Raw genomic sequence first — 57,671 nt, forward strand, 5'->3', positions numbered from 1 at the left:
GGTACATCCCGGCGGACTGTTTGCCGGGGTCGTGAGCTCGAATGGCGGGTATCGGCTCCGTATCACCTGGCCAGAAGCGGTCCAGATCATCGATGATCCCTATGCCTTCGGCCTGGTGCTCGGCGATCTCGACTTGCACCTGATTTCCGAAGGCACGCATTATGATCTCGGCCGCACGCTTGGCGCCAATCAGCGCGAGATGGATGGGGTTGCAGGCGTCGGCTTCGCCGTCTGGGCACCGACGGCGCGTCGCGTCTCGGTCGTTGGCGATTTCAATTCCTGGGACGGACGGCGCAACCCGATGCGGCTTCGTCAATCCGGCGGCATCTGGGAATTGTTCATTCCCGGCCTTGGGCCAGGCGAGCGCTACAAATACGAGTTGATCGACGCCAATGGCAATGTTCTCCCGCAAAAGGCCGATCCGGTCGCAAAGGCCAGCGAAGCGGCGCCCGGAACGGCCTCCATCGTCGCCTCCGCCAAGCCCTTCCCCTGGACGGACCAGAGCTGGATGACCCGCGGCAATGCGGAGGACGCTTCGAAACAGGCGATCTCGATTTACGAGGTGCATCTCGGCTCCTGGCTTCGGATTATCGAAGACGGCAACCGCTGGCTCGATTGGGTGGAGCTCAGCCAAAGGCTCATTCCTTATTTGAAGTCGATGAACTTCACCCATGTCGAGCTGCTACCGATCATGGAACATCCCTTCGGCGGCTCCTGGGGCTATCAGCCACTCGGACTATTTTCGCCGACTGGCCGCTACGGCACGCCCGAGGATTTCGCCTATTTCGTCGATCGCTGCCACGCAAACGGTATCGGCGTCATCGTCGACTGGGTGCCGGCGCACTTCCCGACCGATGTCTGGGGCCTGGCGCGGTTTGACGGCAGCGCGCTTTACGAGCATGCAGACCCGCGCGAGGGTTTTCACCGCGACTGGAACACGCTGATCTACAATCTCGGTCGAACGGAGGTCAAAGGCTTCCTGATCGCCAGTGCTTTCGAATGGCTGGAGCATTTCCATGTCGACGGATTACGGGTGGATGCCGTCGCCTCGATGCTCTATCGCGACTACAGCCGCGAGGCCGGCGAATGGATCCCGAACCAGTTTGGCGGGCGCGAAAACCTTGAGGCCGTCGAGTTCTTCAAGCATCTTAACAGCGTGGTTCATGCCCGCTGCCCGCATGCTCTGATGATTGCCGAGGAATCAACGGCTTGGCCTGGTGTGACCAAGCCGCCGGAACAGGGCGGTCTCGGCTTCGACTTCAAGTGGAATATGGGCTGGATGCATGACAGCCTCAGCTATATCGAGGAAGACCCGGTCTATCGGAAATACCATCACGGTACGATGACTTTCAGCATGATCTATCAATATTCGGAACGGTTTGTTCTGCCGCTCTCCCATGACGAAGTCGTGCATGGCAAGGGTTCACTGCTCGGCAAAATGCCGGGCGACCCCTGGCAGAAGCGCGCTAACCTGCGGGCCTATTATGCGTTCATGTGGGCACATCCCGGCAAGAAGCTGCTATTCATGGGCTGCGAACTCGGCCAGGAGACCGAGTGGAACCACGATCAGTCTGTGGCTTGGCACCTGCTCGACAATCCCGATCACGTCGGCATTCAAAAACTGTTGCAGCGCCTGAACGCGCTCTATGCGAACGAACGGGCGCTGCAGTTCGGCGATCTCGATCCATCCGGGTTCGAATGGGCTGTTGCTGACGACGCCGAGAATTCTGTGATCGCCCTGCTGCGCTATGACGAAGAGCGAAGCAGCTGTGTACTGGCGGTTTCGAATTTCACGCCTGTCCTGCGTCACGACTACAGGCTCGGCGTCCCGATGGAAGGGCGCTGGGTAGAAGTGCTCAACAGCGATGCGGGCGAATTCGGCGGCTCCGATCATCTCATTGGAGAGGTCTGGGCTGAGACGGTCCCTGCCCATGGCAGAGGCTCGTCGATCAACCTGCGCCTGCCGCCGCTTTCGACGGTGTATTTGAAATGGACTCGTCCCTAAATTGTTGAATGGTCGCTCAGTGCTGCTCATGGCGGCATTGAGCATGATCGGCGAGAACTTCGATCACACGGCACTCGGCAATAGTGCCGTGTGAGCAACCGGTGATCATTCGCTCGAGTTCCGCCTTCAAGGCCATCAACCGTTCGATTCGTTCCTCGACATCGGCAAGCCGCCGCCGAGCAATCGAATCGGCCGGTGAGCAAGATTGACCCGGCTTGTCCTGTAAATCGAGCAGGGTGCGGATAGCGTCCACCTCGAAGCCCAGCTCCCGCGCGTGGCGAATGAAGGTCAGCCTTTGTAGCTGCGCTTGACTGTAGAGCCTGCGATTTCCGTCCGTGCGCGGCGGCTGCGGCAAAAGACCGACCTGTTCATAATAGCGAATGGTCGGCACCTTGACGCCACTGATGCGGGCTGCCTCGCCAATTGCAATATCCATGATTTTTGCCCTTGCTCCTCTAGTCACTAGAGAATGTAGGATCGGATACTGAGAGTGACAAGCCTGCTCTTTTGCAGGCCAGGAATGACAGGGATAGCGCCATGGCCACCGAAAGCACCACCCGTTTCCGTATCGAGGGTATGGATTGCGCCTCCTGCGCCGCCAAGGTCGATACGGCTGCCCGGCGCGTGACTGGCGTAACCGATGTGACGGTATCCGTGACGGCGCAGACCATGGCTGTCGTGCACGGCGATGGCACCGACCTCACGGCATTGGCTGACAAAGTCACCAAGCTCGGCTACCGCGCCACCCGCATGCCGCCGAAAGAGACTCAAGTCAATTCGGAGGGCCATGCCCAAAGCGATGGGGACGAGCGTAGCGGCTGCTGCGACCATCACGATCAAGATCACAACCATGACCATAATGATCATCACGGCCATGACCACGGCGACCATGATCATGGCTCACATAAAAGCGAAGCGCATAACCATGTGCACGAGGTCGTCCCTCCTGGCACCCCTTGGTGGCGGACGTCGAAGGCTCAGCTGATGCTAGCGAGCGGCGTGGCGCTGCTCGTGGCCATGATTGTGGCTCATCTCATCCCCGCCGTCGCATTCTGGGTCTATTGCGCGGCAATCGCCGTCGGCATCGTGCCAATTGCCCGGCGTGCGGTGATGGCAGCGCTGGCGGGCACGCCATTTTCCATCGAAATGCTGATGACAATCGCGTCTGTCGGCGCCGTCTTCATTGGCGCAACACAGGAAGCGGCAACGGTGGTCTTCCTGTTTTTGGTCGGCGAATTGCTGGAAGGCTTCGCCGCTGGGCGCGCCCGCGCCAGCATCCAGGGGCTGACAAAGCTTGTGCCCGATACCGCCAGGATCGAAAACAACGGTCGGCTTGAGGAGGTCCCTGCCGACAGCCTGAAGGTCGGGATGATCGTCACCGTGCGGCCCGGAGACCGCATTCCGGCCGATGGCGAGATCGTCAAAGGCGAAAGCGCCATCAACGAAGCACCTGTAACAGGCGAGAGCATCGCCAAGACCAAGAGTGTTGGCGCGGCAGTCTTTGCCGGAACCGTCAATGGCGATGGCGTGATCGCGGTACGCGTGACCGCAGCCGCCTCTGACAACACCATTGCGCGGGTGGTGCGGCTGGTCGAAGAGGCTCAGGAGGTCAAGGCACCGACCGAGCGTTTTATCGACCGCTTCTCCCGCTACTATACCCCCGCAGTCACACTGGTCGCGGCGCTCGTCGCCGTGCTGCCGCCGCTTTTTGCTGGCGGCGACTGGAGCGAATGGCTCTACAAGGGACTGGCGATCCTGCTGATCGGCTGCCCCTGTGCCCTGGTTATTTCAACCCCCGCCGCCATTGCGGCTGGGCTTTCCGCCGGGGCGCGACGCGGCCTGCTGATGAAAGGTGGCGCGGTGCTTGAAAGCGTTGGGCGGATCACCGCCATCGCACTCGACAAGACCGGCACGCTGACCGAAGGCAAGCCAAAGGTCACCGAGATCATCCCCCTCGGCGGCGCGACGGAAGCCGATGTGCTGAAGCTGGCAGCCGCGCTTGAAGCACAGTCGAGCCATCCGCTTGCCCGCGCGATCCTCGATGAAGCTGCTGCACGCAAATATGACCTTCCGGCAGCGCGCGAAACCGGCGCCATTGCCGGCAAGGGTGTGCGGGGCAAAGTCGGGGATACCGCACTGTTTCTTGGCTCGGCTGCGGCTGCCGAAGAGCGCGCCGAACTTCCCGCCGACGTCGCAAAGCAGATCGACGCCTTGAGCAGCAAAGGCAAGTCCGTTTCGGTTCTTGTTCGGGATGACGGCATCATCGGCCTGATCGCCCTGCGCGACGAGCCGCGCGCGGACGCCGTCGCCGGTCTGAACGCGCTGAAGGCGGCCGGCATCAAGCCTATCATGCTGACCGGTGACAATGCGGCCACAGCCAAAGCGATTGGCGGCCTGCTCGATATCGAAACGCGCTACGAACTGTTGCCGCAGGACAAGCAGGAGATCGTTCGCGCCCTGCAGGCCAGGGGCGAGCGGGTGGCGAAAGTCGGCGATGGCATCAACGACGCGCCAGCGCTGGCCGCAGCCGATGTCGGCATCGCCATGGGCGGCGGCACCGATGTCGCGTTGGAAACCGCCGACGCGGCAATCCTGCATGGCCGGGTGCTCGACCTCGCCGACATGGTGCTGCTGTCAAGGCGGGTGATGGCCAATATCCACCAGAACATCACCATCGCAATCGGACTCAAGGTCGTCTTCCTCGTCACCACGGTGATTGGTGTGACCGGGCTTTGGCCCGCAATCCTTGCCGATACCGGCGCAACCGTGCTCGTCACTGCCAATGCCATGCGCCTCTTGGCCTGGCGCGGCGGCAAATCCGAAACGTGAAGACAAAACAATCATCCCGGCAAGCCTTGCGGCCGCCGGGATGATGTCATTTCTCGCGAGGAAAAACCCGCTGTTACTTCTTCTTGGAGCGCCAGCTATCGGCGTAGCTCTCGCGGGCTTCGCGCGCATACGGCGTCGGTGACACCCGCACCCGGATCTTCGCCTGCTTGTGCGGACGCTCGGAAGAGGTCTTGCCGGTACCGCCGTCGGGCTCGCCCCAGATCAGCGTCAGAACGTCGCCTTCCTTCACATCGGCTTCGACGATGCCAAGCGAGAGAACGCAGCGCTCATTGTAGGAGTAACCGGCAAACATCGACATGCCGACCATCTTGCCATCACCGTTGACGATCATATCCGCGCTCGTCGAGGCATAGTTCAGGACCGGGAAATCGATCCACTTATAGTTTTCCTCGCCTGGCCGGAATGCAGAAGCGATCACGTCAACCACATCATCCGCGTTCCACTCGAAGGTCACCTTCTTGCGGGTCACCTGGCCCTTCATCTTCTCAAGGGCGGCCTTGCCGATGAAGTCGTCCTTTTTCCAGCCGATATAAAAATCATAGCCAAGCTCGAACGGCGTAACGTAATAATCTTCGATATTGCTGGAGACGAAGCTGCCGCCGATCGAGCCATTTGCCTCATAGCTATCGGCACCGAGCCATTCGCGATAGGCCTGTAACATGCCATCGCCGGTATAGATCGCCGGCAGCGGCGACGGGATCCAGCCGCTTTCCACCGTATTGGTCGAATAAGCGCGGCTGCCGCATCGCACGAGATCGACATTGGCATCCTTGGCTGCCTCCAGAATGCAGGAGAGAATGTAATTCTTGTCCTCATACGGGCCCCAGATCTCGAGACCCGGCGCACCCGACATACCATGGCGCAGTGCCTGCACACGCTTGGAGCCGACATTGATCCAGTCGACATGGAAGAACTTGATGTCTTGAACGGGACCGCCATTCATCTTTTCAAAAATCTTCGGGGCATCCGGCCCTTGGATCTGATAGCGATAATGGGTGCGCAGCACCCGCTCGCCTTCAGGCCGCGACGTTGAGCGCGGATCGTGCTTGATGCGGACATTCCACTTGCCATAGGCGGCGCAGAACATCAGCCAGTTGGAGGTGGGCGCGCGACCGACGAGGATGAACTTGTCCTGACGTTCGCGGAAAATAATGTGGTCGCCAATCACATGTCCGTTCGGAGTGACAGGCACGAAGTGCTTGGCACGATTGAGGTCGAAATTCGAAAAGGAATTGATGCCGTGATGGCTTAGAAATTTTTCAGCGTCCGGTCCCTCGACGATCAACTCGTCCATGTGGTGAGACTGGTCGAACAAAACTGCGGAGTTGCGCCAGGCGGCCTGTTCCGTGCGCCAATTGCTGAATTCCGGCGTGACGACGGGATAGACATACATCCCGATCGGCGAATTGCGCAGCCGGCCGACAATGTCGGAATTCTGCTTCATGATGTCATTGAGACTAGACGCTGCCATCGATTTTCCTCCAAATACGTTGCGCGTTATGTATACATTTATGTCAAAGCTGCTAAAAAATACAAAGCGCCATCGTGCAGCTTTTTTGTGGCACAGCTCGCTGCCGCACCATAAAACATTTTCTCATCTCTCTAAATTACCGTAATATATCCGTCACATAACGGCTTATTGCCCAGCACTGGCAGGGGTCAGGCCGATCAGCAATGAATAAGCGCCAGCCCCGGAATTTTGCCGAGTAGAGCACGATTTTCCCGAAAGATGTATTCAAGGTTTCGCTTAGCAATCTGCGCATGCTCTCTAGCGATGGCTTCGGCACGGGCACCCTCACGTGCCGCAATGGCCTCAACAAGAGTGCGATGCTGATCCTGAGCGGAGCGGAGCGAGCGGCGGAAGGTGGCGACATCAAGCTTGTTTGGCAAAAATGCAGAGGGTGAGGCGAAGGGCAACGCGCTGGCGCGCTCTACTTCCCTGAGAACTACCGTACTGGCACAAAGGGCCGCCAACTGGCGATGGAAAACCTCATTGAGGTCGGAATAGCGGTCAAAATCGACGTCATCGACCCTGACGCCAAAACAGCGATCAAGCTGCTGAACTGTCTCTTCGATTTCTTCCAGCGCCCGCGTATCCGCACCGCGTTCGGCCGCCAACCGAGCCGCCGTCCCCTCCATCACCCCGCGTAGTTCGATGGCATCAACGACATCCCCGTATCCGAACCGACGCACTGTGAAGCCACCGTTCGGCAGACGGTCCAGCAAGCCCTCTTCGGCCAATCGCGACAGCGCTTCACGCACCGGCGTGCGGGAAATGTCGAGCGCTTCCGCCAGCGACACCTCAAACAGCCGCGTGCCACCCGCCAATTCGCCATTGACGATCTTTTCCCGCAATTCGACCACGGCACGACGTCCATGGGTCGCCAAATCCGCTGCCCGGATTGATGCGTCTTTAGACTTCTGCATGCCTTGATCCCGCCTCGATGTATACACCGCATATAATCCGCCGTGAAAACCGGCAGGAGCTAATTTAATGTATACAGAAGAAAGCCGCAATCCGGCTTACACGATTGGCTGCAGTTCCGGCTTTGCCTTCTGCCCTGCCCCATATTTCGCCGAAAGCCGCGCAAAGATCAGGTAAATGATCGGGGTCGTGTAGAGGGTCAGTGCCTGCGAGACGATAAGACCGCCGATGATGGTAATGCCAAGCGGGCGATGCAGATCTGCACCCGGACCGGTAGCAAGCACCAGCGGCAGCGCACCCATGAAGGCGGCAAGTGTCGTCATCATGATCGGCCGGAAGCGGCGCAAGCAGGCTTCGTGAATGGCCTCCTGCGGCGACAGCCCCTGCCGACGTTCAGCCTCCAGCGCAAAATCCACCAGCATGATGCCATTTTTCTTGACGATACCGATCAGCAAGATGATGCCGATAAAGGCGACGATGGTCAGTTCCGTGCCGCTGACCCAAAGCGCCAGCAGAGCCCCAAGACCCGCCGAAGGTAGAGTGGAAATGATTGTCAGCGGATGGATCAGGCTTTCGTAGAGAATGCCCAGTACGATATAGACGGCGAGCAGAGCGGCCAGGATCAGCAGGGGCTGGCCGCCCGATGAACTCGAAGCCGTCGCGGCATCGCCAGCAAATTCGGCATGCAGCGTGTCGGGCAGATGCATGCCTGCCACCGCGGCCTTGACCGCATCATTGGCCTCCGACAGCGTTGTATCCGGGCCGATATCATAGGAGATCGTCACCGCCGGGAACTGGCCCTGATGGTTGACGCCGATTGGCGCCAGCGTTCGCTCCACCTTCGCGAAGGCGCTGAGAGGCACCTGTGTGCCGCCACTGGCGGACACATAGAGTTTCAGCAGGTGTTCGGGATCCTTGGCAAAGTCGAGGTAGGTTTCGAGGATCACCCGGTACTGGTTTCGCTCGCCATAGACGATGGTGATCTGGCGCTGCGCAAAAGCGTTGTTCAGCGCCGTGTCGACGGCATTCATCTTGACCCCCAGACGGGAGGCCGCCGTGCGATCGACGACGACGGTTGCCTGGAGACCGTTCGGCTCGCGATCGCTGTTGACGTCGGTCAGCAGCGGCTCCTGGCGCAGCCGGGCGAGAATGCGAGGCGCCCAATCGACCAGTTCGTTATAGTCGGCATCCCAGAGGGTAAACTGGAACTGCGAGTCGGACGAGCGCGCACCGACCCTGATGTCACTGGGCGAAAAGAACGAGGTGTCGAGACCGGGTATGACGCCAACGGCGCGCCGCAGCCGCTCGATCACCAGATCGGTCTCCTCTCTCTCACTGGCTGGCTTCAACGAAATCAGCATCTGCCCACGATTGGCCGTGCCGAGAAAGCCACCTCCGACCGACGCGCCGATGCTTTGCACCGCCGGATCTTTTTCGACGATGGCAAGCGCCCGCTTTTGCAAGGCAACCATGGCCGGGTAGGAGATATCGCTCGCCGCCTGGCTATTGCCGAATACGAAGCCGGTATCGTCCCGTGGCACGAACCCCTTTGGCAATATTGCGTAGAGATAGCCTGTCAGGACGACGCAGGCGACGGTGCTGAGCACGGCCAGTACCCGATGATGCAGGACCGCTTTCAGCGTTCGGTCGTAAAAGTCGATCATGCCGTTCAGGCTGCGCTCGATGACGCGGTCAAAGCGGCCGGAGCCGCCATGCAGATCCTGCGCCCGGATGCGATGGCCGCAGATCATCGGCGTCAGCGTCAGGGACACGACAGTCGAGACCGCAATGGTGAAGGCCAGCGTCAGAGAGAAGGTCAGGAAGAAACGGCCGATGATGCCGCCCATGAAGAATAGCGGAATGAAAGCCGCCATCAAGGAGATGCTGATGGCGATCACGGTAAAGCCTATCTGCCGCGCGCCCTCCCGGGCCGCCTCAAGCGGCTTCATGCCCTTTTCAATATTGGCATAGATCGTCTCGATCATGACAATGGCATCATCGACGACGAAGCCACTGGCCACCGCAAGGGCCATCAGCGACAGATTGTCGATCGAAATATCCGTGAGCCACATGGCCGCGAAAGCACCGGCAAAGGAGAGCGGCACGGTTACGCCTGCCGCCAGCGTCGGCACGATACGGCGCAGGAAGACGAAGACCACGGCCATGACCAGCGCAATCGTCGCCAGCAGGGTAAACTGCATGTCCTCGACGCTGGCATGAATGGTTTTCGTCCGGTCGTTGAGAATATTGACTTCAATACCCGCTGGAATGAGCTGTTTGACCTCGGGGATCAGCGCCTTAACGGCATCGACGGTGGCAACCACGTTGGCATCGGCGGCCTTGGTAATGTTCAGCAGGACCGCGGGCTTGCCGTTGAACCAGGCATCGGAGCGGCGATTGCGCACGCCTGCCTCCACCGTGGCGATGTCGGCCAGCCGCACCGCCGTGCCATCGGCGGCGCGAATGATCAGCTTGCCGTAATCCTCGGGCGTGGTCAGCTGGGCATTGACCGAAATGGCGTAGAAAGACTGCGGCCCGTCGATCGCACCAATTGGCGCCAGCGCGTTACCATTGACGATGGCGGTGCGCACATCGTCGGCGGAAAGCCCGATGGCCGCAAGCCTGTCGGGATTGAGCCGGACGCGAACGGCGGGCTGATCGGCGCCGCTGACGGACACGTCTCCGACGCCTTCGACCTGGGAAATCCGCTGGACCACAACGCTGTCTGCCGCATCGAAGATGGCGCTTGCCGCAACGGTATCGGAGGTCAGCGCCAGCGTCAGGATTGGGGCTGCTGCCGGATTGGCCTTGCGCATCGATGGCAGCGATGGCAGGTCGCTCGGGAGATCACCGACGGAAGCGTTGATGGCGGCCTGCACATCCTGGGCGGCGCTGTCGACATTGCGCGACAGATCGAATTGCAGAAAGATATTGGTGGTGCCAAGCCCGCTGGTCGAGGTCATCTCGGTGATGCCGGCAATCGCCCCCAGATGCCGCTCCAGGGGTGCGGCAACACTGGAGGCCATGCTTTCCGGATCGGCACCGGGTCGGCTTGCCGTCACCCGGATGGTCGGCAGATCGACCGCCGGAAGGCTCGCGACCGGCAGGAAGCGATAAGCCACCAGGCCCAGCATCATCAGGCCGATGGCAAGCAGCGTCGTTCCGACCGGGCGATTGATGAAAGGGCCTGAGACATTCATGCCGGGCCTCCGGCGTCGCGGCTCACGGCAGAGCGTCTACCTGACGCTTTCGCCCGCAAGCCGTCCAGTGCCAGATAGATCACCGGCGTCGTATAGAGCGTCAGCAACTGGCTGAGCAGCAACCCGCCGATGATGGAAATGCCGAGCGGAATGCGCAGCTCAGCCCCTGCGCCTTGCGCAAGCGCCAGCGGCAGCGCGCCGAACAGGGCGGCAAGCGTCGTCATCATGATCGGCCGGAAGCGCAGCACCGCCGCCTTGATAATCGCCTCACGCGGCGCAAGCCCCTGCCCGCGCTCGGCATCCAACGCAAAATCGATCATCATGATCGCGTTTTTCTTGACGATCCCCATCAGGAGAACGATGCCGATCAGCGCGATGATCGACAAATCCTGGTTGAACAGCATCAGCGCCAGCAGCGCCCCGACGCCGGCAGACGGCAGGGTGGAGAGAATGGTGATCGGGTGGATCGTGCTTTCATAGAGCAGGCCGAGCACGATATAGATGGTGATGATCGCCGCGAGAATGAGCCATGGCTCGCCAGCCAGCGACCGGTCGAATTCCTCGGTATCGCCGCTGTAGTGCCGTTGGATAGACGACGGTATACCGATCTCCCGCTCGGCTGTCTTGATCGTGGCAACGGCTTCGCTGAGCGATGCATTGCGGGCGAGATCGAAGCTTATGGTGACGGAGGGAAACTGCTCGTCACGGCTGACGACAAGCGGCGCCGTTGTCGTCTTGACAGAGGCGACCGCACTCAGCGGCACCACGGCCCCGCCGGTGCCCTTCATGTACAGCTGTTGGAGCGACTTCGGATCGCTCTGGAACCGCTCGGCGGCTTCGAGAATGACGCGGTACTGGTTGGCCTGACCATAGATCGTGCTGATCTGCCGCTGCCCGAAAGCATCGTACAGCGTATCGCTGATCACCTGCATGGAGACGCCAAGCCGGGCTGCCGTCTCCCGGTCGACCGAGATCGCCAACCGGCCGCCGCCCATTTCCACTTCAGAGGTCACGTCGATCAGCAGCGGGCTCTGTTGCAGGCGCCGCGCCAGCTTGTCGGCCCAGTCGGCAACAGTCGCCGTGCTGGTTCCGGTCAGCGTATATTGATAGGGCGCGCGGCTGGAGCGGGTGCTGATCGAGATATCGCGGATGCTCTGGAAGGTGGCGCGGATGCCGGGAATGTCCGCAATCGAGGCCCGCAGCCTGTCGATCAGGTCAGTGGCGGAAATGTCCCTGTCGTCGAGCGGCTTCAGCACGATACTGTAGCCGGCGGTATTGAGCGTCAGGTTGGACGCGCTGGTGCCGATCACGGAAATCACGCTTTCCACCGCAGGATCGGCGCGCAGCCGCGTGCCGATCACTTGCTGGGTCTGTTTCATTGCATCGAAGGACGAGGTCGGTTCCGTTTCGATAACAGCCGAGATCAGACCCGTGTCCTGCACCGGCAGAAAGCCTTTGGGAATGAAGAGATAGAGCCCGACGGTGACGGCCAACGTGATCGCGGTCAGCCCCAGCATCAGCCAGGCGCGGTCCACGGCCCAGACGACGCTGCGCCGATAGCCCTCGTTCATCCACTCCATGCCCCGGTCGACCATGCCGAGTACGCCGGAGTTGCGCTCTTTCGGCGCCCTCAGGATGCGCGCGCACATCATCGGCGTCAGCGTCAAGGAAATCACTGCCGACACGACGACGGCGATGGTCAGCGTCAGCGCGAATTCGCGGAACATCCGCCCGACAATGCCGGTCATGAACAGCAGCGGGATGAAGACCGCGATCAGCGAAGCCGTCAGCGAGATGATGGTAAAACCGATCTCGCCCGCCCCTTTCAGGGCCGCCTGCATCGGGCTGTCGCCTTCCTCAATATGGCGGGCGATGTTTTCGATCATCACGATGGCATCGTCGACCACGAATCCCGTGCCGATGGTCAGTGCCATCAGTGAGAGGTTGTCGAGGCTGAAGCCGGCAAAATACATGATGCCGAAGGTGGCGATCAGCGACAGCGGCAGTGCCACGCCGGCAATTATCGTTGCTGTCAGCGTGCGCAGGAACAGGAAGACCACGAGGATCACGAGGCCGACGCTGAGCGCCAGCGTCCATTGCACGTCATGGATCGAGGCGCGGATCGTCTGGGTGCGGTCGTTGACGATATCGAGCGCGACACCGGCCGGCAGCGCCTGTTTCAGCCTTGGCAGTTGCTTCTTCACATCCTCCACGGTCTGGATGACGTTGGCGCCCGGCTGGCGCATGATGTCGATGATCACGGCTGGACGGCCCTGATACCAGGCCCCGACCCGGCTGTTTTCCAGCCCTTCGACGACATCGGCGACATCGCGCAGCCGCACCGGCGCACTGTTGCTATAGGTGACGATGGTATCGCGGTAGACCTCGGGATCGTGGATCTGGTCATTGGCCGAGAGGGTGAAGGACTGATAGGTGCCATCAACCGCGCCTTTGGCGCCTGAGACATTGGCATTGGTGATGGCGCTGCGTAGGTCTTCAAGCGACAGACCATAGGAGGCAAGCCGCGTCAGATCCGCCTGAATGCGGATTGCCGGGCGAACGCCGCCCTGCACCCGGACATCGCCGACGCCGGAAACCTCGCTCAACCGCTGGCCCATGACCGTATCGGCGAAATCGCTGAGATCGCGGATCGGATAGGTATCGGAATGCAGCGCCAGCGTGATGGTCGGCGTATCCGCCGGGTTCACCTTCGCATAGGTCGGCGGATAAGGCAGCGTCTTCGGCAGGCTGCCGCTCGCCGAATTGATCGCTGCCTGCACATCCTGTGCGGCGCCGTCGATGTCACGGTCGAGATTAAACTGCAGCGTCACCTGGCTGATGCCAAAGGCGCTGGAAGACGTCATGGAGGCAAGCGCCGGGATCTGGCCAAGCGGACGCTCCAAAGGCGCCGTCACCAGCGCTGCCATGGTCTCAGGATCTGCCCCGGGCAACTGCGTGGTGACGCGGATCGTCGGAAAGTCCACCTGCGGCAGTGGCGCAACCGGCAGCGAGGAATAGCCCAGCAGACCACCCAGCAGGACGGCGATGCCCAAGAGCGATGTGGCGACCGGGCGCGCGATGAAGGGCGTCGAAATGCTCATTTGGCTGCATCGGCCGGTGGTGCAGCGCCGGGTGCCGGCGCGTTGGCATCCGGTTTGCCGCCTTGCGGGCCGCCCTGTTGACCGGTTTCGCCACCGGCTGGAGGCTGCCCGCCGCCGTTGCCAGCACCATTTCCATTGCTTTTGCCATGCTGTGACTGGCGGTTCTGGCCATTGTTGCGGTTGCCGCCATGCCTTTGGCCGCGCGGTTCATTGTCATTCAAGGGTAAGGCGATATTGGCTGGATCTGCCTCCTGCGGCGTTGAAACGCGCACCTGCGAACCATCCTGCAGCCGTGCGAAGCCCGTCGTCACAACAGGATCGCCTTCGGCCACGCCCTTGTCGATCACGGCGATCTGGTCGTCCTGCATGCCAACGTCGACCGCCTGGATCTTCACCGTCTTGTCGGGTTGGACGATATACACATAAGTGCCCGCCGGACCGCGTTGCACGGCAGCCGAAGGCACCGTCAGCACGCCTCGCTTCGTGTCGACCAGCAGCCGCGCATTGACGAAGGCGCCTGGCCAGAGATGCAGATCGTCATTGGCAAATTCGGCACGCAGCCGCACCGTGCCCGTGGTTGCATCAACCTGATTGTCCACCACCGTCAGCTTACCGCTGGCGACCACAGTCTTGCCGTCACCGCCGAGCGCATCGACCGCAAGCGCTTGCTTGGCATTGGCGGCATTGACTTCGGCCAGTTCCTGCTGCGGCACCGAAAACAGTACGGTGATCGGCCGAATTTGCGAGAGCGTAACGATGCCGGTCGTGTCACCGGTCGAGACGATATTGCCGATATCGACATTGCGAATGCCGGTTCGCCCGTCGATAGGCGCCTTGATGACGGTATAATCCAGCTGCGCCTGGGCCGCTTCGATGGCTGCCTGATCGGACTGGACCTGCGCCTTGTATTGCGCAACCAGCGCTACCTGATTGTCCAGCTGCTGCTGGGTGGTGGCAGAGCTGCCGATCAGCCGCTGCAAACGCTCCATTTCCAGAATGGCATAGGTCAGCTGCGCGTCATCCTGGGCCTTCTTGCCAATCGCCTGATCGAGCTGTGCCTTGTAGAGCGCATCGTCGAGCGTCGCGATCAGATCGCCCTTCTTCAGGTCCTGCCCTTCCTGAAAGCCGATCTTGGTGATGCGGCCACTGACTTGCGGCTGGATGGTCACCGTGTTCATGGGCTTCACGCTACCGACGCCGATGACATAGACGGGCACATCGGCGCGGGTTGCCGGAGCTGCGACAACGGGAATGGCGAGGTCGCGGCCGCGCTGGCGATCATTCTGCCCCTTGCCCTTCCATGAAGCTGTCATTGCGGCAAACTGCGGCTGGCGGGACGCATAGACCAGTCCCGCCCCGATCACCACCAGCCCCACCAGGGCGATCTTCGTCATTGTCTTCATCAATATTGCCCACGTCCCATGTCGCTGCCGAACTGCGGTATCTTATCTGGTGCAACACATTCCAATTGAAACCAACCGTACAGCCTTCCAGAGAAGGCATCACCACTATCAGCTACCCAAACTGTCTTACCTAATAAAGACAAGCCAATCACTTCTTTGAAAGAAGGATCAGTGGGTTAAACGGTCGGATTATGAATAGGCAAAAAAGCGAAACCCGGAATCGTCGTTCCGGGTTTCGTCTTGTTGCGCGCGCTCGTCAGGAGGATAGATTAGGCAGCAATGCCCCAATCACCGCGATCACCTTCGCCGAAAAGGCGTTCAAGGTTGAGAAAACAGATCATTGCGGCGTCGGTGACAATCATTCCTTCCGAAAAATCCATGCCGCCGACCGTTGCCTGCGGCACAGGCTGAAGATTGTCTGATGCAACCGTCAGGATGTCGGAGACCGCATCGACCAGAAGCCCGATGATGGCGCCCGAAACTTCCGCAACGATGATGGCGCTGCGTTCGCTCGCCACCATCGCGTTCATGCCAAGCTTGACTGCGAGATCAACGATCGGAATGACAGTACCGCGCAGGTTGATCACCCCAACCACATCGACCGGTGCATGCGGTAGAGGCGTGGCCGGAGCCCATCCGCGAATTTCGCGGATGGTTGTCGTCTTCACACAAAACTCCTGGCCATGCAGCCGGAAGGCCAGGATTTCCAGGGCATCGGCCTGACCGGCAAGATTTGCCCGCATCAGAATTCCTCCCAGCTATCGGCCTTTACTGCGCTCTGCAGACCCATGGCGCGTGCAACCTGGCCGACCATGCGCCGTGCCGGCGACGCAGCCGGGCGATGCTGGGCATCGGCCGCGACAGGCCTTTTTGCAACGGCACCGGCGAAGGCTGGGCGGCCTGCCGATATGGACTGGCCGTTGCCGAGCTCGAACTGGGAGATCAGATCGCGCAAACGGCTGGCTTCTGAGGCAAGCGAGGAGCTGGCCGCCGTCGACTGCTCGACCATGGCAGCATTCTGCTGGGTCACCTGGTCCATCTGGTTGACGGCGGTATTGACTTCCGCGAGGCCGACAGACTGTTCACGCGACGAAATCGCGATGGCATCAAGCTGTGTATTGATGGTGACGACATGGGTCTCGATCGCCTTCAGCGCTTCGCCAGTTGCCCGCACCAGCATGACACCATTGCTGACCTCGTTGGCCGAATTACGGATCAGCTCCTTGATTTCCTTTGCCGCCTGGGCCGAGCGTTGTGCTAGTTCACGCACTTCTTGGGCCACGACCGCAAAGCCCTTGCCCGCTTCGCCAGCACGGGCGGCTTCAACACCGGCGTTCAGCGCCAGCAGATTAGTCTGGAAGGCAATCTCGTCGATGACGCCGATAATGTTGGAGATCTGGCTCGACGACTGTTCGATGCGCTGCATGGCATCGACGGCATTGGACACGACTTCGCCGGACTGGCGGGCAGACTGATTGGCTTCGGCCGCCATATGCCGGGCTTCTTCGGCGCGCTTCGAAGAGTTGGCGACATTGGTGGTGATCTGGTCGAGTGCGGCGGCGGTTTCCTCAAGCGAGGCTGCCTGCTGCTCTGTGCGCTTCGACAGATCTTCCGCCGCCTGGCTGATTTCACGCGAACCGCTATCGATCGAACCGGTGGCATCGGCAACCGATGACAGCGTTTCGCAGAGCTGGCCAACTGCGGCATTGAAGTCGTTGCGCAGGCTTTCGAATTCAGTCGCAAAGGGCTGGTTCAGGCGGAAGCGCAGATCGCCATTGGACAAATGCTTCAGACCATCGGCAAGACCGGACGTGGCCTGAGCCATCTCTTCCGCCCGCTTGCGATCGAGTTCGGCCACACGGGCCCGCTCTGCTTCGCTCATGTTGCGAATGCTTTCGGCTTCGCGCTCCAGTTCCTTGGCACGCAGGCCGTTATCCTTGAAGACCTGCACGGCCTTGGCCATGCCGCCGACTTCGTCGCGGCGCTCCGTGCCCTCAATGTCGACCGTCAGATCGCCATCGGCGAGCGTACGCATCGTCGTTTCCATCTTGCGGATCGGCAGAACCAGCCACTTGCGGATCACAAAGAAGCCGATAGCCAGCACGATCACGAGACCGGCGATAATAGTGGCAACGGTCACCGTGGCCGCATGGGTCGAAACCAAAGTCAGTTCATTGCTCTTGCGATCGGTGGAATCATTGAAGTCATTGACCAGCTTGCTGAATTTCGGCGTAATTGCCTTGAAGGCCGGCTGACATTCCTGGATGAACAGGTTTTGAGCCTGCTGAACCTGAGCATCCGAATTGCCGCTCTTGCCCTGCGTGATCGTGTTCTTGCAGGCGCCATCCAGAATGCTCAAGCCCTCGGACTTGATAGAGACCAGATCTGTACTTGTGGGAGCGGCCGCAATCGCGGCATCCATGAATTTTGCGAAGGAATTCCGCGACTGCGCAATTTCCGCTTCCGCACTGTCATTGTCCTTGTCGGAACGAGCGATCGTCAGTTCGGCAATAGCCGTGCGCGCGCCCTGAAGGTTGCGGTTCGCACGAGACACCGCTGTCGCAGCAGTAGCATCGTGATCAAGAAGATCACCATAAGACGAGTCGATATCTAGAATACGTACGCCAGCATATCCGGCAACGCCGAGGGCGAAGACCCCGAACAGCGCCATGATGGTTAAAAATTTGCCTATAATTGGGAGGTTTTTCATTGAACAGGTCCGGGGGTTGTTTGTTTCCGGCGCGATAAAGCTCCACTTACCTGTTTGTTCCCCGGTCGATATTGTTATACTTAATAGTTTGTGTACAATATCGATACAGCGATATAAGAAGATTTTCGTGTACATCTATCGTAATACACGCCCCTCTCGCCGCCTTCAATGAGGCGGCGAGTTACTTCGCTAATTTCAACTCAACGATTAACGTATTTCCGCCAGGAATGCGCTTCCTCGAAGCCCAGGACTTCCCGGATCTTGCGGTTGGACAGTGGCGATTCCCGGTCGCCCATCTCCCTGGTAACAGGCGTATCCGGGCAATAGGTGGCCAGGAATTCCCGGGTCGGCAGATCTGCGGTGATGGTATCGTTGACGGCATTGAAGACCTGGAAGCCGAGACCATCCTTTTCGATGCACAGATGCACGATCTCGCCGAGATCACGAGCGTCAATATAGCTCCAGGCATTGCGCTTGCGTGACATCGGATTGTCAAGATAGCCAGGAAAGTTGGCATAGTCCTGCGGCTCGATCACATTGCCGATGCGCAGCGCGTAGATGTCGGCCTTGTAGCGCATGGCAAAGGCGCGCGCGGTCTTCTCATTGCAGACCTTCGACAGGCCATAGCTGTCCATCGGATCGACATCATAATCCTCCTCGAGCGGAAAGGAATGGAAGTCCTTGTCGCCTTCGGCGAAGCAGACGCCATAAGTGGTTTCGCTCGACGCGATGATCACCTTTCGCACACCGAGCTTCATCGCGGCTTCGATGACGTTATAGGTGCCGATCACATTGGCTGAAAATGTGCTGTTGTCAGGCTCGATCATCACCCGGGGGATGGCGGCAAAATGCACCACGGCATCAGGCGCCGATGGAGGGGCGCCATGGTCGTAACCGTCGAAGCCGAAATGGGTGGTCATCGCGTTGAAGACCTGGCCGCTGTCGGTAATGTCAGTGATCAGCGTGTTGACGCCAGGGTGATCGAACGGCTTCAGGTCGAGGTTGAGGACCGAGTAGCCCTTGTCCAGAAGATGTGGGACGGCGTGGCGCCCCGCCTTGCCGGTGCCGCCAGTAAAGACGATACGTTTACTATTGTTGGGTTTGCTCATGTCATCCTCCTTCGTGAGCGAACGCGCTGAAGCGCCGCAGTCATCGCGATTGACCAAGATAGGGCGCTGTCAACAAAAGTGGATGACGGCGCGCCATCGTTCCCGCAGCCGTTACAGCATCGGCCCGAACAGTTGTTCAGGCCGATGCTTAAGAGATCGAAGGGGAAACGAAGCGTTTCAGCCGCCGGATGCCGGAAGTACATCCGCCGCCCGGCGCACCGTCGAGACCAGTTGGTCAGCGCCGTAGGGCTTTACGAGAGTGCTGGCTGCCGTATCACCGCCGACCGACGCTGCATCGCCGGTGGCATAGACGATGGCGATGGAAGGACGAACCTGCCTTGCCCGTACCGCTAGATCCGGTCCCGACATGCCCGGCAGGTTGACGTCTGTCACGACGACATCGATCGCCATGGCATCCAACGCGGTCATTGCCTGTTCGGCGCTGCCGACATCGATCACCAGGAAGCCTGCATCCTGCAGGATTTCTGCCGTATCCATCCGGATCAGCGCATCGTCCTCCACCAGAAGCACCGTCACCGGAGACCGGGCCGAAATTTTCTGATCCTCGATGGACTCAATCATGATCTCCGGCTGAACCGGCTGTTGGCGCGCACCCTGGCGCTGTCGCTGATTGGCAAGCACATGCCGGAATTTCCGCGCCAGCGCTTCCTTCGTATAGGGCTTGGACAGAAGCTCCACTCCGGCATCGAGCTTGCCGCCGTGGACGATGGAGTTTTCCGTATAGCCTGATGTGAAAAGCACGGCGAGGTTCGGCAGCCGCTCGCGCGCCTTGCGCGCCAATTCCGGGCTCTTCAGAGTGCCCGGCATGATAACGTCGGTGAACAGAATGTCGATGGGGATGCCGCTTTCGATCACGCTGAGCGCGCTTGCGGCATCCACAGCCTTCAAGACGCGGTAACCGAGATCGGTCAGCAGCGCCACGACCGTGTCGCGCACGGCCTCATCGTCCTCTACGACAAGCACGGTCTCGGTGCCACCGGAGATGGGGCCGGTATCGAGAACGACTTCAACATCCTCGGCCTGCATGGCGCGCGGCATGTAGAGCCGGATCGTGGTGCCATGACCCACCTCGGAATAGATCTTAACATGACCGCCCGACTGTTTGACGAAGCCGTAGACCATGGACAGTCCAAGACCGGACCCCTTGCCTTCCGCCTTGGTGGAAAAGAACGGTTCAAACACCTTGTCAATGATCTCGGGCGACATGCCGCAACCGGTATCGGTGACGGCCAGCATCACATATTGGCCGGCAACCACTTCGTCATGGCTTGCGGCATAGGCATCATCAAGATGCACGTTGGCGAGTTCGATCGTCAGCTTGCCGATGCCGTCCATGGCATCGCGGGCATTGATGGCGAGATTGAGCAAGGCATTTTCGATCTGGGCGGGATCGATAAACGTGTTCCACAGGCTTCCGGCAAACACCGTCTCCAACTGGATCGCCTCACCGATCGCCCGCCGCAGCATATCGTCCATGGCCTGGATGAACCGGCTGATATTGACGACCTTGGGCTCAAGCGCCTGGCGCCGGCCAAAGGCCAGCAACTGACTGGCAAGCTTGGACCCGCGCGAGACACCAGCCATGGCATTCGCCACCCGGGTTTCTGCCCGGTCATTGCCGGCGACATCCTTCAGCAGCAACTGCAGATTACCCGAGATAACCTGCAGCAGATTGTTGAAATCATGGGCGACGCCGCCCGTCAGTTTACCGACGGTTTCCATCTTCTGCGCCTGGGCAAGCTTCGCTTCCGCATGTCGCCGCTCGGCGATTTCGGCAACGACGCGGGCTTCCAGCGTTTCATTCAGGTGGCGCAACTGCTCTTCGGCCTGCTCACGATAACGCACCTGGTGGGCCAGCGTCTCGGCTTGCTGACGCAAGGACGCTTCGGCCGCGCGCTGATGGGTAATATCGGTGTGAACGCCGACCCACTCGATGATCTCGCCGTCATCGTCGAGCAAAGGCAGCGCCCGAACGGCGAATTGCCGCCACTCGCCATCGGCGCGGCGCACTCTCTGTTCGTCAACGAACATGGTTTTGGTCGCCAAGGCCTGCTCCCAGGTCTTGATTGAGTTCTGGACGTCATCAGGATGCAGCGCCTGCGACCAGCCATAGCCCTGATACTCGGCCTGGGTCTGGCCGGTCAGAGCCGACCAGCCGGCTTGCTCGCCCTCCATCCGGCCATCCGCTCCATTTGTCCAGAGAATGCCGTGGACGGCATCCATGGCGGTGCGGAAGCGGCGATTGGACAGCCTCAATGCTGCCTCTCGGCTCGCATGATCATGCATGTCGATGCACAGGATATGGACGCCCGGGATTGATCCATCCGCGTCGACATGCGGAACGTAGCGGATCTCCAGCTGGTGTTCAGAGCCATCGCTACGGGGCATGACTGCTTGTGATGAGAAACTTTCGCCAGCCAGGCCGCGATCGATCGCCTCACGGCGGCCTTCATAAGCGCCCTCGCCTAGCACCTCGCGCACATGCCGACCGATCATCCATTCGGGGTCGATGCCGAACCAGTCGCGATAGGTGGCATTGGCAAAGCGGTAGCAATGGTCACGATCAACATAGGCGACCAGCATCGGCATGGCGTCGGTCACCCGGCGCAATTCTTCTTCGCGCGAGGCCAGCTGCCTTTCGATCGAGATGCGCGCGCTGTTGTCGACGATGGTGCACATCACACCGCCGACCTTGGCATCGGCATCATAGACCGGCGTGTAAAACAGATCGAGGAACAGCTTTTGCGGCCCCTCCGGGCGGTTGAGCACGATAGGCTGATCACGATAGAATACGGTTTCGCCTCGAAGACCTGCCTCAAGGATGGGCCGGTTCCAATCCCAGACCTCGGGAAAGGCGACGGCCACCGGCATGCCAAGCGCGCTGGGATGCCGGTCATGCGCAATGGTGCTATAGGCATCGTTATAGATCATGATGTGGTCATTGCCCCACATCAGCACGGTCGCAACAGGCGAATTGACGATATTGGCCACTGTCGCCCGCAGCTCGCCCGACCAGGAGCAGAAGGGACCGAGGCCCGACTTGGTCCAGTCAAAATTACGAATCAGCTCGCCGCAAACCCCTCCGGCCTTTGGCCATTCGGTTTTGCGCAGTGGGGCCTTCGGTCCGTCGCCATCGCGCATCTGCGCCAGAGCCGCAGCCACAACCTCGCCTGCGTCGGCAAAGGTCCCGGACGCCAGGCAGCCATTGATAAAACCCTCGAGTTCAGGGGTAAGCGACAGGGTGCGGGATTTGCTATTTGCCATGGAATTTCGTGACATGCTCAACTACCCGTGTCAACAAATGTCGGATCGGACCACCGGCATGGGTCATTTTCAATGCGTTTCATGACTGGTCCCTCGCCGGTTTCGATTGCTCCTGATATCGGTTATGCTTGCGCAACCGGATCAATTCTGCTCCACGACCAGGCACTATCCTGGAGAAAGCCCGCTCGATGATCGCTCCCGCCTGCTGCGGATCCGCCGCTTGACCGTCCCGTCGCTTGCAGCCCTCGGCTGGGCCGACTTTTTTGCCGATCAACTCACCCCCGAGGATGAAGGGTTGGTGCCCCGGCGGGTCGCCGCGGTGCACCGTGCCCGTGTCGACGTTATTGATGCCGACGGTCTCAAGGATCTCGTCCTGCCTCATAAAAGCAGTACGGCCGATTTCGCGGTCGGCGACTGGGTCCTCGTTGATGCTGCGACCGACGCTTTCGTGCGCCTTCTGGAGCGCCGGACGGTCTTCCAACGGCGCACCGAAGGCCGTCATGGTCAACAGTTGGCGGCAGCCAATGTCGACACGCTGTTCATCGTCACGTCCTGCAATGCAGATTTCAATCCCGCTCGGCTGGAACGCTATCTTGTCATGGCGAATCAATCGGGCGCGGACCCGGTGCTGGTCCTGACCAAGGCCGATATCGCCGACGACAGGGAAACCTATATTGCGCAGGCAGAGAGCCTGCAGCGCGGCGTGCCGGTTATCATCGTCAACGCCCGCGCCCCGGATGCCGCCGCCATGCTGGCTCCATTCTGCGGGGTGGGCAAGACCGTCGCCCTCGTCGGTTCGTCCGGCGTCGGAAAATCGACGCTCGTCAATACCCTTGCCGGGCTTCAACCCGAGACCGAACAGAAGACCGGCGGTATCCGCGAACACGACGCCAAGGGCCGGCACACCACTACGGCGCGCTCGCTGCACGCCATCGCAGGCGGCGGCTGGGTTATCGACACACCAGGAATCCGCACGCTCTATGTCAGCGACGTCACCGATGGCCTCGATACGTTGTTCAGCGAAATTACCGATCTTGCCCCCCTTTGTCGCTTCCGCGACTGCACCCATGTCCACGAACCCGGCTGTGCCGTCCAGGCCGCGATTTCTGCTGGCACGCTCGCGCCCGAACGACTGGAGCGCTGGCGCATACTGTCTGCTGAAAGCCGAGAACGTACACCGGTTGCAACCGGCCCGCGCGGCAACAAGACATTTCGCAAGTCCAAGCGCTGAAATCTGCCGCAGCGTCCGGCGACCCCACGACGCCTCAGTGTTTGATGGAGACACTGAGGTATTATAGCCTTATCAGCGCATGCCGGAGGCGAAGCCGGCTCTGACTTTGCCTCAGTTATTATGTCTCGCGGGTGCCATAACAAGGCTTGGCGGAGGCCGCACGCCATAGTCGCCCCGCAGTCGGCGCCCGATGTAATCGAGAGCATTCTGAAGGCCGTTCATCGTGTACGGTTTTTCGATCGCTCCGACAGCACCGACGAAATCCTCCGGGATGCGTTTCAAATTACCCGTGACGAACACATAGGGTATGCCGCGTTCCGCGAGGTGACGGCCAACATCGATGCCGGACGGTCCATCGACCAGATGCACATCGACAAAGGCAAATTCCGGCTGTTCTTTATCGATAATGCCGATCGCCTCATCGCGGCTCATTGCCTGGCCAACAACATCGTGGCCGGCCGCTTCCACTTCCGCTTCCAACTCGAGCGCGAGAAGTGCCTCGTCTTCGACGATCATAATTTTCAAGGTCTGCTCCGCTCAATTATCGACCATCAGGGTGACGCGCACGATCGTCTGCCGCCCTTCGATGGTCCGTTCCAGTTTCGCATTTACCTGGCGAAGACAGGTTTCCAGCATAAGGCGGCCGAAGTCGTCCTCCTCACTGTTGACAGGCACCGGCTCGGTCGTGTCGCGCACTTCGATCACGAAATGACCGTTTGGCTGCTTGACGCTCAAGTGGATTTCGCCGCCGCCATCGCTCAGGCCCCGGCGCACCGGGTCGCCAACCAGTTCGTTGACGATCAGCGCCAAGGGCGATGCCTTCACGGCGGGCACGAAGACCGGGGAAAGGTCCATGGTAATAACGATGTCATCCCGCTTCAGAGCGCTGACGATATCAACCACCAGTTCACGGGCAAAATCCGCCACGTCAAACCGGCCGACGTCATGTGACGTAAAAAGCTTGCGCTGCACGGTGCTGAGCGCCTCAACACGGTTCAACACGGAGCGCAGCGTGTGGCGCACGGTGTCGTCAGTGGACATGCGCGCCTGCAGCTTGACGATCGAGGCAATGGTCAAAAGGTTGTTCTTGACGCGATGATCTACCTCATGGACAAGCGTGGTTTTAGCTTCTAGCGCATCAACCAGATCCTGGGTACGCTGCGCAACGGCCGCCTCCGCTTCCTGCTTGGCGGACGCCAGTTGCACTTCCTTGCTTTTCACATCGGTTACGTCGAGCTGGGAGGCAAAGAAATAGATTACTTCGTTATTCCTGTCGCGTACCGGGCTGATGTACAGCGCGTTCCAGAAGGTCGACCCATCCTTGCGGTAGTTCAGAATATTGACGGAAATATCGCGCTGCTCGTCGATGGCCGATCGGATCTTTGCCACCGACTCCGGATCTGTATTCGGCCCTTGCAGGAAGCGACAATTGCGCCCGGTCAGCTCTTCCGGCGGATAGCCTGTCAGGTCGCTAAAGGCGCCGTTGGAGAAAATGATCGGATTATCATGCTGCCGGGGATCGGTGATGATCATCGGCATACGGGTAGCCTTGAAAGCGGCGGCGAATGGATCTTCGGAAGCATGTTCGGCCAGAAGTCTTCGCCCGGCATCCTCGGCGTCGCGTCTAGCGGAACTGTCAGTCATCGATCTTCCTGTGTTAGTTAGCTTGCGGAAACGGACTGCATTTCATTATGTTCCCTGCCTGCAAAAATAAAATGATGCCCTGCATTTTCTCATTCAAATCCTTCATCAGAAGGCTGTTTAGAATCTTGCAAAAGAGAACAAATATGCCCAGATAGGGGCGCGGGAAGATTACCGTCGAGGCGGATCCGTGCAGACAATCTGGATCGATCGTGGTTATCTTGCGCAAATCTGCCCCTGACCGAAGATGCAATGGGGGCCTCAAATCCACCTCTTCAGGAGGAGTTGGCTTTAAGGTTCTGTCGGTGTTTCTGGCAATGACGTGCTGGGTAATATGCTGAAGGGTAAAGACCTTGGTCAGATCCCCTTAATTTTGCGAGATAATTATACGCGGCCGCTTCCGGTTTTAGGAGTTTCTTAATGAGAACCGGAGCATCTCAAAGTAATCCAGGCGCCAAGGGACGGCAATTAGTGATCGACGACTTAGCCGAGCAGCGGGAAAGACGGCGCCTAGCGGCGCTTCGATCCTATGATATTCTTGACACGCCGCGGGAAAAGGACTTCGACGACATCGCAGCGCTTGCAGCACGCGTGTGTGCCACGCCGATTGCCGTCGTCAACCTGATCGAAGACAACAGACAGTTTTTCAAGGCAGAGGTCGGGCTTGGCGTGCGTGAAACGCCTTTTGATAGCTCGTTTTGCGCAAGAGCCATTTTGGAAGACGACTTCCTGATCGTTCCCGATGCGCGCGATGACCATCGGTTCAAGAGCAATCCGCTGGTGACCGGGGAGCCGCATCTGCGGTTTTATGCCGGCGCGGTGCTGAAAACCAGCGACGACCTTCCGATCGGAACTGTTTGCGTCCTCGGCTTCGAGCCGCAAGAACTCGACGCGCTGCAGCAGGACACGTTGAAGATCCTCGCCCGTCAGGTCATGGTCCAGCTGGAATTGCGCAAGGCGCTTAAGGAAAAGGCTCGCGAAGCAGACGTGCAGCGACGGTTGAGCGAGCGCCGGCTGGCGCGCGTGACCGCCATGGAGCAGCAGGACGAACGGTCGCGCAACGCGCAGGCCGCCGGCCGGATCGGCACCTTCGAGCTCGATGTCAAAACCAATGCCATGCTGGTCTCTCGTGAGTTTTGCCGGATCTTCGGCATTCCCGAACGGGCCTCCTACCTGGCGACCGAGATCGAGGACCGGGTGATCCAGGAAGACCGGGTGATGCGATCCAACCTGATCAATCGTCGCGACGGAACGGCCAGCCCGGATGTCGATTATCGCATCATTCGGGCAGACGACGAGGAGCTGCGCTGGATTTCGCGCAGGGCGCGCTTCGTGCACGACGACAAGGGTGAGATCAGCCGCATGGTCGGCGTCGTCTTCGACACCACAGATGCCAAGTTGAAGGAGACGAAGAAAGCCGCCCTGCTCAAGCTTGGTGATGCCTTGCGTTCCGCCAGCAGCGTCCACGAGATCAACACCATTGCCGCCGAAATTCTTGCTGATGGGCTTTGCGTCATGCGAGCAGGGTATGCAGCAATCGACCGCTCTGACGATGGTATCGCCCTTGCATTCGATTACGCTTCGCCGGGCACGTCTTCCATTGCCGGCCGCCATGTCCTCAGCGACTTTCCCGCCAGCATGGAACGCCTCAGGCAAGGCGAAACTCTTGCCATAGAAGATATCACCTGCTGCCCGTGGCTTGAGCAGGAATGGGAGATCTACCGATCTCTGGGCGTTGCAGCGATGCTGAAGATCCCGATCCTGAAGGGCGGCAATCTGGTTGGTGTTTTCTTCGCGCATGAGGAAAAACCACGCGGTTGGAGCCAGGACGAAATGGACTTCGCGCGCGGTGTCGCCGACCGCACCTATGCGGCACTTGCCAAGGTCCAGGCAGAAGAAGAACAGGAGCTCCTCAATCACGAGCTCAGCCATCGCCTGAAGAACACCATGGCCATGGTGCAGGCGTTAGCCGGCCAGACATTGAAGGATGTGACGGAAAAGGAGGCTGTTAACGCCTTCATCGCCCGTCTCCATGCCTTAGGTGCTGCTCATGACGTGCTTTTACAGCAGAACCGCTCAGTGGCGAGAATGCGCGATGTGATTGAAAAGGTGCTGGGCCTGCACGCCGAAGGCAACCGTATCTGCCTGGAAGGACCCGACCTCGCGCTCGGCCCCAAGGCTGGACTTTCGCTGTCACTGCTCTTGCACGAACTGGCGACCAACGCTCTGAAATATGGCGCCTTGTCGAACGATGTCGGGCAGGTCTCCGTCCAATGGCAGATCGCCGATCTCGATGGGGTAGCGACCCTGTCGATGACTTGGACGGAAAGCGGCGGGCCGCCGGTGGTTGAGCCGACCAGAAAAGGCTTTGGCTCCCGTCTTATTCGAATGGGCCTTGCCGGTAACGGCAACTCCCATAAACAATATCATGCCTCTGGCCTGATCGCCTCCTTCAGCGCGCCGCTGGCCACAATTCAGGAGACCGACGGCTGATGCTTTCGCGTCCCTATTGAGGCAGCCGGTTTTCTAGCGCCTTGGCTATCCGCCTTGCCCCTCACCCGGATCGTTGGCCCTAATCTCCGCAAGCGCCTTCAGCGCTGACGTATTGCCGATATCCGAGAGAGTTTGGAAAATCTGCCGGGCTTCGGCATTATAGCCAAGCTTTTGATAGGCGTAGCCGCGCAGCAGCAACAGATCCTGGGGTTCCGGCATCAGGCGCGAGCGCTGGTCGAGCGCGATAAGGGCTTCGCGCGGCCGGCCTAGCTGGAAGGCGCCGACGGCCCGATCAGCCAGGATCGCCAATTGCAACTCACGCGCCCGGGCCTCGCCAAGCGGTACGGAGGCAGCGGCCGCGGCCGCCTTGTCAGTCAACTTGAGCCTCAGGAATGCGAGGCTCTTGCCATAGGCTGCATCCTGGCGCTGCTGCAGGCTTTGGCCAAGCAGCGCCCGGTCGAACGCATTAACAGCCTCCATCGGCCGTTTCATGTCCATCAGGCACCAGCCGCGCACCAGTGCATCCTGCGGCGCCATGAGCGACGGATCGATCGTGTCGCTGCAGCTACGCTTTGCGCTCACGCCTGCCCTGACAGAGCGCGGTTGAGCCCTTGCCTCGTCTGCGCCCGACAGGGCGACCATGGTCGTGCGTGGACTGGTTGGACGCGACCCCTCGCGAGCCGGCTCTTGCATGGATGACGGCACTGCAATGACCTTGCCGTTGACGCCGCGCACCTCGCCAATCTTGGCAATTCGTTCCGAACGTCCTGCCCAATCGGCTTTGACGCGCGCTAGACCCGCTTTATCCTGGAGGCTATCGAGCGACAGGCCAAGACCATAAGCCGCAGGCTCATGGGTCGGATCCCAGGAGAGAACCAGGCGGAACCAGTCTGCCGCCGTCGGCATCTGTTGCAAGGTGCGTGCATACCATCCGAACTGCTCGGCGGCCGCGACATCATGCGCTGCGATCACAACGGGCGCCATGCGCGACAGCACTGGATTGTCGATCACCTTCGGCGGCTCCTGCGCCAGCAATTCGGCAACGGCAGAGAGATAGACGGATTTTGCCTGCTTATCCGTTTCCTGGAACGGGAACATGACGTTTTCCGCCTCGTCAGGCACGCCCCTCGAGATCAGCGCCAGGGCAAGCCCTTGTGCGGCTCCTGCACTCGCCTGGCTGCTATAGGAGCGGCGAAACCATTCTTCGGCGACGGTCATGTTCTTGCGGCGGTAGTTATACCAGCCAAGCAGCAGGGCATCGCTTGCCTTGCCATCGCCGCGCGCCAGCTTTTCCAGGCGTTCCAACTCGGCAGGCGGCACGACGATCTTGTCGTCCTCACCGGCCCTCGACACCATCTGACGCGCAAGATCGTCGCGGATCGGCTCGAATTCCGGCCTTCCATCGGGACTGGGTTGCTCGAGCTTCAGCAAATCCTCGATCGCTTCAGGCCGGAGCTGCGTGCTGGCCTTCTGCATGGATGCGATGCGCAGTTGCGGCGTGCGGCAATTGTTCAGCACATAGGTATAGACATCACGCGACCGCGCCGATTTGTCGGTCTTGGCAAAGGCTTCGGCCACACGCCAGAGGACATCGATTTCGGTGCATGTCAGCAATTCCGGCGCCCCCGAAGACAGCGTGATCACGCTGTCATAGCGCTTGTCGTCAGAGGCTTTGACGATATTCTGACGTGCCTCTGCAAGGCGCAGACCGTCCAGCAATTCGGCCGGCGGCGTCCAACCAGGCTCCTGCTGCTGGCGCCCGGCAATGGCCTTGCGCACATCTTGGTAGCGGCCATCCGCATAGGTCTGCCACAGCGACTGGGTGAAACTATCGACCCCGGTGGTGATCGCCATCGGATTTTCCGGAGGCTGCCAGCCGGGATAAAGCATACGCAGCCTGGAAATTTCGGCCTGTAGGCGCACCGTGTCGCCCCGGGCCGCGAAATAGCGCAGCGCGCTTTCGTCCACCACCGGCTTGGCAGTGGACGAGGAGCGGGTGTCCGCTGCACTTGGCTGTGCGGGCATCGCTCGCTCAAAAGTTCCTGATGATCCAGGGTTCGGTGCTGCAGCCGTACCGCCGACAGCCGGTTTATCCGGCGTTGCTGCATCGGCCACCAGTTGCACAGGCATGGCAGATGGCGATCGGTCTGTCTTTGACGATACGGCGCCCTCACCGGCTACCTCGGTGTTGGCCATACCCTTGCTGGAGACGGTCGACAGTTCCTCATGGCCGGGAATGATCCCGACGGCACCCACGGCTGCGGCCGCAATTGCAGTAAGCGCTATGAGTGATGTTCGCATGAAAACTCCGTCACGGATCGCCAGCGATAAACGCAAAGCCATCAGGACCAACCTTTAACCGACAGGGTAAATAAATAGTTTATTTTCATGTGAAGGGGGCAAGAAGCTGCACGCCAGACGGGTTTTAAATTTCGTCCAGACGATTTCTCGCGTATGAGAATGCAATGATTCTCTATCAACCGATTCTGGAACACCTGTTGCGGCCGACCCGCGGCCTATGTGCGGTCGCGCTTGCCATTTCGCTCGCAGCCTGTGCCGGCCAGCCGGTTCGCTTCAACGGCGACACGAAGATACTCGGCGCAGATCAAGCACTGCTTTTGCCCCCGCCCGGCCAGTTTTCTGTCGTGGGCGTAACCGAAAAGCGGTTCAGCAATGCCGTGCAGCAGGAAATCGCACTCTCCACCAACTCGACGGTGCCGGGTCAGAATAACGTGCAGGTCAGGTTCTATGGCACAGAGAATCCCAATCGCTATGGTGAAGGCGCTCTGTCTTCGGCGTCCTTGACCGACGCTCGGATCAATTCGGAAATGCGTGGCACATTGCCCGGTGTGGTTATGGTGCGCTCGCAATATGTGGTTCAGAACGACTTTGGCCCCTTCGGTTATGCCGTAGGGCGCGCCGCCAGCAACGATCTCTGTCTCTATGCCTGGCAGCAATTGCGCACCCGGCAGGGCCAGCGCGGCCCGTTGGTGGATGCAGGCACCATTCAGATCAGGCTGCGGCTCTGCGATCGGCAGGCAAGCGAACAGCAATTGCTGTCTTTGATGTATGGATTTACGCTGGCAGCGACGACCGATAGCCCCGGCTGGAACCCCTACGGCGCGCCGGCGGCGCTCAACAAAAACCTTGGAGCCAGCGGCGCACCGATCTATCCGCCATCAACGCCCGTATTGCCTGCAGCTGCGGCGCCGACAGCGATCGCGCCCGTCCATAATGTCGCGACCAGGCCTCCCGCGCGGCCTGTAGCATCCGCCAATGCCGCTGCGACCAGTCCGCTCACCTCTCAAGGGACCGTGGTTCCCTCTCCCGTCCAATCAGGTCGCCGCCAGACTGGAGCCGTTCCCGCCCCAGGCGTGATGCCGTCAGCTGCACGAACCTCCCCCCAAGATGTCTCCGGCAGATCCCAGATGGGTGGGACGGCAAGCGGCGCCGGGGGCGGTGCGGTCGTGCCGTTGCCAACCTGCCTCGGCACACGGGCTACGCAATCGGGACAATGTCCATGAGCGTGCATAAAGACACCGCCATGACTTCCCCACACCGCCAAATCCCCCGCTGCAGCGGGCCCCTGAAGGGTTAGTCGATGCTGTTCTGGATCCGCTTCCTGCTCTGGCTGACCTGCGCTTCGGCGATGCTGTTGCTGGCATTCCTGCCAATCGACACCCGCACCCAACTGGTAACCACTTTCATTATTCTGATCATCGTCGCCGCGATGAAAATGATGCGCGTCGAGGGCCGCGGCCGCGTCGTGTTTCTGTCATTGGCAAGCGCGATCGTCTTACGCTACGTCTATTGGCGCACGAGCAGCACGCTGCCGCCGGTCAACCAGCTTGAAAATTTCATTCCCGGCTTGCTGCTCTATCTGGCTGAAATGTACAGCGTGATGATGCTGTTTCTCAGCCTTTTCGTGGTGTCGACGCCTCTGCCGCCGCGTAAGCCCTTCCGCACCCTTAGTTACGACGAACTGCCGATCGTCGATATCTTCGTGCCGAGCTACAACGAAGAGGAATCGCTGCTGGCCAATACATTGGCCGCAGCCCGCAATCTCGATTACCCCGCCGATAAATTTACCGTCTGGCTTCTGGACGATGGTTCGACGGAACAGAAACGCCAATCGACGGATCTTCTCGCTGCGAAATTTGCCGAACAGCGGCACCAGTCGCTGCAAACCCTTTGCAGCCAGCTCGGCGTGCGCTACCTGACGCGCGAGCGCAACGAACATGCGAAGGCCGGCAATCTCAACAATGGCCTCAATCATTCCACCGGCGAGCTGGTGGCAGTGTTCGATGCCGACCATGCCCCGGCCCGCAGTTTCCTCAAGGAAACCGTTGGTTATTTCAACGACGACCCGCGCCTGTTTCTGGTGCAGACGCCGCATTTCTTCATCAATCCGGATCCGATCGAGCGTAATCTCAATACTTTTAACAAGATGCCGAGCGAGAACGAGATGTTCTACGGCATCATCCAGCGTGGGCTCGACAAGTGGAACGCCGCGTTTTTCTGCGGATCTGCCGCAGTCTTGCGCCGCGAGGCTCTGAACGAGGCAAATGGCTTTAGCGGCCTATCGATCACCGAGGACTGCGAAACGGCGCTCGATCTGCATTCACGCGGCTGGAACAGCATTTTCGTCGACATGCCACTGATTGCCGGGCTACAGCCAGCGACTTTCGCCAGCTTCATCGGCCAGCGCAGCCGCTGGGCCCAGGGCATGATGCAGATCATGCGATTCCGGTTTCCGTTGTTCAAGCGTGGCCTCAGCCTCGGGCAGCGGCTCTGCTATATGTCGTCGACTATGTTCTGGCTCTTCCCTTTTCCGCGGGCGATCTTCCTGCTGGCGCCGCTGTTCTACCTGTTTTTCAATCTCCAGATCTTCATGGGCTCGGGCGGCGAGTTCATGGCTTACACGCTGTCCTATATGCTCGTGAACCTGATGGTGCAGAACTATCTCTACGGTTCGTTCCGCTGGCCGTGGATTTCCGAGCTCTATGAATATGTGCAATCGGTACATCTGCTGCCGGCCATTCTCTCCGTCATGTGGGACCCGCGCCGGCCGACATTCAAGGTCACCGCCAAGGATGAAAGCGTCACGGAAAACCGCCTGTCGGAAATCAGCCGGCCCTTCTTCCTGATTTTCCTGATCCTGCTGATCGCTTTTGGCGTGACGATTTACCGGCTCTATAGCGACCCTTATAAATTCGACGTGACGCTCGTGGTTGGCGGCTGGAATCTGGTCAACCTGATCATGGCCGGTTGCGCGCTAGGCGTCGTCTCCGAACGAGGTGAACGGCAGTCATCGCGCCGGGTGCAGGTCAGCCGCCGCTGCGAATTTTCCCTAGGCGACAAGCTGTATCCGGCGATGATCGACGATGTCTCGGTCAATGGCGCAAGCCTGCAAATCTTCACTCGCGACAGGGACATCTTCAAGCGGGACGTCCTTGGCGCAGTGACCTTCCAGCCTCATGGTTCGACGGAATGGGCAGAGCTGCCCGTCACCATCCGCCATTCCCAGTTCAGCGGCGATATCATCTCAATCGGCTGCCGCTATTTGCCGGAGACAGTACGTCATCACGAACTGATCGCCGACCTGATTTTCGCCAATGCCCAGCAATGGAGCCTGTTCCAGCACTCGCGGCGGCGCAATCCGGGCCTCATCGGCGGCGCCTTCATGTTTCTACGCCTGTCTCTGACCCAAACGCTGCGTGGCATGCATTATCTACTTCTCTTGCTGGCCGCCAAGGGCAAGGCCGATGTCAAGCCGGAGGGCAGACCATGAAGCGCTTGCCGCTCGCGTCCCTGCCGCTCCTGGCACCGTTAACCCTGACGCTCGGCCTGCTCGCCTCTGTCGGCCATGGTTTGGCACAGGCCCAGACCATGCCGTTCGATATGGCCCCGGAAAGGGGCGGCGCCGGCAACGGACAGCCGCCCACAGTTTTCCCTCCGACACAGCAAAGCCCACGGCAGCAGGCCCCAGCGGGATCGCTCCCAAACCCAGGACAAAGCGCTCGACCAGCCGTTACCGCCCAAGGCGATAGCCAGTCACGCCGGTATCTTCTCAACGCGCCTATCGTCAAACTGCAGGGTGAAGTCGCTGCGCAGACCATGGCCGTCTATCTGACGCCCGAGCAGGCGGCAGCAGAGACGAAGTTCTCGATCGGCTATTCCAATGCCCTTGTGGTCGCGCCGGAAGCCTCGCATCTGACAGTCACCATCAATGACGCGTCGGTTCTGGATGTCCCGATCCGCGGCGGCGAGACCACGCAGCAGGCTTCGATTGCCGTACCACGTGGCGTACTGGTTCCGGGCCTCAACCGGATACGGCTTGCCGCAGAACAGAGGCATCGGACGGACTGCACGGCTGAATCCACCTATGAATTATGGACGGATGTCGATGCCGCCAAAACTTATCTAAGCTTTGCAACACCCAACGCAGGCACGATGAAGCGCCTCGACGATATCAGGGCGATCGGCGTTGACGAGAAAGGTCGCAGCCGGTTCACCATCGTCGCGCCTGACCTCGACAAGCCGATGGCCACCCCGGCCCTGCTTCAACTGGCTCAGTCGCTTTCGATGCTGAGCGGCAGCGCCAACGGCTCCTTTACCTTTACCAAGACGATGCCAGCGCAACGGGCGCCAGGTGAAATCATCGTGCTCGCGGCCACAACAGCCCAAATGAGCAGTCTGGTTGGCGCACCCGCCGGCGCAAGCCCACTGCCGATCGGAGCCGCAGGCGGCACGACGACATCAGTCGCGGGCGGCACTATGGCCGGTTTCGTTGCTCTTCCTAGCTCGCCCAGTCAAACCGTGCTGGCCTTCAGCGGTCCGGATTGGCGTGACATCAGGGCGATTGCCGATAACTTCGCCCGCTTTGCCGCCGATGGCGATCCCCGCAGACTGAAGACTGCCGTCTGGCGAGGACTCGACACGCCGCTGCTGGACAAAGCAGGCGCGTGGTCCTTCGCCTCGCTGGGCATCGCCGATCAGGAATTTTCCGGTCGCCGCTTCACAACAGACTTTACCGTTGGAATGCCGGCTGATTTCTATGCCAACAATTACGGCACGGCGACAATCCTGCTCGATGCGGCCTATTCCAGCAAGGTCCTGCCGGGCAGCCAGCTCGTGGTGACCGTGAACGGGCACTTGGCAACGACAGTGCCAATCACCGCCACGGGCGGCGCCGTGCTGCGCCGCTATCCCATCCGGGTGACGCTTCGCCATTTCCATCCAGGCGTCAACATTATCGGCCTGGAAGCGGTGATGAAGACGCAGACCGATGCTGCCTGCGCACCTGGCGAAACCGCCGATAAGACGCCGCGCTTTGCACTGTTCGGCTCCTCCCAATTCGTGATGCCGGAAATTGCGCATCTGTCGCAGGCGCCCGATCTTGCCGCAACCGCCGCCCTCGGCTTTCCGCTTGCGTCGGCCGCGCAGCCCGCAAGTCTTGTGCTTGGCAACCATGACGAGGCAACGCTTGGCGCAGCGGCAACCGTGCTCGGCAAACTGGCCAGTGCTGCCCGTCAGGTCCTTCCGCTCGATATTGTCCTTCCATCGCAGCGACCCGCAGGACGCAATGCGTTGTTTATCGGCACAGCCGCCGAATTGCCGCCCCAGGCGCTCGCAAATATCCAATTAAAGGCCACCAACATCGAGGAAGACCTAAGCACTGAGGTCAAATTGAACTCCTGGCGTGAAAAGGTGGATTCCAGCACGGTGATGGCGCTATTTTCAGGCGTGAACGCCTGGATGAAGGAGACTTTCGACCTTAACCTCGCTTCCGTCAGCCTCTGGCCGGGAGCCGAGACACCGTTTGCGCTTCCATCTGCCTCCAGCGGCTTCCTGTCTCAGACTGTAGCGGAGGACGGCGCAATCCTGACCACGTTCAGCGCGCCTGATCGTAGCATGCTGCAGGCAGCCACCGTGGATATGGCCGATTTGCGCAATTGGGGCGCCATTTCGGGCCGGGTCGGCGCCTATGACGCACGACGCCAGGAGATTGTGTCCAGCCCTGCCCAATCCGTCGAGCTTCTATCGATTCAGCCGTGGACGCTGACCAATATGCGTCTGGTTGCAGCCAACTGGCTTTCCGGGAATTTCATCATTTATGCTGGCGGCCTTGTGCTCTCGGCCATTCTGCTTGGGATTGCCACTCATGGGCTGATGGACCGCATGGGGCGCGGTCATGGCGGCCCGAAAAACTGAGCTTTTTCGACGTAAAATGTTGAAAATGCGGGGTTGCGGGGCGGTGCCTCTTGACCATGACAAGCCGACAAGCCAAAGACATTACAGGGCTGTAATTTTTGCCGCCGCATCAAAGGCGGCATGTTGCTGGACGTGTGGCATTGTATTCTTTCCCGATTTCCAGAGTAGCGATTGCCGCAGCCTGCATACCGGCCCTACTGCTTTTTCCCGGCACCAGTCCTGCTGCCGATCAGCAGCAGGACAATAGCGACGGCTGGATCGTTACCGTCGGCGGCGCTGTGGAAGTCGGGCCAAGCTATCCCGGATCAAAGCAATATACATTCGGCGTCATCCCCTCCTTCGACATCCGCCGGTTTGGTGAGGATGAAGACAACGCTCCACCTGACGACAATCTCGATTATACCCTGTTCAGCACACATGGCTTCGAAATCGGGCCGGTCGTTGGCTTTCGAGACAGCCGCTCCTCGAAATCGACTAATCTTAACGGTGTGAACGGCGTCAAGTTCGACATCGATGCCGGCGCCTTCGTGCAATACTGGATCAAGCCCGATGTCTGGCGCGTACGCGCCGAAGTGCGCCAGGGCCTTTCGAGCGGCAGCGGTCTGGTGGTCGACGTCGGCTCGGACTGGTTCCAGCCACTGTCGGAAAAGTGGCTTCTGTCAGCCGGCCCGCGCGCTACGTTCGGTGACGATGCCTACATGAAGACCTATTTCGGTGTCAGCCCTACCGAAGCGAGCCGCAACGGCCGCATATCTGCCTTCGATGCTGAGGCCGGCATCAAGACGGTCGGCTTTACCGTGTCGGCGACCTATACGATTTCGCCTGACATGTCGGTGCAGATTTATGACCGCTATGAGCGGCTGGTCGGTGATGCGGCGCGCTCGCCGATCGTGTCGCAGTTGGGAACGGCGAACCAGAACATTATCGGGATTGCCTTCAACAAATCCTTCGATGTGAAGTTCTGAGATTATGCCAGCATTGGGGCCAGGGTTGGGGCCTGGCGGAGACTTGCACAGGCAGGCGTCAGTGCCCGGATCCGGATGCAGTGGCAATGCACCAGGCGCCAGCGAGAATTGTAATTGTCCCAATCACCGTGAGTAGCGTCACGGGTTCGCCGAATACGAACCAGGCCGTCGCCATGATCAGCACATAGCTGACCGCAGACAGCGGAAAAGCCTTGCTGAGCGGCAGGTCGGACAAAACGGACATCCAAACGACAAAACACACAACCTCGGCAACGACCGCTGCCAAGAACCAGTGTGAGAGAACCATCTGGCCGAAGAACGCCGTGCCATGGACGTTCTCCGCATGATCGGCGCCAAGCTTCAGGAACATCTGCTGGGCCGTGTTTAGAATTGGCACGGCCAGCCACGACAGGCGAAGCAATCTCATGCCGGTTTCACCTCTGCGGAAACCGCCTCGCCCGACTTGGCCTCGGCCTTGTCGACCCCTGCCGTCTCGTCAGCGGCAAAGAAGGGCGAGATTGCCCGCAGCAACCGCTGTAGAAAGGGGTTGCGGTGGCGGAAATACATTTCGTTCGGCGTGAGCTGGCTGCCGAGCCGCACCTTGTTGGTGTAGTAGGCCTGGCCACTCTGGTAGCGGGTCATGCCGTGCTTGAGGCAGTAACCAATATTCTCGAACCAGCTCAGATAGTAGAGATTGTAGGGCCTCCCAGCAGTCTCATCCATGCAGAAGAACTTGTCGATTAGCGTATGCTCGCTGTGAACGAGCAGATTGGCTGCCAGCAGCTGGTCGTTGACGAAATACATGGCGCAGAAGGAGCGACCCGGCATGCTCTTGAGGATACCTTCAAAATAGGCCGGCGTCAGCTCCTCGAACTGCCAATCGCTGCGGCTGCGGGTATCGTGATAAAGCTCCATCACCCGCGGCAGGTAGTCGCCAAGTTCGGTCTGATATTCAACCCTGACCTTGTCGCGTGCCTTGAGCTTCCGACGCATATCCTTGCGGGTGCCTGAAGACAGCCTGGCGAAATAGGTATCCATGTCTGGAAAATCGATCGGCAGCCAAGCGGTCGGCATACCGCCGAGCGGCGCATAACCGTGGGCCTGGATCGTCCGCTCGATGCCCGGCGCCACCGGCTGGGGAACGTCCTTGAGTGCACCAAGCACGCATTTTCTCGACTTGGCAAAGGTCTCGAAACAATTGAGCAGGGCCTCAAACAGCGCCTCCTGGCGGGCCTCGCCAACGGACGGATGAAAGCCGATATTTCCTGTTTCGGTGCAGGGCGAGCCGAGGCAGGCAAGCGGCAACGTCAGGAACCCCGGCCAGATGCGCCGCAGCTTAGCGATTGCATCGCGAATGCGACCGGGCTCCAGCGTCGTGTCCAGCGCGTAGCGGGTGATGAAACCAGGCATGGCAGCGACGAGATAGCCGCCCTCGTAGACCGTCGCATAGCAGAAATCGAAGCCGGCAATGCCAGCCTTTTCCACCGTCAAGAGGTAGTCATAAGCCTCCGGCTCACCTGGAAAGCACTGGTCCCAGTCGTCACGGTGGATCTCGGTAATGCTGGTGGCAACCCGCGCGTCAAGGCCGGGCGTCCGCGCAGCGGCGACAGGCGACGCCACGATCTCTGGCGTCTCATCGATGATATCCGCAGCCACCGCTATCTCGCGCATGTCAGCTTCGGTTCGATACATTGTGAGCCTCGAAGAAATCCGCCGTCAGGTCTGCGACATGCCGGTGCTGACGGTCCATATGAATCATGTGATAGCTGTCGCGCAGCCAATGCAGTTCACGCGGCCCGCTCAGATGCGACGAAATATACTGGGCATGGCTCGGGCTGCTGACGTCGTCCTCCAGGGAGTGAACGATCAGCGTCGGCGTCTGCATCTGCGGCAGTCTCGCTTTCAGCACGCGGCCAAGCTTGTCCATTTCCACCAGACCACGGCCAGGAAAACTTTCCAGCATTCCGTCATTGCTCATGGCGGCAATCTTGCTTCGCAGACGTTCGTCCTTGATGCCCATTGCGTGGGTCTCGTGGAACCGTAGCCGATCCAGAAACGGGATCTTCGACAGCCAGCGAATATTGCGGGCCATGAAGCTGTAATGGCGGGGGATGTCCCAGCCGTCATAATGGAAGCAAGGCGAATAGAGGGCAGCCGCGCGAAGGCTGAGCGGCTGGCGATCTGCGGCCATCAACGCCAGCTTGCCGCCAGCGCAGATCCCTGCGGCAAAGGCGGCATCGACGCGAGAGGCAAGAACCTGTCCTGCTTCCTCGACGCTGTCGAGCCAGTCCTGCCAGCGGGTGCGGCGCAGTGCGGCCTCATCCTTGCCGTGACCGGCAAGGAGCGGGGCATAGACGGAGTAGCCGCGCCGGTTCAACTGGCGCGCCACCAGCCGCATTTCGGCTGGCGCCCCTGTCAGCCCATGCACCAGAAGGACGCCGCAGCCATTGCTTCCTTCCTGGTAAAAGGAAAGCGTATCGCTGGTCATTCTGCTGCTTCCCCTGGCATGGCCTGTCTGGCCAGGTTTTCCTTGGCGACGAAGCCCAGCGCATGGCAGGTGCTGATCACATGCGTGCCAGCCTTTTCCTGTTCTTCCTTGATGCGCTCATGCAGGGTCGGCAGATCCGTCCAGTGGGTCTTCGGACGGTAGTGATGTTCGGCGTGATAGCCGTTGCCGAACCACAGCCAGTTGTAAAAGCCCTTGTAGCTGCTGACGCCCCAGGCGATCGGCTCGTCGGGGTCGCCATGCAGATGCTCGTAGTAACCATTGAGCGAAGACAGGCAATTGCCGAGATAATAGAAGGGCACCAGGAACAGCGTCGCCTTCCAGTCATAGGCCAGTGCTGCTAAAGCGACCAGGATGAAGGTGACAAGCTCGATCCGGCCCCACTTGGCCTCGAACGGACGCTTTGCCGCAATTGCCCGGTGGATCTCGCCGAGATCGTCGCGGAAGAAGCTGAGGAACGTGTAGGAGAATACATTTTCCGGCTGGCCGTTCTTGCCGTATTTGTAGATCGACAGGAGATCGACGGTCTTGCCGCTCTCATCCGGCCGGTCGCTGTTGCCGGAATGATGGCGCATATGCACCCAATGATAATAGGTCTGGGAAAAGCCGATCGTCACCGATTCCAGCAGGCTGAAGGCGTAGTTCAGCCACCGCGCCTTGAAATAGGGCGTGTGGATGAAGTTGTGGGAAATGCTGTTGATGTGCCAGGAGATCGACACCGCATAGACGCAGGCGAGTACGAAGGACAGCCACAGGGGCCGGCTTTCGAAACCGGCCACGAGATAGACGTTGAAGGCCAGGTGGGCAAAGGCCGCGGCAACGGAGACCGCGTCCCATTTGGAATAGGCAAAGAGTTTCATAGTCCAGTTGCTCCGACGCAGACCACGCCTGTCGTCACAAGGGCGACCCCGAGGGCATGGCGCAGGTTGATGGATTCTTTGAAGACCGCCGCTCCGGCGATCGTGATGGTGGCATAGCTCATCGCCATGATGGGAAAGGCTACGGACAGGTCGACGCTGGCGAGTACCCGGCTCCAGGCAAGCAATTCGACGAGCCAGAAGGCGATACCGGCCCAGACCACCGGGCGCATCGCGACCGGTCTCGGATCGTCGCTCACAGCTGCGGTCTTGAAGCAGATTTCCCGGCCTGTTTCAGTCAATATGCAAAACAGGATCAAGGCCAGCATGGAGAGCGTCAGCCCTTCCTTCATCGCATCTGCTCCCCGAACACATCCAGAAGCGCCAGATTGGCAGAACTGTTGATGGTGCAGATCTGCGACCCGGTGCAGGAATGGCGCGGCTGGTCGATCAGGATCTCGCCCTGTTTCAGAAGCCGGGTCCAGAGATCGCCGCCGTAATCGGGACGAGAATAATCGCCCGTCACATCGGCGCCGATAATCCGGTGACGCGCGCCGATCTCGCTGATGATCGACAAAACATAGGCCATCTGCATGCGGCCCTGGTCCCAATTGGTCACGGCATCGCCTTCGACCAGAACGTCCTTGTCGACGGTGACATAGACGCTTTCAGTGGTGATGGAGGCAAGCAGGCGGTCGAGAAAATTCATCTCGCCGATGTCTTCGATCGTGTTCCAGTGCAGGGCGCGGGCCTGCTGCCGGTAGGATTGCCCGGCGCCGTAATCGGCCTTTACCCGGCTTGGCGGATGCGCATAGGGGTAAAGCTCCAGCCGGCCGCTTGCCAGGAGGTCGAGATTGGCACCCTTACGCTCCGGCCGCTCAAGATCGTTGCTGCAGACGCCGATCGTCACGACCTTTTCGATCTGCCGGTTGGAGAGCGTGCGGTTTACCCAGGAGCCGCAGTGCATGCCGCCGTCGAAATGCACCCAATCGGGGTGGTTGTCGATATGAATAACCGTGACTTGGTCGCTCGTGTTTTCCAGCGCCTGCTCGATCAACAGCGCCGAAACATGGTGGAAATCGCCCGAGCCCATGAAGCAAAGCCGGGGCTCGGCAGACTTCGACCGTCGTGCACGACCGAGATCGCGCCATAACGCATCCAATGCGGCTTGGCGGCCCCAAAGACGGACCGCCCTGCCATTTTGTTTTTCATCGAGTTCGTACGCACCCGCCATCTTGCAGGAGCGCACGAATTCGGGCTGCAACTCCAGCGCGTCATCGAGATGAAGAAGCAGAACTTGCACGGTACTATCTCCGGGCGGCGCGGGTCAGCAGCTGATCGAGCAGGTTGAGCGCCATGTCGATTTCGCTGTGGCTGATCATCAGGTTCGGGGCGAGCGTGATGACATTCTTGTGGTAACCGCCGACGTCGAGCACCAGGCCGTGGGCCTTGCCTTCGAAAACGAGATCACCCTTCATGCCTTCGTCCGACATCCAGTCGAGCGTTGCCTTATCGGGCGTGAAGCCGTCCTCCTTGCAGATTTCCATGCGCAGTGCGAGGCCGAGACCGTCGACATCGCCGACGATCTTGTGGCGCTTTTCAAGCTGCTTCAGGCCATCGAGGAAACGAGCACCCTTTTCCATGACGCTGGCGCCGAAATCACCCTCGCTCACCATTTTCATGGTTTCGAGCGCAACGGCCGTGCCCATCGGATTGGAGGCAAAGGTGGAGTGTGTCGAACCGGGCGGGAAGATCGTCGGGTTGATCATTTCCTCGCGAGCCCAAACGCCCGACAACGGGTTCAAGCCGTTGGTGATCGCCTTGCCGAACACGAGAACGTCAGGCGACACGCCAAAGTGCTCGATCGACCACAGCTTGCCGGTGCGGTACACGCCCATCTGGATCTCGTCGACGACCATGAGGATGCCGTGGTCGTCGAGAACCTTCTTGATCCCGGTGAAGAAGTTCATCGGCGGGATGACATAGCCGCCGGTGCCCTGGATCGGCTCGACATAGAAAGCTGCATATTCGGATTTGCCGGCCTTGGGATCCCAGACGCCATTATATTCGCTTTCGAACAGGCGGGCGAATTTCTGAACGCAGGCCTCGCCATACTCTTCCTTCGACATGCCCTTGGGGCCGCGGAAGTGATAGGGGAATTCGATGAACTGGGCGCGGTCGCCGAAATGGCCGTACCGGCGGCGGTAGCGATAGCTCGAGGTGATGGCGCTGGCGCCGAGCGTACGGCCGTGATAGCCGCCTTCGAACGCAAACATCAGGCTCTTGCCGCCGGTGTAATTGCGCACCAGCTTCAGCGAGTCTTCAATAGCCTGCGAGCCACCGACATTGAAATGCACCCGGCCCTTGTGGCCGAACTTCTGCTCCGCATCGCGGGCGATCAGTGCCGCAAGCTCGACCTTTTCGCGGTGCAGATATTGCGAGGCAACCTGCGGCAGCTGATCGAGCTGGCGGTGCGCCGCATTGTTCAGGCGCTCGTTGCGATAGCCGAAGTTGACGGCGGAATACCACATCTGGAGATCGAGAAACGGCGTCTGGCTGGCGTCGTAGACGAAGGAGCCTTCGCAACCTTCAAAGAATTTCGGCTTATCCGTATAGTGGACGGTATCGCCATGCGAACAATAGAGATTTTCGAGTTCTCTCAGTTCGTCTTCCGAAGGCAAGGCCGGAGCCTGTTCGGCAATCTTGAGCGTTGAACGCATTCTAAGTTTCCTATGCTATTTTCGATGCAGGAACAGTTGTCACGGCAGAGCCGGCCTTGGCGGCTTGCGCCTTGGATGCGCTCGTCTTGCCGAACTGGGCAGTGACGAGTGAAACCGGGGCCTTGGTCACCAGGGACTGGAGCGCTGCGGTGATGTCGTGGAAATCGCTGTAGGCGATGAAGGGAATCCGGTTGTCCCGGCAATGAACAGCGAGCTTCGACTTGGCGAAGATCAGCTTGGCGGCCCGGCTGGACACGCAGAAATCCGAGCGTCCGTCACCGATATAAATGTGGTCGGCATCACCGGCGCGGATGATATTGCATTTGCAAACGCCGGAGCCGGTTTGGCAATGGGCGCTGGCAAAGGGATGGTCGAGATCGAATTCCGAAGAGATTTCGGCTGCCGGCCTGAGCATCCGGTTGGCAAACACCTCGATATCATCGACCCCGTGATGGCTGAGCACCCGACGGATGAAATAGTCGACGCCGTCACTGACGACGGTCAGGCGGATGCCGTTTTCGATGCAGAAGCGGCGAAAGGCCAGGAAACCGGGATCGATCTCGACAGTGGCAAGAAACTGGTCGATATCCTGACGCTGGCCCTGCAGCAGGCGGATCTGTGCCCGCATGCATTCAGCCGAGTTGATTTCACCGGCTTCCCACTGGGCCTCGAGATCATGCCATTCCGGCAGGGCGAACCGCTCGAGCACGAGGTCGGTCACATCCTGCTTGGAAATCGTGCCGTCAAAATCGCAAAACGCTTGCATGGTCGTTCCTTCATCTTGTGAGGGAACTTTAGAAGCGTCACCTGAAAGCTGGATTAGGCGAAAATGAACTGAAACTTAAAGCGCGTCTTTTTTTGGTGCTAACGTTCGGAGCTGCAGCAGAAATTAAGATTATCTATTGTAATCAATATGATGATACGTCATATCTTTCTGCGTTCGGGAACGATCAGATCCATGCGCAGGCCGTAGCCCCATTCGGGAACGCCAAGCCCGATCTCGACCGAAAGACGCGACGCGATGGCAGCAGCGATGGCAAGTCCGAGACCTGTGCCCTCGCGCTCGGTGGTGGGCAACCGATAAAACTGCTGGAAGACCATGTCGCGATGCTCGACCGGAATGCCGGGGCCACTGTCATTGACCGAGACACTCCAGCCGGCATCCTGACGCGCGATCGCAACCTCGATCATCCCGCCATCGGGGGAATATTTAATGGCATTGTCGATGATATTGTCGATCATCATTCGCAGCAGAGTGCTGTCTGTCGCCACTACGGCCTCTTCGTCACCAGAAAGGGCCACCTGCAGATGGCGGTCATTGAATACCCGTCCGAAATCCGCAAGCACCTTGGCGACCAGATCGAAGAGATTGGTTTGGTCCAGACTGAGCGGCTGATGACTGACGCGCGCCAGATTGAGCATTTGCTCGATCAGATGCATGGCCCGGTCGTTGCTGGCGGTCAGGTCCTTCATCAGCGCCTGGCGCTCGTCCTCGCTATCGGAGCGCTCGATCAATTGCAAAAGAAGCTTGATCCCCGCCTGGGGCGTACGCAGCTGATGGGCGGCGAGATCGGCAAAGCGGCGCTCGAGCGTCAGGGAAATCCGCAGTTTCTCCATGAATTGGTTCAGCGAGCCGACGAGCGGAATGAGGTCCCGGGGCAGGTCGACCGTCGGGATCGGCGACAGGTCGTCAGGTGTGCGCGAACGGATCTGGCGCACCAGCCCCTGGATATGGCTCAGACCATTGTTGATGACGAACCAGACCAGAGCCGCAATCGCCGGCACCAGGATCATCAGCGGAAAGGACAGATTCAAAATGATATTGGCGACCAGGCCATCGCGTAGCGCCATCTTTTCGGCGACTTCGATGGTGACGCCAGAGTCTGGAACCGGCAGGGCATAGACCCGCCAGGCCTCACCATTCAGCTTGTAATTGGAAAAGCCGCGCTTGAATTCGGGCACCGACTCCGGAAAGGAATTGCTGCTCACCATGACGATATGGCCGCCCTTCCAGGCGCGAAAGGCATGAGCATCGGCGTAGTCGTCTGCGTCCTCGTTCAGGGACAGCTGATCGTCCATGTTGAAATCGAGGTCGGGGATCTGGATGACCGGCCGGTCGTTATTCTTGGCCAGCGGCCGGTGGAGCAGGACCCAAAGCGTATTGGCGTCGTTGATCAGTTCCGCATCATAGATATTTTCAATCTCGCGGTCGGCGCTGCGATAGGCAAACAGGCCGACAAGCACGATGGTGATGATCAGCGTCGGTAGAATTCTTAGAAATAGTCTTTGGCTAAGGGTCACGTCTTACCGTTCGACCATATAGCCGACGCCTCTGATGGATTTTATGAAATCAGCCCCGAGCTTCTTGCGAAGGCTGTAGATGGTCACTTCGATGGTATTGCTTTCGACCATGGCTGAGAGATCGTAGAGTGCGTATTCGATATCGCTTTTGGTAACGTATCGGCCGGCGCGCTCCATCAGTAGCTTCAGAAGGTGAAACTCCTTGCCAGCGACATGCAAGGTTACGCCATTCTGCCGGGCAATCATCGCCGACGGATCGAGCTCGACATTGCCGCAGCGGATGAGCGTCTCGGTCCGCCCCTCATAGCGACGCGCAAGCGCCCTGACCCGTGCCAAAAGTTCGTCGAGATCGAAGGGCTTGACCAGATAGTCGTCGGCACCCTCATCCAGTCCTTCGACCCTGGAGCGAACACTATCGAGCGCCGTCAGCAGCAGAACTGGAACCTTATTGCCGCTGGCGCGCAGCGTTCTCACCACATCAAAGCCGCTCGCCTTCGGCAGGTTCACGTCAAGAATGACCACGGCATAATTATTATCGCGGATCGCTTCGAGCCCGGATTCGCCGTCACGCATCAGATCGACGCCATAGGCATGTTTTTCGAAAGCCTTCTTCAGGGAAGACCCAAGAATAACATCGTCTTCAACGACCAGGATGCGCAATGCCGGTACCTGCCAATCAATCTGTCGAGTTCCGGCCCCCAATAAAGCAAAGGTGCGCCGCGACATCATTCTACTGCACAGATTCACCGTCAAATCGAGTCCCAAATCACCAATTGGTATGCTGCTCGGCTTTGGCTCACAGTGACTTGACCGACTTGGCGCCTTTCGTGTCCGCACTTTTTGTCAGCCCGGTATCGAGTCTCGCGATCAGAGACGGCAGGTCCGTGATCTGCTCGATGGTATAATCGGGAATTTCATCCTCGCAGGCCGGGACATGGCTGCGCAGCGTGGACCACTTCAGGAACACCGAGGTCATGCCCATGTGGTTTGCCCCGAGAATGTCACGCGACAGATTGTTGCCGACCATGACCACGTCCCCTGCCCTGTCCTCTCCGAGGCCAATAGCAGCGAGCGCCGCGCGAAACATAGCCGGGTCCGGCTTGTGCACGCCGACACGCTCGGAAATCACATGGTGGGAGAAATGCTGCCAGAGGCCGCGCGGTTTCAACACGTTTTCGAAGGTCGCGACCGGGCCATCGGCGACCAGCACAAGCACATGCCCCATGCGCTTCAGCGTTTCGACCACGGTATCGGCGCCCGGTATCAACTCTGCGCTGACCACGATCTCGCTGTCCGCAAGCTTCACTTCGCTGCGTTCATCGACAAGCGTGTCGCCGCAATCGAGGAAGATAGCGGCAAGGCGCCGCGCGTTGCCTTTCTGTTCGTTCATCGTCTTACCGCACACCTGCCAGGGTCAGCTCCGCCGCCCGGTGGCAGCGCACCGCATTGCCGCCAGGGGTGAGCGCTTCCAGAGGCGGTTCCACCTGTCGGCAGAGGTCGGTCGCATAGGGACAGCGCGGATGAAAGACGCAGCCGGAGGGAGGCTTGGCGGCGTTCGGAATTTCGCCCTTCAGGATGATGCGTTTCTTGGCGGCGTTAGCGCGCGGATCGGGCTGCGGCACGGAAGACAGCAGCGCTTCCGTGTAGGGATGGCGCGGCCTGTCGAACAGGCTTGCAGTATCAGCGATTTCCATCAGTCGGCCGAGATACATAACGCCAATACGGTTGGCGATATGCTCGACCATTGAAAGATCATGGGTGATGAACAAATAGGTCAGCCCGAACTGGTCCTGCAGATCCTGCATCAGATTGACGACCTGGGCAGCGACCGACACATCCAGCGCCGAGACCGCTTCATCGGCAGCAATGAAGGTCGGATTGACGGCAAGCGCCCGGGCAATGCCGATGCGCTGGCGCTGGCCACCGGAAAAGGCATGCGGATAACGGCTCATAAATTCGGGCCTCAGCCCGACGAGTTTCAAGAGTTCGGCCACCCGATCCTCGATTTCCGACCGTGCCACCTTCTTGTTGATCAACGGTTCGCCGATGATCTCCAGCAGCCGCAGGCGCGGATTGAGCGAGGAGTACGGGTCCTGAAAGATCATCTGGACTTCGTCACGTAGCGCCCTCATATCGGCGCTCTCGGCCTTGGCGATGTCGATCAGCGTCCCGTCCCGGCGCCGGAAAGTCACCCGGCCCTCGGTCACGGGAAAAGCGCGAAGCAAAAGCCGCGCCACCGTCGACTTGCCCGAGCCGCTCTCGCCAACGAGGCCGAGCGTCTCGCCCTTGCGCAGCTGGAAGCTGACATTTTCGACGGCGCGGACCGCGCCCGTCTGACGGCCGAAAAAGCCGGAATGAATAGGGAAATGCTTCTTGAGGTCGACCACATCCATCAGCAGGTCAGGTGCGAGTGTCAGATCGGTCATCATACGGCACTCCCGGTTTCGAGATTCCGGGCCTTGATCGCTTCAGCGACCACATGGCAGCGGGCCGTGCGCTGATCGTCGATCCGGGTAATCGGCGGATAGATCCGGCGACAGTCTTCATGAGAGGCGAGCCCGCAGCGCGGATGGAAGACGCAGCCGCCCGGCAGGTTGAACGGATCGGGGATCATACCGGGAATGGTGTTGAGCCGGTGTTGTTTTGCCGCGCCGAGCCTCGGGATCGAATTCAGCAGCGCCTTGGTATAGGGATGTTGCGGATCGTAGAAAATATCCTCGGTCCGCCCGGTTTCCACGACATTGCCGAGATACATCACCGACACACGGTCGGCGATATCGGCGACCACGCCGAAATTATGGGTGATGAAGATGATCGACATGCCGAGTTCGGCCTTCAGCTCCTTCAGGAGGTCGAGGATCTGCGCTTCTGTCGTCACATCCAGCGCCGTCGTCGGCTCGTCGGCAATCAGCACCTGCGGTCGGCAGGCGAGCGCGATGGCGATCATCGCACGCTGGCGCATGCCGCCGGACAGCTGGTGGGGATAGCTGCGCATCATCTCGTCGATGCGCGGCAGCCGGACCATGTCGAGCACTTCGCGTGCCCGTTTTCCGGCCTCACGCTTGCCACCCTGGCTGTGCAACAGAATTGGCGTCATCACCTGATGGCCAATGGTATGCACCGGCGACAGCGCCGTCATCGGCTCCTGAAAAATCATGCCAATCCGCCCGCCGCGCAACGCCCGCATCTCACGGCTCTGGCGGTCGAGCTTGGCAATGTCGGTCACCTTGCCGGCATCGCCGTTGAACAGGATGCGGCCATCGGCGATCTTGCCGGACTTGGGCAGCAATTGCATCAGCGCCCTGACCGTAATCGACTTGCCCGATCCACTCTCGCCGACGACGCCGAGCACTTCGCCCGGCATCAGCGACAGGCTGACCCCGTCCACCGCCTTTACGATGCCTTCGCGGACATGGAAGTGAACTTTGAGATTGTCGATCTCGATGACAGGCTTCTTGCTCTCTTCGGGCATGGCTCGCCTCACTTGCTATAGGGGTCGGCGGCATCGCGCAGGCCGTCACCAAGGAAATTGAAGGCGAGAACGACGATGACGATCGCCGCCCCCGGCGCCAGCAGCCACGGCGCCTGCGAAATCGTCCTGAGGTTCTGCGCCTCCTGCAACAGCACGCCCCAGCTGACGACCGGCGGCCGCAATCCGAGGCCGAGGAAGCTCAGCGCGGTCTCGCCGAGGATCATGTCAGGCACCGATAGCGTTAGCGCCGCAATGATATAGCTGGTCATCGACGGCAGCATGTGCCGGGTGATGATCTTCGTTTCCGACGTGCCGCAGAAGCGGGCCGCCAGCACGAAATCCTCGTTCTTGACCGACAGGAAGCGCCCACGCACCGTGCGCGCCACATAGGTCCAGCCGATCAACGACAAGAGGATGGTGACGAGGAAATAGACAAATAGCGGGTCCCAGGTGATCGGCAACGCGGCCGCCAGCCCCATCCATAGCGGAATGGTCGGAATGCAACGCAGAAATTCCATGCTGCGCTGGACGATATTGTCGGTCATGCCACCAAAATAGCCGGATACCGAGCCCAGCGTCAGGCCAAGCACAAAGCTGACGGCAACGCCGATCAGGCCGACGGAAAGCGAGATTCGACCGCCATAGATCAGCCGCGATAGCACGTCCCGTCCGAGCGTGTCGGTGCCGAGCAGGTTGATCTTGTCGGTGCCGGTGGCACCAAACAGGTGCAGATTGCCGTCGATCATGCCCCAGAGCCGGTATTTCGAGCCGGTGACGAAAAACCGGATCGGCACGACCTTGCTCGTGTCCGGCTTGTACATAGGCCGCAGCGTCACCGGATCGCGGGTGCGGGTGGTGGCATAAACGAAGGGGCCGCGGAATGTGCCTTCACTATCGAACAGATGCAGCGCCTGCGGCGGCAGCAGCGTCGCGCGGGCATTGCCCTCAAAGGCGTCATAGGGAGCGGTCACCTCAGCCAGCCCGGTCACCAGATAGGCCAGCAGCAGGATGATGCCAGATACCAGCGCCACCTTGTGGCGCTTGAAGCGCCACCACATCAGCTGCCGTGGGCTGGCCTGGTAGAGCTTTTCCGCCCGGCCGGCGTTTGGGGTGGCATCGTCCATGTCGTTGAGCGTGAGATCGGTCATGGGCTGATCCTATCGGTAACGAATGCGCGGATCGGAGATCGCCAGCAGGATGTCGGAGACAATCGTGCCAAGAATGGTGAAGACGCCGAGAATGAGGATGAAGCTGCCCGACAGATACATGTCCTGGCTCTGCAAGGCCCTCAGCAACAGCGGTCCCGTGGTCGGCAGATTGAGGACGACCGACGTAATGACGTCACCTGAGATCAGCGCCGGCAGCGCCCAGCCGATGGTGGAAATGAACGGGTTGAGCGCGACGCGAACCGGATAGCGCCAGATCACCGCCCATTCCGTCAGGCCCTGCGCCAGCGCCGTCTCGACATAGGGCTTGTTCAGCTCATCGAGCATGTTGGCGCGCACGACGCGGATCAGGCCGGCCGCACCGCTGGTGGCCAGCACCAGGAGCGGAATCCAGAGATGGCCGAACATATCGCCGACCTTGGCGAGGCTCCAGGGCGCGTCCTGCATCTGCGGCGAAAACAGCCCGCCGACATTCATGCCCATCCACGAATAGGCGACCCACATCAGGATCAGCGCCGACAGAAATTCCGGAAAGCCACGACCGAGAAAGCCGAAGATCGTGAAAAAATAGTCGAGAAAGGAATATTGCCGCGCCGCCGCGTAGACGCCGATGGGGATCGCGATCACCCAGGTCAGCAACAATGAGGCAAAGGAGATCGCCACCGTCAATGCCAATCGGCTCCAAATCAGGTTCGAGACCGGCTGGTTATAGGTGAGCGAGGTACCGAAATCGCCGTGCAGGACGATATTGCCGATCCATGTCCCGTATTGCTCATACATCGGCCGATCAAGCCCGAGCTGATGGCGCAGGCGCTCCTCGGTACCCTCGGGCGGGGTATCGCCATTGGCGCGCATTTCAGCGACCAACGCGGTGGCATAGTCGCCGGGCGGCAGCTGGATGACCGTGAAGGCGGCGATGGAAACCAGGAACAGCATGGGAATGGCCCAGGCAAACCTGTTCAGGATATAGGATGTCATCGCGTCCTCTCGACATTCGCCTTTTGACTATGCATCACCTTTTCCAAACTCGGCGGAGAACTCCGTTTGGGTCGATGCATCCTTGGGGCTTCGACCACGTCCCAAGGGGACGTGGCGGCCCACTTACAGCGGGCCGCCAACCGATCACTTCTTGAAGTAGAGCTGTGCGGGGATGGCATTGCCTTCGTTGCGCAGCGCCTCTTCATTGGTCATCACATCGGGAAAATTGCCGATCTTGTTGCTGACCACGAAGGGCGTGACGGATTCGCCGACGATGCCGATCATCCAGACATTGGCCTTCATCACATCAAGCATTTCCTTCATGTGCATGTTAGCTTCGTCCACCGTCTTGGAACTCGATGCTGCCGTCCAGGCTGCAAACAGCTTGCGGATCGGATGGTCCTTCGGCGGCTCCGTGCCAGCCTTGCCGTTCGAATTGAACCATTCGAAATAAGCGTTGGCGTAGGATTCACGGCCGAGCAGCAGGGTCGGATCGGCCTGCGGCATCAGCAATCGGTCGGCATAGGCGGTGGCGATATCGAAATCGCCGGTCTTGATGTGCTGCAGGCTGGCGGTTTCATCAACGGAGCGGATCAGACCCTCGATGCCGATCTGCTGCCAGCCCTGGCGAATAACTTCGACCATTTCAGGCGGGATATTCTCATCGATGGTCTGAATGACAAGGCTGAGACGCTTGCCATCCGGACCGGTACGGAAACCGTCGGCACCCTTCTTCAGACCGATTTCGTCCAGCAACTTGTTGGCGCGGTCGGTGTCGAGTTCGGTCCACTTCTTTTCGAATTCCGGATCGTAGTAAGGCGATCCCTTGGCCGGAGCAGCCGCCCTTGGCGTGGCAAGGCCGGAAAACACGGTTTCGTTGACCGCTTCACGGTCAATAGAAATGCTCAAGGCCTCGCGGAAGCGGATATCGTCAAACAGCTTGCGCTTCACCTCATTCGTATCGTTGATATTGGGGATGATCGCGAGGTTCTCGCCGCTCTTCCAGGGATGGACGGTGTAGTTGCCGGCCTTTTCATTTTCCTTGAGCAGCGGATAGTCCCGCGCCTCGACGAAGCGCGACTGGAAGTCGATCTGGCCCTGGACGATCATCAGGCCGACGGCCTGGTGATCCTGGAAGATCTTGGCCTCGATCCGGTCGATATAAGGCAGCTGGTTGCCGGCCTTATCGGTCGCCCAGTAATAGGGATTACGCTCGAAAACGATGGTGCTGGCCGGTGGCGGCGTTACCACTTTCCAGGCGGTGACGACAGGAAGATCAGGGTTGAGCCACCAAGCCTGGATCACGCCCTTCAGATCCCAAAGCGCCCGCCAATCCGGCACGCCCTTCGCCTTGACGATGGCGTTCAGCGCCTCAGGCGTCGAATATTTCGGCAGAAACTGTTTCAGGTAATGGGCCGGCTGGATGAAGCTCGGCTTGTCGAGACCCGGCCAGCCGGTAGACTGAACCGCCAGCACATAGGGAAACAGGGCGTATGGCTTGGCAAAGCTGACCTTGAATGTATGCGCATCGACAATATCGAGCTTCATCGGCTTGCCGTCGGAAAACAGGAAGCCGGGCGGATTGGGATTGACGTCCGGATTGAGGAACAGGTCCTCATACCAGAACTTCACATCCTCTGTCGTGACAGGCACGCCGTCGGACCACTTCATGCCGTCAAGCAGCGTGAAGGTAAATTCAGTGGAATCGGCATTGGCCGACCAGCTTTCGACGAAACGCGGCACCAGTTCGACCTTGCCGTCGAGGGTTTGCTGCAGCTTCAGTGCGCGCTCCTCAACCAGCTTGGTGGCGCCCATGCGGTCGCCGATGCCGCTATAGGCGCGGCGCAGCGTGCCACCGTAGGTGCCGATTTCGCTGTAGACGGGAATGATCGCCGGCTTCTTCGGCAGGCGCTGTTCGACAGGCGGCAGCTTGCCGGCATCGACCTGCGACTTCAGCATCGGCGCCTCGCCGAAGGCGTAGGCATTGGTCAGCGACAACATCACGCCAAAACCACCGCCAACCCATTTCAAAACGCTTTTCTGCATCATGTTTTCCTCCTGATGGCCATCGGCGAACAGCACCGCGTTCACGCGATCGTGGGCCGGGTGCACCTGACTGTTCCCTTGCAGGTGAGACGGCGGATGATGGAAACACAGCGCCTGCCGCGATCAGAAAGACCGCGATTGACACTGCAACCTGTTGTCTTGTCAGCCTTGGCTCGGCTTGACCCGAGACTGTCCTGGCCGTGTGGAAACGCCTCCTCCGCATTTCGCAATCGCCGCAACGAAGGCGGTTTTCACACCCAAACTTCTTAATTGGTTCGTTGACATGACGAACGAAATAGGAAACGAAGTCGGGTGTCAAGTCAATTTGTCGCGCAGCTAAAACCCGGCATCGACTGCGCAGAGAAGGTCACCCAGCTACTCCTGGCCTCGCTTTGCCATCCTCAGACCCAAGACCAGTTCGGCTTGACAGGCGCAACGACGAACCGTAATAAGTTCGTCAACACACCGAACGAAATAGGGAGGCGACCGTGTCCAGTTCGACGGAACTTCTGGAAAGCGTTGTAAGCCCTTTCAAGGCCAAACCCGACGGTGGCTACGTGATCGGCATCGATCTCGGCGGCACGAAAATCCTGGCCGGCATCGCGGGAACTGACGCAAAGGTCATCGCCAGACACGAAGAGCCGACCCAACATGGCGACGGCGCGCCGGTGCTGGCACAGATGGCGCAGGTCATCACGACACTGCTGACTACGGCCGGCGCTTCCCCTGCAGATCTCGACCATGTGGTGATCGGCGTGCCCAGCGCTGTCGACCCGCAGACCGGCCTTTCCTCCCTCTCCCCCAACCTAGCCTTGCCGGCCGACAAGCCCTTGGCAGACCTGATGATGGCCTTGGTCGGCGTGCCCGTGACGGTGGAAAACGACGTCAACCTGGCCGCTTGCGGCGAGGCGTGGCTGGGGGCGGGCCAAGGCCGTGACTCGCTGGTTTTCATCGCCTTCGGTACTGGCGTAGGCATGGGTCTCGTACTCGCCAATACCCTTTGGCGGGGTGCGGCCGGGCGCGCCGGGGAGATCGCTTATCTTCCAGTGGGCGACGACCCACACCAACAGGCACCGCTGTCGGAAAATGGTCTTTTCGAAGATGCTGTCGGCACGTCAGGCATCCGCCAGCGTTTTGCGGCAGACGGCGAGACAGTCGCCGATCTCTTCGCCTTTGCCCGCGCTGGCAATCCCGAGGCCAAGGCTGCCATCGACAGTATCGCCAAACAGGCATCGACAGGCATCGCGGCGGTTCACGCGCTGCTGGATCCCGCCGTCACGGTCATCGGCGGCGGCATCGGATCTCAACCCGAATTCTTCGCACTGCTGAAGACCTATCTCGTGCCGCTGCTGCCTTTCGAAAATCCCCTGCTGCCAAGCCAGCTTGGAATGGACGCAGGCATGATCGGCGCCATCGCGCTGGCGCTGAAGAACCGCCAGTCTCACTTACATCACATCGATCGCGCCGATTATAAAAGGGGAAGGACATGACCGAGGCCAAGGCTGAAGCAATCGCAAGAGCACGGCCGGACGGCCTCGCCGAGAGCGACATGGCCCTGCAATTCGCCTTCATGGCGCCGCGCCTGCAAGGCGATCTGCTGCCGGAGGGCAAGCTGGAACTGTCGCTGTGGGGATGCGGCCGGATCGCCAACGTCATGCTGGAGCCCTGGACCGGCCCCTTTGTCTATGCGCCGAACCGCTTGCGCACACCGAGCCAAAGTCTCCACATCGCGCAGTCAGCGCCCGTTCTGGTGCTGACCGGCAGCCGGATCAAATCCGCCCGTCCTGCGCGGCGCTGCGCCTGGTGGGGAACGCTGACACAGCCCGAGAAAGTCATGCGCAGCGGGTGCCGGCGAACGCTTCGGACCGACTGGGGCGTCGCCATGATCGAAGATCGGGGCAATGGCGTGGTCGTCATTGCGGTCGGCGCCAGCGACACCGAGGCGGAACGCGCCCTGGCCCTGCCGGTCGAGACTATTATCGCAGAATGCGATGCCCATGTCGCCAGGTGCGATCTGCTGCCACAGGCGCCGCCGATGCTGCGTAGCATGGCCATCCAGAGCGCGCACGCCTCGCTGTCGAGCATCCGCCGGGCGGAAGACGGTAGCTTCCTTGGGCTTGCGGCCGGCCAGGCCTATAGCGCGCCAACCCGGACCTATTACCGCGACGGCTATTGGACGCTGCAGGCGCTGCTGCATCTCGACACCGAAGCCGTGCGCGGCCAGATCGACCTCCTGGCGACAGGCATCCAGCCGGACGGCGAAGCGCCGAGTGGCGTCATCCTCACCGGCCCGAAACAGGGCGAGGAATGGGAAAAATTCCGCACCACCTCGGACGATTACCGGATGGAACATCTGCGCCGCACCGATTGGTGGAGCGACCATTTCGACAGTCCGCTGTTCTTCATCCTGACGATTGGTGACTATGTCCGCACGACCGGCGACGAGACCGTCGTCGCCCGCCATTGGCAGACGGTAAAGGCCATCTTCCGTCGTTACCAAGGCTTCGACACCGCAGGCAATGGCTTGCCGGTCAAGCCGCGCCATGACCGCGACTGGGCGGACAATGTCTATCGTCACGGCTATGTGGCCTACGATCTCGGCCTGTGGATCGGCGCGCTCGATGCAATTGCTGCCTTCGGGAAAAAGCAGGATGCTGCGCTTGCCGAAGAAGCGGCTCAGACCGCCATCAAAGCACGGGCATCTCTGGATGAGGCGCTGCTGACGTCGCAGGGATGGTATGCCGATTATGGCACCAAGCAAGATTTCCTCGAAGATCACCTGACGCTGGATAGCCTGACTTTGCTGCGGTTCGACGCGGTCTCACCAGAGCGCGCCCGCTTTATTCTCGAGCAGGCCGCTGAACTCCTGGAGACGCGCAACAACGACCGCCAGCCCTATGGAGACTGGGGCGTGATGTGCGCCTGGCCGCCTTTCAAACGCATTAGCGATACCCGCGCCAAATCGGCCTTCGCCTACCGCTACCACAACGGTTCGGACTGGCCCTATCTCTCCGGGCTCTATGCCGAACAAAGATTGAAATACGGGCTGGACGGCTGGGATTATCCACTGCTACGCTGGTGGCAGACCAGTCTCGACAATGGCTGGATCGGCTCCGTCGAATATTTCTCGCCCCCCTTCGGGCGCGGCTCTTTGTTACAGGGCTGGACCGGCATGCATGCCGCAGCCATTCTGGAATACCGGCAGCAGGTGGAGGCGGCGATTGCTTCCGGCGCTACCGTTTAAAGCGGTCCAGACCTAATAGAATTCGACGGCAGCGGGCGAGATTGAGAAATCTCGCCCGTTTTGGCTTTTGGACGCCATACCGAATTCGGTAGTTTCAGCAACGGCTTAACATGTGAATGCTCAGGCGCGGCCATCCGGCGGGCGGCAACGGCTCCGCGTGACTTCATCAATACATTGACAGCAAGTCGCATACTAACATATTACTCCTCACGGGAGCACCTTTTCGAGGGTGGAAATATGGGAGGTCCGCATGGTCACGATCAATAGAAGAACCTTTATGGGCACGGCCGCTGGTGTCGCCGGCCTGAGCCTGATGCCGCGGTTGGCTGGCGCTGCGCTAAAGCAGCCAGCAAGCCCGGTCACCATCACCGTCGCCGACGTCGCGGGCAATCTGGCGCTGACGCAGGGCATGTTCGAGAAATATGCCGCCGCCAAGCCGCAATGGGTATCGCGCTTTGCCTTTACCAAGGCCCCTGCCCCGGAACTGCCGTCGAAGCTCAAGGCGCAGCAGGCCGCAGGCAAGGTCGATATCGACCTCGTTCTGACCGGCACTGACGCATTGGCTGCCGGCCTCTCGCAAGGGCTGTGGGTTGATCTCTCCGCCCACAAGGCCGACCTGCCGGATCTGGAAAAGATCCTTTTGCCGCAGGCCTTCAAGATGCAGGCGCTGGCCAAGGACCAAGGTGTTGTCGTCACCTATTATCCGTCCGGCCCGCTGATCGAATATATGCCTGACAAGGTCAAGCAGGTACCTGGCACCGCCGAGGAACTGCTGGCCTGGACCAAGGCCAACCCGAAGCGCTTCATGTATGCCCGTCCTGCCAATTCCGGCCCGGGCCGCACCTTCCTGATGGGCCTGCCCTATCTGCTCGGCGACAAGGATCCGAAGGACCCGGTCAATGGCTGGGCCAAGACCTGGGATTACCTCAAGGCGCTCGGCGAGAATATCGAATATTACGGCACCGGCACCACGCAGGTGATGAAGGAACTCGGCGAAGGCACCCGCGATATCGTCGTCAGCACCACCGGCTGGGACATTAATCCGCGTGTGCTCGGTATCGTGCCTGAAGAAGCCAAGGTAGCGACGCTCAAGGGCTTCCACTGGGTCACCGACGCCCATTACGCCGTCATTCCGAAGGGCGTGTCCGACGAAAAGCTCGCCGTGCTCCTCGACGTGATCAACTTCATCCTGCAGCCGCAGCAGCAGGCAATTGCCTTCGACGACGGCTATTTCTATCCGGGTCCGGCGGTCAAGGACGTGACGATTTCCATGGCGCCCAAAAAGAGCCAGGACGCGATCTCTGAATTCGGCCGCAAGGAATATGACGGCTGGATCGCCAACAACCCGCTGGAAGTGCCGCTCGATCCGGCCAAGATCGTCGATGCTTTCCGCATTTGGGATGAAAAGATCGGCGCCGCCAAGGGCTGAGCGCCATCCACTTCAATTTGCCCCGCCGCGGCTGTCGTGGCGGGGCCTATACGCATCATCCCCGCTACATTTCTCCCGGATCTCAGGCGGCCAGCCATCAAGATCCGGGACGGCTTGCCTATTTTATTTCGCAGACAGGAGATTGCCTTGGTCTCGCCAGCCCCTCTATCGACGCCACCAGTTGCCCAACCCAAACAGGGGGCGAAGCTTGAGCTTGTCGGTCTTCGCCGCGCCTTCGGAGCCTACAAGGCGCTCGATGGTATCGATCTCGCCATCGAGCCCGGCGAATTTATCGCCCTGCTCGGCCCTTCCGGCTGTGG

Annotated in this window: 41 protein-coding genes (2 of these 41 running past the window's edge); 12 read left to right on the forward strand and 29 right to left on the reverse strand. The window is 60.0% G+C overall.

The features are described from left to right. A protein-coding gene (gene glgB, locus BJF91_RS09035; RefSeq protein WP_075614159.1) for a 1,4-alpha-glucan branching protein GlgB crosses the window boundary here: on the forward strand, positions 1–2,005 show its 3' portion. The gene continues 206 nt to the left of window position 1, outside the view; only the last 2,005 of its 2,211 coding nucleotides appear in the window; the start codon falls outside the window, past its left edge; it ends in the stop codon at positions 2,003–2,005. Positions 2,006–2,021: 16 nt separating this feature from the next. Here the strand turns inward: glgB and BJF91_RS09040 are convergent, their stop codons facing one another. Next, positions 2,022–2,444: a MerR family transcriptional regulator gene (locus BJF91_RS09040; protein WP_139310661.1), complete on the reverse strand. Its 423-nt coding sequence runs from the start codon at positions 2,442–2,444 to the stop codon at positions 2,022–2,024. Between the two features lie 98 nt (positions 2,445–2,542). Between BJF91_RS09040 and BJF91_RS09045 the strand changes: the two genes are divergently transcribed. Beyond that, positions 2,543–4,834, forward strand: coding sequence for a heavy metal translocating P-type ATPase (locus BJF91_RS09045; protein WP_075614161.1), 2,292 nt, complete (start codon positions 2,543–2,545; stop codon positions 4,832–4,834). A gap of 73 nt (positions 4,835–4,907) precedes the next feature. On the opposite strand, the gene ligM is transcribed toward BJF91_RS09045, so the two are convergent. From ligM to BJF91_RS09090, 9 genes are all read right to left on the reverse strand, one after another. After that, entirely contained in the window at positions 4,908–6,326 is a 1,419-nt protein-coding gene (ligM, locus tag BJF91_RS09050; RefSeq protein WP_075614162.1) for a vanillate/3-O-methylgallate O-demethylase, read from the reverse strand. 197 nt (positions 6,327–6,523) lie between these two features. Next, on the reverse strand, positions 6,524–7,282 hold the full coding sequence (locus BJF91_RS09055) for a GntR family transcriptional regulator (RefSeq protein WP_184412804.1): 759 nt from the start codon (positions 7,280–7,282) through the stop codon (positions 6,524–6,526). A gap of 96 nt (positions 7,283–7,378) precedes the next feature. Beyond that, positions 7,379–10,480, reverse strand: coding sequence for an efflux RND transporter permease subunit (locus BJF91_RS09060; RefSeq protein WP_075614163.1), 3,102 nt, complete (start codon positions 10,478–10,480; stop codon positions 7,379–7,381). After that, a complete protein-coding gene (locus BJF91_RS09065) occupies positions 10,477–13,581 on the reverse strand; it encodes an efflux RND transporter permease subunit (RefSeq protein ID WP_075614164.1) in 3,105 nt (1,034 codons plus the stop codon). Before BJF91_RS09065 ends, BJF91_RS09060 begins: the two co-directional genes overlap by 4 nt. Beyond that, the gene (locus BJF91_RS09070) at positions 13,578–14,975 is read right to left on the reverse strand and encodes an efflux RND transporter periplasmic adaptor subunit (RefSeq protein ID WP_234801579.1); all 1,398 of its coding nucleotides are present in this window, start codon (positions 14,973–14,975) and stop codon (positions 13,578–13,580) included. The genes BJF91_RS09065 and BJF91_RS09070 overlap by 4 nt, the downstream gene beginning before the upstream one ends. A 278-nt stretch (positions 14,976–15,253) precedes the next feature. After that, positions 15,254–15,727, reverse strand: coding sequence for a chemotaxis protein CheW (locus tag BJF91_RS09075; protein WP_075614166.1), 474 nt, complete (start codon positions 15,725–15,727; stop codon positions 15,254–15,256). Further along, on the reverse strand, positions 15,727–17,694 hold the full coding sequence (locus tag BJF91_RS09080) for a methyl-accepting chemotaxis protein (protein WP_075614167.1): 1,968 nt from the start codon (positions 17,692–17,694) through the stop codon (positions 15,727–15,729). The genes BJF91_RS09075 and BJF91_RS09080 overlap by 1 nt, the downstream gene beginning before the upstream one ends. A 200-nt stretch (positions 17,695–17,894) precedes the next feature. Beyond that, positions 17,895–18,803: an NAD-dependent epimerase/dehydratase family protein gene (locus tag BJF91_RS09085; protein ID WP_075614168.1), complete on the reverse strand. Its 909-nt coding sequence runs from the start codon at positions 18,801–18,803 to the stop codon at positions 17,895–17,897. A 177-nt stretch (positions 18,804–18,980) separates the two neighbouring features. Beyond that, positions 18,981–21,965: a PAS domain-containing protein gene (locus BJF91_RS09090; RefSeq protein ID WP_075614545.1), complete on the reverse strand. Its 2,985-nt coding sequence runs from the start codon at positions 21,963–21,965 to the stop codon at positions 18,981–18,983. Between the two features lie 247 nt (positions 21,966–22,212). Between BJF91_RS09090 and rsgA the strand changes: the two genes are divergently transcribed. Continuing rightward, positions 22,213–23,319, forward strand: coding sequence for a ribosome small subunit-dependent GTPase A (gene rsgA, locus BJF91_RS09095; protein WP_083943240.1), 1,107 nt, complete (start codon positions 22,213–22,215; stop codon positions 23,317–23,319). 111 nt (positions 23,320–23,430) lie between these two features. Here the strand turns inward: rsgA and BJF91_RS09100 are convergent, their stop codons facing one another. Next, positions 23,431–23,844 (reverse strand): response regulator, encoded by a 414-nt coding sequence (locus BJF91_RS09100; RefSeq protein WP_075614169.1) that lies wholly within the window; start codon positions 23,842–23,844, stop codon positions 23,431–23,433. Between the two features lie 12 nt (positions 23,845–23,856). Then, entirely contained in the window at positions 23,857–24,963 is a 1,107-nt protein-coding gene (locus BJF91_RS09105) for a PAS domain-containing protein (protein WP_075614170.1), read from the reverse strand. A gap of 417 nt (positions 24,964–25,380) precedes the next feature. Between BJF91_RS09105 and BJF91_RS09115 the strand changes: the two genes are divergently transcribed. Then, the gene (locus tag BJF91_RS09115; RefSeq protein WP_075614172.1) at positions 25,381–27,453 is read left to right on the forward strand and encodes a GAF domain-containing protein; all 2,073 of its coding nucleotides are present in this window, start codon (positions 25,381–25,383) and stop codon (positions 27,451–27,453) included. Between the two features lie 45 nt (positions 27,454–27,498). Here BJF91_RS09115 and BJF91_RS09120 read toward each other — a convergent pair whose 3' ends face one another. After that, positions 27,499–29,754 carry a tetratricopeptide repeat protein gene (locus BJF91_RS09120; protein WP_075614547.1) on the reverse strand — a complete coding sequence of 752 codons (2,256 nt, stop codon included), beginning with the start codon at positions 29,752–29,754 and terminating at the stop codon, positions 27,499–27,501. Positions 29,755–29,918: 164 nt separating this feature from the next. Here BJF91_RS09120 and bcsN point away from each other — a divergent pair, with 164 nt between their 5' ends. The 4 genes from bcsN to BJF91_RS09140 all read left to right on the forward strand — a co-directional run bounded on the left by bcsN (position 29,919) and on the right by BJF91_RS09140 (position 36,632). Beyond that, positions 29,919–30,977: a cellulose biosynthesis protein BcsN gene (bcsN, locus tag BJF91_RS09125; protein ID WP_075614173.1), complete on the forward strand. Its 1,059-nt coding sequence runs from the start codon at positions 29,919–29,921 to the stop codon at positions 30,975–30,977. Positions 30,978–31,054: 77 nt separating this feature from the next. Continuing rightward, positions 31,055–33,244: a UDP-forming cellulose synthase catalytic subunit gene (bcsA, locus tag BJF91_RS09130; protein WP_075614174.1), complete on the forward strand. Its 2,190-nt coding sequence runs from the start codon at positions 31,055–31,057 to the stop codon at positions 33,242–33,244. Next, entirely contained in the window at positions 33,241–35,667 is a 2,427-nt protein-coding gene (locus BJF91_RS09135; protein ID WP_075614175.1) for a cellulose biosynthesis cyclic di-GMP-binding regulatory protein BcsB, read from the forward strand. The genes bcsA and BJF91_RS09135 overlap by 4 nt, the downstream gene beginning before the upstream one ends. A 134-nt stretch (positions 35,668–35,801) precedes the next feature. Then, complete coding sequence (locus BJF91_RS09140) at positions 35,802–36,632, forward strand: MipA/OmpV family protein (RefSeq protein WP_139310641.1); 831 nt, start codon at positions 35,802–35,804, stop codon at positions 36,630–36,632. 58 nt (positions 36,633–36,690) lie between these two features. On the opposite strand, the gene BJF91_RS09145 is transcribed toward BJF91_RS09140, so the two are convergent. The 16 genes from BJF91_RS09145 to BJF91_RS09220 all read right to left on the reverse strand — a co-directional run bounded on the left by BJF91_RS09145 (position 36,691) and on the right by BJF91_RS09220 (position 52,681). Beyond that, positions 36,691–37,059, reverse strand: coding sequence for an EamA family transporter (locus BJF91_RS09145; RefSeq protein WP_075614176.1), 369 nt, complete (start codon positions 37,057–37,059; stop codon positions 36,691–36,693). Continuing rightward, positions 37,056–38,324, reverse strand: coding sequence for a peptidogalycan biosysnthesis protein (locus BJF91_RS09150; RefSeq protein WP_234801580.1), 1,269 nt, complete (start codon positions 38,322–38,324; stop codon positions 37,056–37,058). Before BJF91_RS09150 ends, BJF91_RS09145 begins: the two co-directional genes overlap by 4 nt. Next, positions 38,305–39,120: an alpha/beta hydrolase gene (locus BJF91_RS09155; RefSeq protein ID WP_075614177.1), complete on the reverse strand. Its 816-nt coding sequence runs from the start codon at positions 39,118–39,120 to the stop codon at positions 38,305–38,307. The genes BJF91_RS09150 and BJF91_RS09155 overlap by 20 nt, the downstream gene beginning before the upstream one ends. Beyond that, on the reverse strand, positions 39,117–39,998 hold the full coding sequence (locus tag BJF91_RS09160; RefSeq protein WP_075614178.1) for a fatty acid desaturase family protein: 882 nt from the start codon (positions 39,996–39,998) through the stop codon (positions 39,117–39,119). Before BJF91_RS09160 ends, BJF91_RS09155 begins: the two co-directional genes overlap by 4 nt. After that, the gene (locus BJF91_RS09165; RefSeq protein WP_075614179.1) at positions 39,995–40,348 is read right to left on the reverse strand and encodes a DMT family transporter; all 354 of its coding nucleotides are present in this window, start codon (positions 40,346–40,348) and stop codon (positions 39,995–39,997) included. Before BJF91_RS09165 ends, BJF91_RS09160 begins: the two co-directional genes overlap by 4 nt. Then, a complete protein-coding gene (locus tag BJF91_RS09170) occupies positions 40,345–41,298 on the reverse strand; it encodes an arginase family protein (RefSeq protein ID WP_075614180.1) in 954 nt (317 codons plus the stop codon). Before BJF91_RS09170 ends, BJF91_RS09165 begins: the two co-directional genes overlap by 4 nt. Positions 41,299–41,302: 4 nt before the next feature. Further along, positions 41,303–42,715, reverse strand: coding sequence for an aspartate aminotransferase family protein (locus BJF91_RS09175; protein ID WP_075614181.1), 1,413 nt, complete (start codon positions 42,713–42,715; stop codon positions 41,303–41,305). A gap of 10 nt (positions 42,716–42,725) precedes the next feature. Continuing rightward, positions 42,726–43,481 carry an MtnX-like HAD-IB family phosphatase gene (locus tag BJF91_RS09180; RefSeq protein ID WP_075614182.1) on the reverse strand — a complete coding sequence of 252 codons (756 nt, stop codon included), beginning with the start codon at positions 43,479–43,481 and terminating at the stop codon, positions 42,726–42,728. A gap of 158 nt (positions 43,482–43,639) precedes the next feature. Continuing rightward, on the reverse strand, positions 43,640–45,016 hold the full coding sequence (locus tag BJF91_RS09185) for a sensor histidine kinase (RefSeq protein WP_075614183.1): 1,377 nt from the start codon (positions 45,014–45,016) through the stop codon (positions 43,640–43,642). Between the two features lie 3 nt (positions 45,017–45,019). After that, positions 45,020–45,676 carry a response regulator transcription factor gene (locus tag BJF91_RS09190; RefSeq protein ID WP_075614184.1) on the reverse strand — a complete coding sequence of 219 codons (657 nt, stop codon included), beginning with the start codon at positions 45,674–45,676 and terminating at the stop codon, positions 45,020–45,022. 136 nt (positions 45,677–45,812) lie between these two features. Continuing rightward, positions 45,813–46,406: an HAD family hydrolase gene (locus BJF91_RS09195; RefSeq protein ID WP_075614185.1), complete on the reverse strand. Its 594-nt coding sequence runs from the start codon at positions 46,404–46,406 to the stop codon at positions 45,813–45,815. Between the two features lie 4 nt (positions 46,407–46,410). Beyond that, complete coding sequence (locus tag BJF91_RS09200; protein ID WP_075614550.1) at positions 46,411–47,442, reverse strand: ABC transporter ATP-binding protein; 1,032 nt, start codon at positions 47,440–47,442, stop codon at positions 46,411–46,413. After that, complete coding sequence (locus BJF91_RS09205) at positions 47,442–48,488, reverse strand: ABC transporter ATP-binding protein (RefSeq protein WP_075614186.1); 1,047 nt, start codon at positions 48,486–48,488, stop codon at positions 47,442–47,444. Before BJF91_RS09205 ends, BJF91_RS09200 begins: the two co-directional genes overlap by 1 nt. Before the next feature lie 8 nt (positions 48,489–48,496). Beyond that, the gene (locus BJF91_RS09210; RefSeq protein ID WP_075614187.1) at positions 48,497–49,636 is read right to left on the reverse strand and encodes an ABC transporter permease; all 1,140 of its coding nucleotides are present in this window, start codon (positions 49,634–49,636) and stop codon (positions 48,497–48,499) included. Positions 49,637–49,645: 9 nt separating this feature from the next. Beyond that, the gene (locus BJF91_RS09215) at positions 49,646–50,632 is read right to left on the reverse strand and encodes an ABC transporter permease (protein WP_075614188.1); all 987 of its coding nucleotides are present in this window, start codon (positions 50,630–50,632) and stop codon (positions 49,646–49,648) included. Between the two features lie 144 nt (positions 50,633–50,776). Beyond that, positions 50,777–52,681: an ABC transporter substrate-binding protein gene (locus BJF91_RS09220; RefSeq protein ID WP_234801581.1), complete on the reverse strand. Its 1,905-nt coding sequence runs from the start codon at positions 52,679–52,681 to the stop codon at positions 50,777–50,779. Positions 52,682–53,166: 485 nt separating this feature from the next. On the opposite strand from BJF91_RS09220, the gene BJF91_RS09225 reads away from it, so the two are divergent. From BJF91_RS09225 to BJF91_RS09240, 4 genes are all read left to right on the forward strand, one after another. Beyond that, the gene (locus BJF91_RS09225; protein ID WP_234801582.1) at positions 53,167–54,168 is read left to right on the forward strand and encodes an ROK family protein; all 1,002 of its coding nucleotides are present in this window, start codon (positions 53,167–53,169) and stop codon (positions 54,166–54,168) included. Then, the gene (locus tag BJF91_RS09230; protein ID WP_139310642.1) at positions 54,165–55,922 is read left to right on the forward strand and encodes an amylo-alpha-1,6-glucosidase; all 1,758 of its coding nucleotides are present in this window, start codon (positions 54,165–54,167) and stop codon (positions 55,920–55,922) included. Before BJF91_RS09225 ends, BJF91_RS09230 begins: the two co-directional genes overlap by 4 nt. Positions 55,923–56,172: 250 nt before the next feature. Further along, positions 56,173–57,351: an extracellular solute-binding protein gene (locus BJF91_RS09235; RefSeq protein WP_075614189.1), complete on the forward strand. Its 1,179-nt coding sequence runs from the start codon at positions 56,173–56,175 to the stop codon at positions 57,349–57,351. A gap of 147 nt (positions 57,352–57,498) precedes the next feature. Beyond that, positions 57,499–57,671, forward strand: the 5' end (the start) of a protein-coding gene (locus tag BJF91_RS09240; protein ID WP_075614190.1) for an ABC transporter ATP-binding protein. Its footprint extends 928 nt past the window's final position; only the first 173 of its 1,101 coding nucleotides appear in the window; the start codon lies at positions 57,499–57,501; its stop codon lies off the right edge, out of view.

The sequence above is a fragment of the Gillisella taibaishanensis genome (genome assembly GCF_001938985.1).
Lineage (GTDB): Bacteria > Pseudomonadota > Alphaproteobacteria > Rhizobiales > Rhizobiaceae > Allorhizobium > Allorhizobium taibaishanense.

Bases quoted from the DNA above. Each gene is read 5' to 3' on its own strand.
- BJF91_RS09065 (WP_075614164.1), bottom strand. From the start codon at position 13,581: ATGAGCATTTCGACGCCCTTCATCGCGCGCCCGGTCGCCACATCGCTC.
- BJF91_RS09180 (WP_075614182.1), bottom strand. From the start codon at position 43,481: ATGCAAGCGTTTTGCGATTTTGACGGCACGATTTCCAAGCAGGATGTG.
- BJF91_RS09055 (WP_184412804.1), bottom strand. From the start codon at position 7,282: ATGCAGAAGTCTAAAGACGCATCAATCCGGGCAGCGGATTTGGCGACC.
- BJF91_RS09120 (WP_075614547.1), bottom strand. From the start codon at position 29,754: ATGCGAACATCACTCATAGCGCTTACTGCAATTGCGGCCGCAGCCGTG.
- BJF91_RS09090 (WP_075614545.1), bottom strand. From the start codon at position 21,965: ATGCGCGATGGCGACGGACCGAAGGCCCCACTGCGCAAAACCGAATGG.
- BJF91_RS09235 (WP_075614189.1), top strand. From the start codon at position 56,173: ATGGTCACGATCAATAGAAGAACCTTTATGGGCACGGCCGCTGGTGTC.
- BJF91_RS09105 (WP_075614170.1), bottom strand. From the start codon at position 24,963: ATGACTGACAGTTCCGCTAGACGCGACGCCGAGGATGCCGGGCGAAGA.
- BJF91_RS09060 (WP_075614163.1), bottom strand. From the start codon at position 10,480: ATGAATGTCTCAGGCCCTTTCATCAATCGCCCGGTCGGAACGACGCTG.
- BJF91_RS09175 (WP_075614181.1), bottom strand. From the start codon at position 42,715: ATGCGTTCAACGCTCAAGATTGCCGAACAGGCTCCGGCCTTGCCTTCG.
- BJF91_RS09195 (WP_075614185.1), bottom strand. From the start codon at position 46,406: ATGAACGAACAGAAAGGCAACGCGCGGCGCCTTGCCGCTATCTTCCTC.
- BJF91_RS09080 (WP_075614167.1), bottom strand. From the start codon at position 17,694: ATGAAAAACCTCCCAATTATAGGCAAATTTTTAACCATCATGGCGCTG.
- BJF91_RS09155 (WP_075614177.1), bottom strand. From the start codon at position 39,120: ATGACCAGCGATACGCTTTCCTTTTACCAGGAAGGAAGCAATGGCTGC.
- rsgA (WP_083943240.1), top strand. From the start codon at position 22,213: ATGCTTGCGCAACCGGATCAATTCTGCTCCACGACCAGGCACTATCCT.
- BJF91_RS09150 (WP_234801580.1), bottom strand. From the start codon at position 38,324: ATGTATCGAACCGAAGCTGACATGCGCGAGATAGCGGTGGCTGCGGAT.
- bcsA (WP_075614174.1), top strand. From the start codon at position 31,055: ATGCTGTTCTGGATCCGCTTCCTGCTCTGGCTGACCTGCGCTTCGGCG.
- BJF91_RS09070 (WP_234801579.1), bottom strand. From the start codon at position 14,975: ATGACGAAGATCGCCCTGGTGGGGCTGGTGGTGATCGGGGCGGGACTG.
- BJF91_RS09085 (WP_075614168.1), bottom strand. From the start codon at position 18,803: ATGAGCAAACCCAACAATAGTAAACGTATCGTCTTTACTGGCGGCACC.
- BJF91_RS09075 (WP_075614166.1), bottom strand. From the start codon at position 15,727: ATGCGGGCAAATCTTGCCGGTCAGGCCGATGCCCTGGAAATCCTGGCC.
- BJF91_RS09160 (WP_075614178.1), bottom strand. From the start codon at position 39,998: ATGAAACTCTTTGCCTATTCCAAATGGGACGCGGTCTCCGTTGCCGCG.
- BJF91_RS09200 (WP_075614550.1), bottom strand. From the start codon at position 47,442: ATGACCGATCTGACACTCGCACCTGACCTGCTGATGGATGTGGTCGAC.
- BJF91_RS09230 (WP_139310642.1), top strand. From the start codon at position 54,165: ATGACCGAGGCCAAGGCTGAAGCAATCGCAAGAGCACGGCCGGACGGC.
- BJF91_RS09145 (WP_075614176.1), bottom strand. From the start codon at position 37,059: ATGAGATTGCTTCGCCTGTCGTGGCTGGCCGTGCCAATTCTAAACACG.
- BJF91_RS09215 (WP_075614188.1), bottom strand. From the start codon at position 50,632: ATGACATCCTATATCCTGAACAGGTTTGCCTGGGCCATTCCCATGCTG.
- BJF91_RS09165 (WP_075614179.1), bottom strand. From the start codon at position 40,348: ATGAAGGAAGGGCTGACGCTCTCCATGCTGGCCTTGATCCTGTTTTGC.
- BJF91_RS09115 (WP_075614172.1), top strand. From the start codon at position 25,381: ATGAGAACCGGAGCATCTCAAAGTAATCCAGGCGCCAAGGGACGGCAA.
- BJF91_RS09045 (WP_075614161.1), top strand. From the start codon at position 2,543: ATGGCCACCGAAAGCACCACCCGTTTCCGTATCGAGGGTATGGATTGC.
- ligM (WP_075614162.1), bottom strand. From the start codon at position 6,326: ATGGCAGCGTCTAGTCTCAATGACATCATGAAGCAGAATTCCGACATT.
- bcsN (WP_075614173.1), top strand. From the start codon at position 29,919: ATGATTCTCTATCAACCGATTCTGGAACACCTGTTGCGGCCGACCCGC.
- BJF91_RS09210 (WP_075614187.1), bottom strand. From the start codon at position 49,636: ATGACCGATCTCACGCTCAACGACATGGACGATGCCACCCCAAACGCC.
- BJF91_RS09135 (WP_075614175.1), top strand. From the start codon at position 33,241: ATGAAGCGCTTGCCGCTCGCGTCCCTGCCGCTCCTGGCACCGTTAACC.
- BJF91_RS09220 (WP_234801581.1), bottom strand. From the start codon at position 52,681: ATGATGCAGAAAAGCGTTTTGAAATGGGTTGGCGGTGGTTTTGGCGTG.
- BJF91_RS09205 (WP_075614186.1), bottom strand. From the start codon at position 48,488: ATGCCCGAAGAGAGCAAGAAGCCTGTCATCGAGATCGACAATCTCAAA.